This is a genomic window from Cupriavidus sp. H18C1, from assembly GCF_049311595.1.
Lineage (GTDB): Bacteria > Pseudomonadota > Gammaproteobacteria > Burkholderiales > Burkholderiaceae > Cupriavidus > Cupriavidus cauae.
Genome location: NZ_CP186008.1, coordinates 57672 through 115342 on the forward strand (window position 1 = coordinate 57672; position 57671 = coordinate 115342).

41 protein-coding genes and 10 pseudogenes (2 of these 51 cut by a window edge) are annotated in these 57671 nt (G+C 68.5%); 35 read left to right on the top strand and 16 right to left on the bottom strand.

Features of this window, described 5'->3' with window-relative positions:
- Nucleotides 1-152: the end of a DNA repair protein RadA gene (gene radA / locus OJJOAM_RS00270; RefSeq protein WP_422648513.1), read on the top strand. Its footprint begins 1165 nt before the window's first position; 152 of the gene's 1317 nt are visible here — the last part of the coding sequence; its start codon lies off the left edge, out of view; the stop codon is at nt 150-152.
- 107 nt (nt 153-259) lie between these two features.
- Here the strand turns inward: radA and OJJOAM_RS00275 are convergent, their stop codons facing one another.
- Nucleotides 260-571, bottom strand: coding sequence for a hypothetical protein (locus OJJOAM_RS00275; protein WP_422648514.1), 312 nt, complete (start codon nt 569-571; stop codon nt 260-262).
- A gap of 474 nt (nt 572-1045) precedes the next feature.
- Here OJJOAM_RS00275 and OJJOAM_RS00280 point away from each other — a divergent pair, with 474 nt between their 5' ends.
- A complete protein-coding gene (locus OJJOAM_RS00280) occupies nt 1046-1531 on the top strand; it encodes a disulfide bond formation protein B (protein WP_149319051.1) in 486 nt (161 codons plus the stop codon).
- 45 nt (nt 1532-1576) lie between these two features.
- A pseudogene (locus tag OJJOAM_RS00285) lies at nt 1577-3420 on the top strand (ABC transporter ATP-binding protein).
- Between the two features lie 187 nt (nt 3421-3607).
- Here OJJOAM_RS00285 and OJJOAM_RS00290 read toward each other — a convergent pair.
- Nucleotides 3608-5566: an ATP-binding cassette domain-containing protein gene (locus tag OJJOAM_RS00290; RefSeq protein WP_422648515.1), complete on the bottom strand. Its 1959-nt coding sequence runs from the start codon at nt 5564-5566 to the stop codon at nt 3608-3610.
- A 312-nt stretch (nt 5567-5878) separates the two neighbouring features.
- Here OJJOAM_RS00290 and OJJOAM_RS00295 point away from each other — a divergent pair, with 312 nt between their 5' ends.
- The gene (locus tag OJJOAM_RS00295) at nt 5879-6685 is read left to right on the top strand and encodes a hypothetical protein (protein WP_422648516.1); all 807 of its coding nucleotides are present in this window, start codon (nt 5879-5881) and stop codon (nt 6683-6685) included.
- A 110-nt stretch (nt 6686-6795) separates the two neighbouring features.
- Here the strand turns inward: OJJOAM_RS00295 and OJJOAM_RS00300 are convergent, their stop codons facing one another.
- Nucleotides 6796-7305, bottom strand: coding sequence for a DUF2165 family protein (locus OJJOAM_RS00300; protein ID WP_422648517.1), 510 nt, complete (start codon nt 7303-7305; stop codon nt 6796-6798).
- Between the two features lie 300 nt (nt 7306-7605).
- Here OJJOAM_RS00300 and OJJOAM_RS00305 point away from each other — a divergent pair.
- Nucleotides 7606-8698: pseudogene (locus tag OJJOAM_RS00305) on the top strand (M14 family metallopeptidase).
- 89 nt (nt 8699-8787) lie between these two features.
- Here OJJOAM_RS00305 and prmB read toward each other — a convergent pair.
- The 6 genes and pseudogenes from prmB to dapC form a co-directional block, all read right to left on the bottom strand.
- Nucleotides 8788-9709, bottom strand: a pseudogene (gene prmB / locus OJJOAM_RS00310) (50S ribosomal protein L3 N(5)-glutamine methyltransferase).
- Between the two features lie 91 nt (nt 9710-9800).
- A pseudogene (gene dapE / locus OJJOAM_RS00315) lies at nt 9801-10983 on the bottom strand (succinyl-diaminopimelate desuccinylase).
- Nucleotides 10984-11099: 116 nt separating this feature from the next.
- Entirely contained in the window at nt 11100-11453 is a 354-nt protein-coding gene (locus OJJOAM_RS00320) for an ArsC family reductase (protein WP_422648518.1), read from the bottom strand.
- Nucleotides 11454-11544: 91 nt separating this feature from the next.
- A pseudogene (locus OJJOAM_RS00325) lies at nt 11545-11929 on the bottom strand (hypothetical protein).
- 164 nt (nt 11930-12093) lie between these two features.
- A complete protein-coding gene (dapD, locus tag OJJOAM_RS00330; protein ID WP_422648519.1) occupies nt 12094-12921 on the bottom strand; it encodes a 2,3,4,5-tetrahydropyridine-2,6-dicarboxylate N-succinyltransferase in 828 nt (275 codons plus the stop codon).
- Nucleotides 12922-13085: 164 nt separating this feature from the next.
- A pseudogene (dapC, locus tag OJJOAM_RS00335) lies at nt 13086-14298 on the bottom strand (succinyldiaminopimelate transaminase).
- A gap of 231 nt (nt 14299-14529) precedes the next feature.
- On the opposite strand from dapC, the gene OJJOAM_RS00340 reads away from it, so the two are divergent.
- The 6 genes from OJJOAM_RS00340 to def all read left to right on the top strand — a co-directional run bounded on the left by OJJOAM_RS00340 (nt 14530) and on the right by def (nt 24648).
- Nucleotides 14530-15534 carry a DMT family transporter gene (locus OJJOAM_RS00340; protein ID WP_422648520.1) on the top strand — a complete coding sequence of 335 codons (1005 nt, stop codon included), beginning with the start codon at nt 14530-14532 and terminating at the stop codon, nt 15532-15534.
- Between the two features lie 433 nt (nt 15535-15967).
- Entirely contained in the window at nt 15968-19483 is a 3516-nt protein-coding gene (gene smc, locus OJJOAM_RS00345) for a chromosome segregation protein SMC (RefSeq protein ID WP_422648521.1), read from the top strand.
- Nucleotides 19484-19592: 109 nt separating this feature from the next.
- The gene (locus OJJOAM_RS00350) at nt 19593-20999 is read left to right on the top strand and encodes a cell division protein ZipA C-terminal FtsZ-binding domain-containing protein (RefSeq protein ID WP_422649628.1); all 1407 of its coding nucleotides are present in this window, start codon (nt 19593-19595) and stop codon (nt 20997-20999) included.
- 81 nt (nt 21000-21080) lie between these two features.
- A complete protein-coding gene (gene ligA / locus OJJOAM_RS00355; RefSeq protein WP_422648522.1) occupies nt 21081-23273 on the top strand; it encodes an NAD-dependent DNA ligase LigA in 2193 nt (730 codons plus the stop codon).
- Between the two features lie 234 nt (nt 23274-23507).
- Nucleotides 23508-23978 (top strand): hypothetical protein, encoded by a 471-nt coding sequence (locus tag OJJOAM_RS00360; protein ID WP_422648523.1) that lies wholly within the window; start codon nt 23508-23510, stop codon nt 23976-23978.
- A gap of 133 nt (nt 23979-24111) precedes the next feature.
- Nucleotides 24112-24648 carry a peptide deformylase gene (def, locus tag OJJOAM_RS00365; RefSeq protein ID WP_149319035.1) on the top strand — a complete coding sequence of 179 codons (537 nt, stop codon included), beginning with the start codon at nt 24112-24114 and terminating at the stop codon, nt 24646-24648.
- Between the two features lie 137 nt (nt 24649-24785).
- Here def and OJJOAM_RS00370 read toward each other — a convergent pair whose 3' ends face one another.
- The 4 genes and pseudogenes from OJJOAM_RS00370 to map form a co-directional block, all read right to left on the bottom strand.
- Nucleotides 24786-25532 (bottom strand): pseudouridine synthase, encoded by a 747-nt coding sequence (locus OJJOAM_RS00370; protein ID WP_422648524.1) that lies wholly within the window; start codon nt 25530-25532, stop codon nt 24786-24788.
- Entirely contained in the window at nt 25448-26536 is a 1089-nt protein-coding gene (locus OJJOAM_RS00375) for a hypothetical protein (RefSeq protein ID WP_422648525.1), read from the bottom strand. The genes OJJOAM_RS00370 and OJJOAM_RS00375 overlap by 85 nt, the downstream gene beginning before the upstream one ends.
- Before the next feature lie 20 nt (nt 26537-26556).
- Nucleotides 26557-29142, bottom strand: coding sequence for a [protein-PII] uridylyltransferase (locus OJJOAM_RS00380; RefSeq protein WP_422648526.1), 2586 nt, complete (start codon nt 29140-29142; stop codon nt 26557-26559).
- A gap of 147 nt (nt 29143-29289) precedes the next feature.
- Nucleotides 29290-30110 (bottom strand): annotated as a pseudogene (map, locus tag OJJOAM_RS00385) (type I methionyl aminopeptidase).
- Nucleotides 30111-30499: 389 nt separating this feature from the next.
- Here map and rpsB point away from each other — a divergent pair.
- From rpsB to OJJOAM_RS00465, 16 genes and pseudogenes are all read left to right on the top strand, one after another.
- Nucleotides 30500-31243, top strand: coding sequence for a 30S ribosomal protein S2 (rpsB, locus tag OJJOAM_RS00390; RefSeq protein WP_053821659.1), 744 nt, complete (start codon nt 30500-30502; stop codon nt 31241-31243).
- A 292-nt stretch (nt 31244-31535) separates the two neighbouring features.
- The gene (gene tsf / locus OJJOAM_RS00395; protein ID WP_422648527.1) at nt 31536-32414 is read left to right on the top strand and encodes a translation elongation factor Ts; all 879 of its coding nucleotides are present in this window, start codon (nt 31536-31538) and stop codon (nt 32412-32414) included.
- 318 nt (nt 32415-32732) lie between these two features.
- Nucleotides 32733-33444, top strand: a pseudogene (gene pyrH / locus OJJOAM_RS00400) (UMP kinase).
- Between the two features lie 110 nt (nt 33445-33554).
- On the top strand, nt 33555-34115 hold the full coding sequence (gene frr, locus OJJOAM_RS00405) for a ribosome recycling factor (RefSeq protein WP_149319031.1): 561 nt from the start codon (nt 33555-33557) through the stop codon (nt 34113-34115).
- Nucleotides 34116-34184: 69 nt separating this feature from the next.
- Entirely contained in the window at nt 34185-34955 is a 771-nt protein-coding gene (locus OJJOAM_RS00410; RefSeq protein ID WP_149319030.1) for an isoprenyl transferase, read from the top strand.
- A 44-nt stretch (nt 34956-34999) separates the two neighbouring features.
- Nucleotides 35000-35821, top strand: coding sequence for a phosphatidate cytidylyltransferase (locus OJJOAM_RS00415; RefSeq protein WP_422648528.1), 822 nt, complete (start codon nt 35000-35002; stop codon nt 35819-35821).
- Between the two features lie 19 nt (nt 35822-35840).
- Nucleotides 35841-37017, top strand: a pseudogene (ispC, locus tag OJJOAM_RS00420) (1-deoxy-D-xylulose-5-phosphate reductoisomerase); the annotation flags it as partial.
- A gap of 101 nt (nt 37018-37118) precedes the next feature.
- Nucleotides 37119-38534 carry an RIP metalloprotease RseP gene (gene rseP / locus OJJOAM_RS00425; RefSeq protein ID WP_422648529.1) on the top strand — a complete coding sequence of 472 codons (1416 nt, stop codon included), beginning with the start codon at nt 37119-37121 and terminating at the stop codon, nt 38532-38534.
- A 130-nt stretch (nt 38535-38664) separates the two neighbouring features.
- Nucleotides 38665-40965, top strand: coding sequence for an outer membrane protein assembly factor BamA (bamA, locus tag OJJOAM_RS00430; protein WP_043438778.1), 2301 nt, complete (start codon nt 38665-38667; stop codon nt 40963-40965).
- 13 nt (nt 40966-40978) lie between these two features.
- Entirely contained in the window at nt 40979-41506 is a 528-nt protein-coding gene (locus tag OJJOAM_RS00435; protein ID WP_149319026.1) for an OmpH family outer membrane protein, read from the top strand.
- A 34-nt stretch (nt 41507-41540) separates the two neighbouring features.
- Nucleotides 41541-42648, top strand: a pseudogene (gene lpxD / locus OJJOAM_RS00440) (UDP-3-O-(3-hydroxymyristoyl)glucosamine N-acyltransferase).
- A complete protein-coding gene (gene fabZ, locus OJJOAM_RS00445; RefSeq protein WP_149319024.1) occupies nt 42645-43097 on the top strand; it encodes a 3-hydroxyacyl-ACP dehydratase FabZ in 453 nt (150 codons plus the stop codon). Before lpxD ends, fabZ begins: the two are co-directional and overlap by 4 nt.
- 84 nt (nt 43098-43181) lie before the next feature.
- Entirely contained in the window at nt 43182-43985 is an 804-nt protein-coding gene (gene lpxA, locus OJJOAM_RS00450) for an acyl-ACP--UDP-N-acetylglucosamine O-acyltransferase (protein ID WP_422648530.1), read from the top strand.
- Between the two features lie 107 nt (nt 43986-44092).
- The gene (lpxB, locus tag OJJOAM_RS00455) at nt 44093-45226 is read left to right on the top strand and encodes a lipid-A-disaccharide synthase (protein ID WP_422649629.1); all 1134 of its coding nucleotides are present in this window, start codon (nt 44093-44095) and stop codon (nt 45224-45226) included.
- 188 nt (nt 45227-45414) lie between these two features.
- On the top strand, nt 45415-46170 hold the full coding sequence (gene rnhB / locus OJJOAM_RS00460; RefSeq protein WP_422649630.1) for a ribonuclease HII: 756 nt from the start codon (nt 45415-45417) through the stop codon (nt 46168-46170).
- A 49-nt stretch (nt 46171-46219) separates the two neighbouring features.
- Nucleotides 46220-46999, top strand: a complete 780-nt coding sequence (locus tag OJJOAM_RS00465; protein ID WP_422648531.1) for a TrmH family RNA methyltransferase — start codon at nt 46220-46222, stop codon at nt 46997-46999.
- Nucleotides 47000-47080: 81 nt separating this feature from the next.
- On the opposite strand, the gene ppsR is transcribed toward OJJOAM_RS00465, so the two are convergent.
- A complete protein-coding gene (ppsR, locus tag OJJOAM_RS00470) occupies nt 47081-47932 on the bottom strand; it encodes a posphoenolpyruvate synthetase regulatory kinase/phosphorylase PpsR (RefSeq protein WP_422649631.1) in 852 nt (283 codons plus the stop codon).
- A 397-nt stretch (nt 47933-48329) separates the two neighbouring features.
- On the opposite strand from ppsR, the gene ppsA reads away from it, so the two are divergent.
- The 3 genes from ppsA (at nt 48330) to OJJOAM_RS00485 (ending at nt 52440) form a co-directional block, all read left to right on the top strand.
- On the top strand, nt 48330-50714 hold the full coding sequence (ppsA, locus tag OJJOAM_RS00475) for a phosphoenolpyruvate synthase (RefSeq protein WP_422648532.1): 2385 nt from the start codon (nt 48330-48332) through the stop codon (nt 50712-50714).
- A gap of 192 nt (nt 50715-50906) precedes the next feature.
- Nucleotides 50907-51332: an NfeD family protein gene (locus OJJOAM_RS00480; RefSeq protein WP_198751705.1), complete on the top strand. Its 426-nt coding sequence runs from the start codon at nt 50907-50909 to the stop codon at nt 51330-51332.
- A gap of 175 nt (nt 51333-51507) precedes the next feature.
- On the top strand, nt 51508-52440 hold the full coding sequence (locus OJJOAM_RS00485) for an SPFH domain-containing protein (RefSeq protein ID WP_422648533.1): 933 nt from the start codon (nt 51508-51510) through the stop codon (nt 52438-52440).
- Between the two features lie 73 nt (nt 52441-52513).
- On the opposite strand, the gene smpB is transcribed toward OJJOAM_RS00485, so the two are convergent.
- Nucleotides 52514-52966, bottom strand: coding sequence for an SsrA-binding protein SmpB (gene smpB, locus OJJOAM_RS00490; protein WP_006579356.1), 453 nt, complete (start codon nt 52964-52966; stop codon nt 52514-52516).
- 227 nt (nt 52967-53193) lie between these two features.
- On the opposite strand from smpB, the gene OJJOAM_RS00495 reads away from it, so the two are divergent.
- Together OJJOAM_RS00495 and OJJOAM_RS00500 are read left to right on the top strand one after the other, a co-directional pair.
- Nucleotides 53194-53631 carry a type II toxin-antitoxin system RatA family toxin gene (locus tag OJJOAM_RS00495; RefSeq protein WP_006579355.1) on the top strand — a complete coding sequence of 146 codons (438 nt, stop codon included), beginning with the start codon at nt 53194-53196 and terminating at the stop codon, nt 53629-53631.
- A complete protein-coding gene (locus OJJOAM_RS00500) occupies nt 53618-53986 on the top strand; it encodes an RnfH family protein (protein ID WP_422648534.1) in 369 nt (122 codons plus the stop codon). Before OJJOAM_RS00495 ends, OJJOAM_RS00500 begins: the two co-directional genes overlap by 14 nt.
- Nucleotides 53987-54161: 175 nt before the next feature.
- Here OJJOAM_RS00500 and OJJOAM_RS00505 read toward each other — a convergent pair whose 3' ends face one another.
- A complete protein-coding gene (locus tag OJJOAM_RS00505; protein WP_422648535.1) occupies nt 54162-55139 on the bottom strand; it encodes a DMT family transporter in 978 nt (325 codons plus the stop codon).
- Nucleotides 55140-55275: 136 nt separating this feature from the next.
- Between OJJOAM_RS00505 and guaB the strand changes: the two genes are divergently transcribed.
- The 3 genes from guaB to guaA all read left to right on the top strand — a co-directional run.
- The gene (gene guaB / locus OJJOAM_RS00510; RefSeq protein WP_149319014.1) at nt 55276-56739 is read left to right on the top strand and encodes an IMP dehydrogenase; all 1464 of its coding nucleotides are present in this window, start codon (nt 55276-55278) and stop codon (nt 56737-56739) included.
- A 303-nt stretch (nt 56740-57042) separates the two neighbouring features.
- Entirely contained in the window at nt 57043-57657 is a 615-nt protein-coding gene (locus OJJOAM_RS00515; protein ID WP_422648536.1) for a hypothetical protein, read from the top strand.
- Nucleotides 57632-57671, top strand: the 5' end (the start) of a protein-coding gene (gene guaA, locus OJJOAM_RS00520) for a glutamine-hydrolyzing GMP synthase (RefSeq protein WP_422648537.1). Its footprint extends 1580 nt past the window's final position; the window shows 40 of its 1620 coding nt (coding positions 1-40); it begins with the start codon at nt 57632-57634; its stop codon lies off the right edge, out of view. The genes OJJOAM_RS00515 and guaA overlap by 26 nt, the downstream gene beginning before the upstream one ends.

A 57671-nucleotide genomic window follows, 5' to 3' on the forward strand; every position in this document is an offset into this window, starting at 1 on the left:
AGGACCGGCTGCGCGAGGCGGCCAAGCTGGGCTTCACGCAGGCGGTGATTCCCAAGGCCAACGCGCCGAAGCAGCCGATCGAGGGGCTCGAGGTGATCGCCGTCGAGCGGATCGAGCAGGCGATCGAACGCGTGCGCTATCTCGACGGCTGATCGCTGTCCGCCAATCGCCAGGGGCAAAGGGCAAGCGGCTAAGGGCTAAGGACTAGCGGCCAACGGTCCAGGGCCACCAAGGGCCAAGGCGGCGGGCGCCACCGCCCTCAACCGAACACCGAGTCCTCGCACAGCGCCCCGAGCAGCGCCGCGATCAGCACCACCGCCGACACGAACAGCCAGCGCTGCGTGCGGCGGTACTCGGGCACCTGGTCGTCCTCGACCCGCAGCGAACGGAACAGCGCCACCACCTGCAGGCCGGCGGCAAGGCTCAGCGAGACCTCGACCCCCAGCGACACCGGGTTCCACGGGCCGGGGCTCTCGAAGCTCCAGTAGCGCCAGAAGGCCAGCGTAAAGGCCAGCAGCACGGAGATCGCGGTGATGAAGCCCTGGCGGTAGCCGACCGGTACCACCGGCACCGGGGGGATTTCCGGGGTTGGCCGCCGGGCCGCGGCCCACCATGGGCGCCGACGGCGGCGGGGTCGTGCGAAAACGTAGGGCACGAACGTCGTTGCTGCGCACCGCGCGCAGCGCATTGCTCTTCATGGGTACGGTCCTCGATGAAATCAGGGGGTCGAACGCATGGGAACGCATGGGGTTCACGGGGCGTGCCGACGCAATGAAACGGCATTGTTGGCGCGTTCGGCGCCATGGGCAATGCCGAGGTGCCGCGCTGCGGCGATCGGCCGCAACGATGGCCCCAGCGCGTGCAGGGGTCATCGCATCGCTGCGACGCGCGTGGCGCAAAATCGGTAAGATGGCGCCTGTCCGCGATGCCCGGCACGCCGGGGCTTGCGTGCCTCGCCGTCTATTCACGTGGTCTATTCACGCCGTCAATTCACGCCGTCTATTCACGCTGTATTCCTTACCGCTCTGTCGACCGCCACTCCGCCATGCAAGCGAATTCCCGCGCCTACTTCCTGCTGATTGCCATCGTCTCGTTCGGGCTGGTCGGCTACGCCCTCTATCTGCAGCACGCACAGGGCTACCAGCCGTGTCCGCTCTGCGTGATGCAGCGCTTCGCCTTCGTCGCGATCGGCCTGTTCTCGCTGCTGGCGGCGCTGGGGCAGGGCACGCGCACGCTGTGGCAAGGGCTGGCGATGCTGTCCGGCGTCGGCGGCATCGCGGTGGCGGGCTATCACATCTCGCTGCTGCTCGATCCGAAGGCGAGCTGCGGCATCGATCCGCTGGAAAACTGGGTCAACGCGCTGCCGACCGCGCGCGTGCTGCCGCAGGTCTTCTATTCGGACGGCCTGTGCACCGCGCCGCTGCCGCCGGTGTTCGGCATCTCGATTCCCGGCTGGTCGCTGATCTGGCTGGTGGTGCTGACCGGCGTGCTGGCGGTCGGACTGATCCGGCGCGAGCGCAATTACCGTTGAGCGAGCCCGCGCGGCCGCTCGACACCATTCCTGGAGAAACTGGCCGTGTTCCGTTGGTTTGAAAGGCGCATCCACAACTACCCGGATTCGCTTCCCGATACGCCCCCGCAGCACTGGATCGCGTTCATCGTCGATTGCACCGCGGGCGTGCGGCGTTACCTGCTGCTGCTGGTGCTGTGCGCGATGGCGATCGGCATCTTCGAGGCGGTGCTGTTCAGCATGCTGGGCCGCCTGGTCGACTGGCTCGCCGCGGTCAAGCCGCAGGAGCTGTGGTCGACCTATTCGGACCGCCTGCTGCTGCTGGCCGGCATCGTGCTGGCGAGCATCGTCGTGGTCGCGGTCTGGAGCATGCTGAAGTTCCAGACGCTGTTCGGCAATTTCCCGATGCGGCTGCGCTGGAATTTCCACCGGCTGATGCTCAACCAGAGCATGGGCTTCTTCCAGGACGAGTTCGCCGGGCGCGTCACCACCAAGGTCATGCAGACCGCGCTGGCCGTGCGCGACGCGGTGATGACGGTGGCCGATATCCTGGTCTACATCGTGATCTACCTGGTGTCGGCGGCGGTGGTGCTGGCCAATTTCGACGGCTGGCTGCTGGCGCCGTTCCTGCTGTGGGTGGTCGCCTATGTCGGCGCGTCGTGGTACTTCGTGCCGCGGCTGGCGCGCGTGTCCGCGCACCAGGCCGACGCGCGCTCGGTGATGACCGGGCGCGTCACCGACGCGTACACCAATATCGCCACCGTCAAGCTGTTCTCGCACTCGCGGCGCGAGGCCAGCTACGTGCGCAGCGCGATGCAGGGAATTCATGCAGCCGGTCTATGCGCAGGGCCGGCTGATCAGCGCCTTCGAGATCGTCAACCACACGCTCATCATGATGCTGATCGTCGCCACCACCGGGCTCGCGCTGTACCTGTGGTCGGCCGGCCAGATCGGCATCGGCGCGGTGGCGGCGGCGACCGCGATGGCGATGCGCCTGAACGGCATTTCACAATGGGCGATGTGGGAGATTGCCGAGCTGTTCGAGCATATCGGCACGGTGCGCGACGGCGTGTCGACGCTGGCGCGTCCCCGGCATATCGAGGACCGTGCCGATGCCGTACCGTTGCGGGTGCCGCACGGCGAAATCCGCTTCGAGCACGTCGGCTTCTCCTACGGCTCCGGCCGGCCGGTATTCGACGACTTCACGCTGACGATCCGCCCCGGCGAGAAGGTCGGGCTGGTGGGCCGCTCGGGCGCGGGCAAGTCGACGCTGGTCAACCTGCTGCTGCGCTTCTATGACGTCGAATCGGGCCGCATCCTGATCGACGGCCAGGATATCGCCGGCGTGACGCAGGACAGCCTGCGCGCGCAGATCGGCATGGTCACGCAGGACACCTCGCTGCTGCACCGCTCGGTGCGCGACAACATCGTCTACGGCCGGCCCGATGCCAGCGATGCCGAGATGATTGCCGCCGCGCGGCGCGCGGAGGCCGAGGACTTCATCCATACGCTGAGCGACCGGGAGGGGGCGGCGCGGCTACGACGCGCACGTCGGCGAGCGCGGCGTCAAGCTGTCGGGCGGCCAGCGCCAGCGCATCGCGATCGCGCGCGTGATGCTCAAGGACGCGCCGATCCTGCTGCTGGACGAAGCCACCAGCGCGCTCGACAGCGAGGTCGAGATCGCGATCCAGCAGAGCCTGTACCGGCTGATGGAGGGCAAGACCGTGGTGGCGATCGCGCACCGGCTGTCGACGCTGGCGGCGATGGACCGCATCGTCGTGCTCGACCGCGGCCGCATCGTCGAGCAGGGCTCGCACCGCGAGCTGCTGCAGCGCGGCGGCCTGTACAGCCGGCTGTGGGCGCACCAGAGCGGCGGCTTCCTGACGGCCGAGGAGGCGTTGCAGGAGTAGGCGGCGGGGCTGCGGGAAAGCCGCCGCGGGGGAGACGGCCGCCGGAAACGGCGGCGGAAAACCAACGCGGGGCAGCAGCGGGAAAGCGGAGGCGGGAAGCGGAGAGGGGAAGCGGAGAAGGGAAGCGGAGAAGGGGAAGCGGAGAAGCGGGCCGGGAAGGGCAAGCGGCGCGAAGCCGCCCGCCTCGTCAGGCGATCTGCTCGATCTGTTCCTGCAGCTCCAGCCAGCGCTCCTCCAGCGTGGCCAGTTCGCCGTCGACTTCGCCCTGGCGCTTGAGCATCTCCAGCAGCCTGGCCTTGTTGGCCTCGGCATAGCTGGCTTCGTCGGCCATGAAGCCGTCGATCTCGGTCTTGGCCTGTTGCAGCACGGCCATCCGCTTCTCGACCTTTTCCAGTTCCTTGGTCAAGGGTTTGCGCAGCTGCGCCAGCCGCTGCCGTTCGTCGGCCTCGGCGCGGCGCTGGTCGCGGCGGTTCTGCGCCGGCACCGCGGCGTCGGCCCCGTTGCTTCCTTCACCGCCATGGGCTCCGTCCGAGCGATGCGCCGCGGCCGCGGCGTTGCGCTTGGCGGCGGCCTGCTGCAGCAGCCAGTCGCGATAGTCGTCGAGGTCGCCGTCGAAGGGGTTCAGGCCGCCGTCGGCCACCAGCATGAACTGGTCGGTGGTGGCGCGCAGCAGATGCCGGTCGTGCGAGACCAGGATCAGCGTGCCCTCGAACTGCGCCAGCGCCATCGTCAGCGCCTCGCGCGTATCGAGGTCCAGGTGGTTGGTCGGTTCGTCGAGCAGCAGCAGGTTGGGCTTCTGCCAGACGATCAGCGCCAGCGCGAGCCGCGCCTTCTCGCCGCCCGAGAACGGTTCGATCGGCGAGGTCGCCATGTCGCCGCGGAAATTGAAGCTGCCGAGGAAGTCGCGCAGTTCCTGCTCGCGCGTATCGGGCGCCAGCCGCGCCAGATGCTGCAGCGGCGAGTCGTGGTCGCGCAGCGTTTCCAGCTGGTGCTGGGCGAAGTAGCCGATCTGCAGGCCCTTGCCGTGGCGCAGCGTGCCGGCCAGCGCCGCCAGCGTGCCCGCCAGCGTCTTGACCAGCGTCGATTTGCCCTGGCCGTTGGCGCCCAGCAGGCCGATGCGCTGGCCGTTCTGGATCGACAACGTCAGGCCGCGCAGGATCGTCACCGGCGGCGGACCCGCGTAGCCGCAGTCGACGGCATCGAGCACCATCATCGGATTGGGCGCGGCATCGGGCTCGCGGAATTCGAACGAGAAGCCGGCCGCCGCATGCACCGGCGCCAGCCGTTCCATCTTCTCCAGCGCCTTGACGCGGCTCTGCGCCTGGCGGGCCTTGGTCGCCTTGGCCTTGAAGCGGGTGATGAACGATTCGAGATGCGCGATCTGCTTCTGCTGGCGCGCGTAGGCGGCCTGCTGCTGCGCCATCTGCTGCAGCCGCAGCGTCTCGAACAGGCTGTAGTTGCCGCCGTAGCGGCGCAGCTGCTGCTGTTCGATATGGACCGTGACGTTGCAGATCGCGTCGAGGAATTCGCGGTCGTGCGAGATCATCACCAGCGTGCCGGGATAGCGCGCCAGCCAGTCCTCGAGCCAGACGATCGCGTCGAGGTCCAGGTGATTGGTCGGTTCGTCGAGCAGCAGCAGATCGGACGGGCACATCAGCGCCTGCGCCAGGTTCAGGCGCATGCGCCAGCCGCCGGAGAAGGCCGCCACCGGCTGGCCGACCTGGGCCAGCGTGAAACCCAGGCCCAGCAGCAGCGCCTCGGCGCGCGAGGCCGCGGTGTAGCCGTCGGCGTCCGCGTAGGCCGCATGCGCCTCGGCCTCGGCGTGGCCGTCGCCGCTGGCCTGCGCGGTGGCGATGGTCTGCTCGATCGCGCGCAGCCGGGTGTCGCCGTCGATCACGTATTCCAGCGCGCTGCGCGCCACCGCCGGCGTTTCCTGCGCGACATGGGCCACGCGCCATTGCGCCGGCACCGCGACGTCGCCGCCGTCCGGATGCAGTTCGCCGCGCAGCAGCGCGAACAGCGTCGATTTGCCGCTGCCGTTGGCACCGACCAGGCCGACGCGCTCGCCGGGGTTCAGCGTCACGCTGGTGTGGTCGAACAGCACCTTGGTGCCGCGCTGGAGTACTAGCTGGTCGATTCGGATCACGAGAGTCTTCTATGGAAAGTCGAGCCCGGCACGGGGCCGGGCAGGGCGCATTTTAGCCCGGGGCGGCGGGCGGCATGGCGCGAGGCTGTCGGGCGCCTGTCGCGCGGCCCACGCCAACGTCTAGCCAACGTCTAGCCAACGTCTAGCCAGGCTCGCCGGGCTTGCCAGGCTTTCGCCCGGCGATTGCGCCGCGATTGCCGGGCCATCGGCGGCTATCGCGTCCGGCGGGTTTTCGCGCGACAATGCGCGCCCCGCCGTCGTTTCGTCGCGGTTTCGCCGTCCTTCGCCGTTTCGCTGTTCCCCAATCAAGGCATGCCCCTCGAGCCCGCTTCCACCCCTCGCCCCGCCTGGACCGCCGTCCGCAAGGATTTCGTCGAGCCGGGCACGCGCTGCGCCGGCTCGGACGTTGGCAGCGGTGTCGGCGCTGGTGTCGGCGCTGGCGTCGCGTCGGCTGGCAGGAAGGGCCACGGCATTGGCTCGGGCCACGCCTATATCCTGCGCGACGCGGCCGGCCACGAGCATGCCTTCGGGCCGGATTGCGCGCTGCGGGTGCTGGGCGGCCCTGGCGCGCTCGACGGCGTGCCGGACTTCACCGCCCGCGCCGCCGGCGCCGGGCCGTGGCGCGACGACGCACGGCCACGGCGCGGCGCGGGCGCCAGCCGCGAGCCGGAACAGGCCCGCCAGCATGCCGCCGCGGTCCGCTATCTGCTGCTGCGCATGGAGAAGGTCGCCGGCGTGCCGCGCGTGCAGCCCAGCGTCCGTTTCGCGCCGTTGGAGCCCTTGTATGCCGCCTATCGCGAGACCGGCGCGCTGACGCCGCAGCAGGCCAGCCGCGTGCTGGCGATCGAGCGCAGCCCATGGACGCCGGCCACGCTCAAGAGCGCCAATCTGCTCGATGTCTACACCGCCTACGTGCAGCTCGAACGCGCGCTGCGCGACGCCGTGCGGCTCGAGCAGCAACGCTTCCTGCGCGGCGTGATGGACTGGCTGGCGCGCCATCTGACGCTGACGCGCGCGCAGGGCGAAGCGGCTGGACTGGCGCTGCATCCGCGTGCCTGGCAGCTGGAGGCGCCGCCGCGGCGCGCGGCGGGCGCCGGGGATGCCGACTGGGAGGGATGACTTGCCGGCGCCTTGCCGGCGCCGACCTATCTGCGCCGACCTATCTGCGCTGACTTATCGGCGCTGACTTATCGGCGCTGACTTGTCGGCGCCGGCTTGCCGCCGCCGGCCTACCGATCGCCGGCCAGATCGAGATCGTCGTACGGCAAGCTGACGTAGATCAGCACCGTCAGCAGCGTGATGAAGAAGCGGAACGCGTCGGGCACGCCGTTCCATTCCTTCGACATCCACATGCCGAACCACTCGCCGCCGACCGACATGAAGGCGACCTGCCAGGTGAGGAAGCCCAGCGTCAGGCCCGCCACCGCCCAGGTCTTGGCGCGATGGAAGGCACGCGGCGATTGCCGGCGCGCGCGCCACAGCGCGATGCCGCCGGCCCAGCACAGCAGCGCGGTGGCGGTCTCCAGCGCGATGATGCCGATATAACCGGCGTGATGCAGTACCGGCGACCGGATGGCGCGGTACATGATGCCGTTGCCGGGGAAGGTCGTGTCCATCAGGAACACATGCTGGACGAAGGCGAAGTTGGTGCCGTAGTCGGTGATGTTGCCGAACGACACCAGCGAGGCGAACAGGGCCATGGCCAATACCGCGGCGATCTTGGAATAACGCACGATCATGTTGACAGTCTCAGGATGAAGGACCGCGAGTCCGCGGGCGGGATGGGCGTGCCAACCCGTGCCGGTCGCGCGACGTGGCGGTCGAAATGAAGGGATCAGGCGGGACCCGGAACGGGCGCGAGGGAAATCCGGCTGGAGATCGGGACTGGTGTTACCTGAGACGCGTGGCGGGCCTGGGAAGCCGCGCCGGCCGCGCTGGATCGATCCAACCTTGTGCGGACGGGATTGTACCGGCTGGCGCGCGGCGGCGGAATGGCGTTTAATGCGGTCATCGATCCTGGTCGCCCCGGAGAGCCGCCGATGCAGCTGCACGATTGCTTTTCAAGCCGCTACGAGGAAGCCCGCGCCAAATTCAGGCTCGCGGCCGAGAACGTGGGCGACGTGCCCACGCCGTTCGCGCATCCCACGCGGCGCGGGGCCGAGGATGAGGAACTGGCGATGGACGTCGCCTGGATCGGCCCGCGCGATGCGCGCCATCTGATCCTGGTCACCTCCGCGATGCACGGCGCCGAGGGCTTCTGCGGCTCGGGCGCGCAGATCGCGCTGCTGCACGATGCCGCGCTGCTGCAGCAATGTGCCAAGGCCGGCGCGGCGCTGCTGCTGGTGCATGCGGTCAACCCCCTACGGCTTCTCGCACATGCGCCGGGTCAACGAGGACAACGTCGACCTGAACCGCAATTTCATGGATTTCACGCGGCCGCTGCCGCAAAACCCCGCCTATGCCGAGGTCGCGCCGCTGCTGCTGCCGGCGCACTGGCCGCCGTCGGAGCAGGACGAGGCCGCGCTGGCGCGTGCGATCGCCGAGCGCGGCATGAGCTGGTACCAGGCCGCCGTCAGCGCGGGCCAGTACGACGATCCGCACGGCATGTTCTATGGCGGGCGCGTGGCTACCTGGAGCAATTACACGCTGCGCCGCATCCTCGCGCGCTACGGCGCGGGACGGACGGGCATGCGCTGGATCGACATCCATACCGGGCTCGGCCCGTGGGGCTATGGCGAGCCGATCTACATGGGGCCGGACGATGTGGCGCAACTGGAGCGGACCCGCGCGATCTGGGGCCAGCACGTGACCTCGATGTACGACGGCTCGTCGACCTCGGCCAATCTGACGGGCCTGGCCTGGCACGCCGTTCCGGATACGCTGCCCGGCATCGACTTTGCCGGCATCGCGCTGGAGTTCGGCACCTTGCCGCTGCCGGACGTATTGCAGGCGCTGCGCGGCGACCACTGGCTGCATCTGCATCCCGACGCCGACAACACGCAGCGCGCGCTGATCCGCCAGGGCATGTGGCGCGCCTTCTATGGCGACGCCGACGACTGGCGCGAAGGGGTAGTCGAGCAGTGCACGACCGCGGTGCGGGCCGCGGCGGCGGCGCTGGCGGCCGGGCAATAAGCCGCGCGCCGCGGCGATCCCGCGCCCGCGCGCTCCTGCGTCCCCGCGCGCCAGCGCTCGCGCGTCACGCCCCAGCGCCGCGGCCGTCCTTACAGGCCCGCAGCCTGCAGCGCCTCGTACGTCAGCAGGAACACCTGCTCCTCGCCGGCGCTGACCGTCAGCCAGACCAGTTCCAGATCGGGGGAAGGCGGCCTCGACATTCTCGAACTCGTTGCCGATCTCGACCACCAGCACGCCGCCGGGGTTCAGGTGGGCGCGTGCGCCGGCCACGATCCGGCGCACCACGTCCATGCCGTCGTCGCCGCCGGCCAGCGCAATGCGCGGCTCGGCCTGATATTCGGCCGGCAGACGCTGCATGGCGCCTTCGTTCACATAGGGCGGATTGCTGAGGATCACGTCGTAGGTGGCGCCGGCCGGAAGCGGCGCGTACAGGTCGCCGTGATACAGGTGGATGCGGTCCTCGAGGCCGTAGTCGGCGACATTGCGGCGCGCCACGTCCAGCGCATCGGCGGAAATGTCGACCGCATCGATGCTCGCGTGCGGCCAGGCCTGCGCGGCCAGGATCGGCAGGCAGCCCGAGCCGGTGCACAGCTCCAGCACCGGGCCAATCGCGTCGATGTCGCTGACCCACGGGGCCAGTCCGTCCTGCAGCAGCTCGCCGATGAAGCTGCGCGGCACGATCACGCGCTCGTCGACATAGAAGCGCTGCCCATGCATGTACGCCTCGTGCGTGATGTAGGCCGCCGGCACGCGCTCGTCGACGCGGCGGCGGATCACCTCCATCACCGCGGCGATCTCGTCGGGCAGCAGCCGCGCGTCGAGGAACGGGTCCAGCGTATCGAGCGGCAGATGCAGCGTATGCAGGATCAGGTAGACGGCCTCGTCGTAGGCGTTGTCGGTGCCGTGGCCGAACGACAGGCCGGCCTGGGTGAAGCGCGATACCGCCAGGCGCAGCAGATCGCGGACGGTGGACAGGGGGAGAGGCGGTGGCCATGGCGAATGAAAGGTCAGGGGTCGGTCGGGGCGGCGCGATGACAGCGGCGCGGTCAGCGCAACGTGACAAGTGCGGCGCGATCGGGGCGGTGCGGTCGCGGAAGACCGCTCAGGCGATCAGCCGCTCCAGCACGCCGCGATAGATGTTCTTCAGCGGCTCGATGAAGCGCACTTCGACGTGCTCGTCGATCTTGTGGATGCTGGCGTTGGGCGGGCCGAACTCGATCACCTGCGGACAGAGCTTGGCGATGAAGCGGCCGTCCGAGGTGCCGCCGGTGGTCGACAGCTCGGTCTGCACGCCCGTCTCGGCGGCGATCGCCGCGGCCAGCGCCTCGGACAGATCGCCGCGCGGCGTCAGGAACGGTTCGCCGCCGAGCGTCCAGTCGATCTGGTAGTCGAGCCCGTGCCGATCGAGGATCGCGTGCACGCGATCCTTCAGCTGCTCCGGCGTGCTGGCCGTCGAGAAGCGGAAGTTGAAATCGATCGTCACGTGGCCGGGGATCACGTTGGTCGCGCCGGTGCCCGCGTGGATGTTCGACATCTGCCAGGTGGTCGGCGGGAAATACTCGTTGCCGTCGTCCCAGCGCTCGCCGACGAGTTCGGTCAGCGCCGGCGCCGCCAGATGGATCGGGTTGCGCGCCAGGTGCGGATAGGCGATATGGCCCTGCACGCCCTTGACGGTCAGCTTGCCGGACAGCGAGCCGCGCCGGCCGTTCTTGACCATGTCGCCCAGCGTATCGACCGAGGTCGGTTCGCCGACCACGCAGTAGTCGAGCCGCTCGCCGCGCGCCTGCAGCGCCTGCACGACCTTGACGGTGCCGTCGTGGGCCGGGCCTTCCTCGTCGCTGGTGATCAGCAGCGCGATCGAACCGGCATGGTCCGGATGGGCCTGCAGGAATTCCTCGATCGCCACCACGAAGCCCGCGATCGACGTCTTCATGTCGGCGGCGCCGCGGCCGTACAGCTTGCCGTCGCGATGGGTCGGCTCGAACGGCGGCGAGGTCCATTGCTCGAGCGGGCCGGTGGGCACCACGTCGGTGTGTCCGGCGAAGGCCAGCAGCTTGCCGGCGGTGCCCAGACGGCCGCGCTTGACGGCCCACAGATTGGTGACGCGGAACGCGTCGGGGCCGCTGACCAGCGATTCGCAGGCGAAGCCGAGCGCGGACAGCCGCGCCTGCAGCACGGCCTGGCAGCCTTCGTCGGCGGGGGGTCACCGACTGGCGGCGGATCAGGTCTTCGGTCAGCGCCAGCGTGGGGTTGGCGGCGGGCGTGGCGGAGGCGTTGGAGGTCATGGGGCGGCGATGGTTAAGCGGGCATTCGGACTGGCGGCGAGCAAACGGAAATCCAGCGGCAATCGAGCGGCAATCGATCGGCAAGCAAACGAGCGGCAGTCCGGCAATCGGCGGGCTCAGCCCTGGAAACGTTCGGCGTACTGATCGGCGGCGAAGCCGACCGCGACCGCGCCGTCATGCTCGAGCACCGGCCGCTTGATCAGCGAGGGGCTGCGCTGCATCAGCGCGATCGCGCCATCGGCGTCCTCGGCCAGGGCCTTGTCGGCGTCCGGCAGCGCGCGCCAGGTGGTGCCCTTCCGGTTGAGCAGCAGCGACAGTGGCACCTGCTTGAGCCAGCGGCGCAGCATCGTCTCGTCGACACCCTGCTTCTTGAAATCGTGGAAGGCGTAGTCGACGCCGTTTGCGTCGAGCCAGGTGCGGGCTTTCTTGACGGTATCGCAGTTCGGGATGCCGTAGAGCTGGACGGTCATGGCGAATGAAGAATGAATCGTTGGCGAGAAAGACGCGAGGCGCGGTGGCGGCAAAGGACGATGACAGCGCTGGCGCGAGCCGTGGCCAGCTTCAGCGCAGCAGCAGATTGATGGCGATCACCAGCGCGGGCAGGCCCAGCGCGAAGCCGGCCATCGCCACCCCGGTCATCAGCCGCAGCCGGCGGTCCAGCCGGGCCGCTTCCTTGCGCAGCGCGTCGATCGTGATCGCATGCTGTTCGGCCAGCAGCTTGACGTTCTCCGCCTGCTGCATCGCGGCCGTTTCCAGCTCGGCGACGCGCGCCGCGAGCTGGCGCGCCTGCTCCTGCGGATCGGCGGCCGGCGTGCCGTCGCCGCCCTCGGCGGGCTCGTCCTTGCGCTTGCTCTTCTTGAGCTTCTCGATGGTCTTGTTGGCCTGCTCGAGAATGGTGGGCAGCAGGGACAGCACGGTGCTGACGGTAGCGGGGGTCCAGGGCCATGAATCGCTTGCGAAGGGGAGGGCACGGGTCACCTCACGTGGAAGCCGGCGCGTTGCGCCGCTCGGGGGCGAGGAGGGCGGGGCGCGGGTTGGGGCGCGGGTTGGGGCGCGGGTTGGGGCGAGCCGGACAGCGGTGGCGGCACGCGGGCCGCCACCAGGCTGGCGTCAGTCGCCGCGCAGCAGGTCGTTCAGGCTGGTCTTGGCGCGCGTCTGCGCGTCGACCTTCTTGACGATCACGGCGCAGTACAGGCTGTACTTGCCGTCCTTCGACGGCAGGTTGCCCGCCACCACCACCGAGCCCGCCGGCACGCGGCCGTAGTGGATCTCGCCGGTTTCGCGATCGTAGATCTTGGTCGACTGGCCCAGGTAGACGCCCATCGAGATCACCGAGTTCTCCTCGACGATCACGCCCTCGACGACTTCCGAGCGCGCGCCGATGAAGCAGTTGTCCTCGATGATGACCGGGTTGGCCTGCAGCGGCTCGAGCACGCCGCCGATGCCGACGCCGCCCGACAGGTGCACGTTCTTGCCGATCTGCGCGCACGAACCGACGGTCGCCCAGGTATCGACCATGGTGCCTTCATCGACATAGGCGCCGATGTTGACGTACGAGGGCATCAGCACCGCGTTCTTCGCGATGAACGAGCCGCGGCGGGCCACCGCCGGCGGCACCACGCGAAAGCCGCCCTTGGCGAAGTCCTCGGCCGACCAGCCGGCGAACTTGGTCGGCACCTTGTCGTAGAACTGCGCGAAGCCGCCGGCGGCCATCGGCGCGTTGTCTTCCAGGCGGAACGACAGCAGCACCGCCTTCTTGACCCACTGGTTGACGATCCAGTCCTTGCCTTGCTTCTCGGCCACGCGCAGCGTGCCCGCGTCGAGCTGGCCGATCACCGTGGCCACCGCTTCGCGGATGTCGGCCGGGGCGGACTTGGGCGACAGGCTGGCGCGGTCTTCCCAGGCCTGGTCGATCAGAGCTTGCAGTGCTTGCGTCATATGCGTTTCTTCGCGTGTTGTCGTGGTTGAATTCGTGGCCGCCGCGCATGGTGACGCTCGGCGGCCGATATTGGACCAGATATTGGGGCGGAGATTGCGGCCGATGCCAGGTCGAAGGGATGACTTCGGGCATCGAATCGGGATCGAACCGCGCTCCGGCCGGTTCAGCCGCGGCCCGCCAGGCCCCGGCAGAAGGCGACGATGCGCTCGGCACCCTCGCGGCATTCCTCCGGCGTCGCCACCAGCGCCATCCGCACGCGATTGGCGCCCGGATTGATGCCGTCGGCCTCGCGCGCCAGATAGCTGCCCGGCAGCACGGTCAGGTGCTGCTCGGCATAGAGCCGCGCGGCGAACTCGGTGTCGGTCAGGCCGGTGCGCGAGACGTCCGCCCACAGATAGAAGCCCGCGTCGGGCAGCGCGACGTCCAGCACCTCGGCCAGCATCGGCGTGACCTCGGCGAACTTGGCGACATAGGCGGCGCGGTTCTCGCGCACGTGCGCCTCGTCGTTCCAGGCCGCGACGCTGGCGCTCTGCACCGCCGGATTCATTGCGCCGCCGTGATAGGTGCGATACAGCAGGAAGCGGCCCAGCAGCGCCGCGTCGCCGGCGACGAAACCCGAGCGCAGGCCCGGCACGTTCGAGCGCTTGGACAGGCTGGAGAACATCACCAGCCGCTCGAAGCCGCGGCCCAGCCGGTGCGCCGCCTCCAGCGCGCCCAGCGGCGCCTTGCCCTCGTCGAAATAGATTTCCGGAATAGCACTCGTCGGAGGCGATCACGAAGCCGTGGCGGTCCGACAGCGCGAACAGCTGGCGCCAGTCCTCCAGCGACAGCACCGCGCCGGTCGGATTGCCCGGCGAGCAGACGTAGACCAGCTGCACGCGGGGCCAGACGTCGTCGGCAATGCGGTCGAAGGCGGGCGCGAAATTGCGGGACGGATCGCTGTTGGCGAACACCGGCGTCGCACCGGCCAGCAGCGCGGCGCCCTCGTAGATCTGATAGAAGGGGTTCGGGCACAGCACCAGCGCGCCGGGGCGGGTGCCGTCGACCACGGTCTGGGCGAAGGCGAACAGCGCCTCGCGCGAGCCGGTGACCGGCAGCACCTGGCTGGCGGGGTCGACGCGGGGCAGGCGGTAGCGGCGCTCCAACCAGCCGGCGATGCATTGGCGCAGCGCTTCGGAACCGGCCGTTGTGGGATAATTCGCCAGCCCGCCAAGCGACTCGGCCAGCGCATCGCGGATGAAGCGCGGGGTCGGATGCTTGGGCTCGCCGATGCCGAAACTGATCGGCCGCAGCGCGCCGTTCGGCTCGATTCCCGCAAACAGGGCCTTCAGTTTCTCGAACGGGTAGGGCTGCAGCAAATCGAGACGCGGGTTCATGATGGGTCGAAGGCCTGTCGAAACGCAGCATTATAAGGGACGAGGTAAGGGACGAGGCGTCGCGCCGAGGGACCGGCGGGCCGCAGGCGTTCCGGCCCCGATTCGGGCTCATCCGGCACCATCCGATCCTGCTCGGCCGCGATTGCACCCGATTGGCCCCGCTCGGGCTCCCATATCACCCAGAACCATGTCAGGCGCCGTTTCCCGGGTGCCGCCAGTGTTTTCCATTCCATGAGCCATTCCAACGCCAACGTGCGGCCCGGCGCCTCCCATGCCGATGCCCACGCCGATGCCGATACCGATACCTTCAAGGCTTCCCTGTCGATCCTGCTCGGCGCCTCGGTGTGGGGCATCGCCTGGTATCCGTATCGATTGCTGGCCGCCTGGGGCCTGGGCGGCATGAAGGCTGCGGCGGTGGTCAGCGCGGTCGCCGCCGTGCTGGCGCTGCTGGTGCTGCGGCGGCAATTGCGCGGCCTGCGCTGGTCGTGGCTGTTCGTCGCGATCGCGCTGGCGGCCGGCATCACCAATGCCGGCTTCGTCTGGGGCAGCGTCCATGGCCACGTGATGCGGGTGCTGCTGCTGTTCTATCTGACGCCGGTGTGGACCGTGCTGGTCGCGCGGCTGCTGCTGGGCGAGCGGGTCTCGCCGGCGGGGCTGATGCTGGTCGCGCTGGCGATGTTCGGCGCCGGGCTGATGCTGTGGACGCCGGAAGTCGGCGTGCCGCTGCCGGGCGATGCCGCCGAATGGGCGGGCCTCACCGCCGGCATCGCCTTCGCGTTCAACAACGTGCTGTCGCGCCGCGCGGGCCAGCGCTTTCCCGAGATGGACGCGCGGCTGCGCACGCTGATGGTGTTCGGCGGCGGCACGGTGGTCGGCGGCGTCGCGGCGTTGTGGCTGGACACCGGCGCCGTGGCGATCGCGCCCGAGGCGCGCGTGGCGGCCCCGCTGCTGGTGCTGGGCCTGGCGGCCACGCTGGTGGTCGGCAACGCCATCGTCCAGTACGGGCTGCAGCATCTGCCCGCCAACCGGGTCTCGCTGCTGATGCTGTTCGAGATCGTGGTCGCCGCGGTGTCGTCGTGGTGGCTGGCGACCGAGACGCTGAGCTGGAAGGAGGCGGCCGGCGGCCTGTGCATCGTGGCGGCCGGGGCGCTGTCGGGGCTGGTGCACCGGCGCAGCGGGCCGGCGCGGGCGCCGGCGGCCGAGGGCGCGGGGTGTACCGGCCTGCAGGGGCAGTAAGCGGGCGGCACGACCGCGGCGTGGGGGGTGCCGCCGGATCGCCTCAGGACTGGACCGATGCGGCCCGATATGCCGCCGGATGCCGGCCCGGTGCCGCCCGCACGCCGGCCGGACGCCGCTCGGACACTGCCCCGATGCCGCCCGGACGCCGCCCCGGTGCCGCCCGGACACCGCCCGGACACCGCCCGGACGCCGCCCCGATGCCGCCCCGATGCCGCCCGAACCGGCCGGCAACGACCCCGTAACTGCCGGTAAATCCGGCTGGACGGCGTCACACCGATGGTATGATTAGCGCCAATTTTCGGGCACAAGTGCGCGACGAATGCGGTGCGGGCGGCACGTCCGCGCAGGGCGTCGCGCAGGCTGTCCGGCCTTTCTGGGTGCCGCTCCCGGGCGTGCCTCACCACGGATTCGAACCCATTCAAGACCAACCGTGCGACTGTCCTCGATCAAGCTGGCGGGCTTCAAGTCCTTTGTCGATCCCACCAATTTCCAAGTGCCCGGCCAACTGGTCGGCATCGTCGGTCCCAACGGCTGCGGCAAGTCCAACATCATCGATGCGGTGCGCTGGGTGCTCGGCGAGTCCCGCGCCTCCGAGCTGCGCGGCGAATCGATGCAGGACGTCATCTTCAACGGTTCCACCGCGCGCAAGCCGGCCGGGCGCGCCAGCGTCGAGCTGGTGTTCGACAACGCCGAAGGCCGCGCCGCAGGCCAGTGGAGCCAGTACGCCGAAATCGCCGTCAAGCGGGTGCTGACCCGCGACGGCACCTCGTCCTACTACATCAACAACCAGCCGGTGCGCCGGCGCGACATCCAGGACATCTTCCTGGGCACGGGCCTGGGCCCGCGCGCCTACGCGATCATCGGCCAGGGCATGATCTCGCGGATCATCGAGGCCAAGCCCGACGACATGCGGATCTTCCTCGAGGAAGCGGCCGGCGTGTCGAAGTACAAGGAACGCCGCCGCGAGACCGAGAACCGCCTGTCGGACACGCGCGAGAACCTGACCCGGGTCGAGGACATCCTGCGCGAGCTGTCGGCCAACCTCGACAAGCTCGAGGGCCAGGCCGAAGTGGCGCAGCGCTTCAAGGCGCTGCAGGCCGAGGGCGAGGAGAAGCAGCATCTGCTGTGGCTGCTGCGCAAGCGCGAGGCGCTGGCGGAGCAGGAACGCCATCAGCGCGCGATCGAGCAGGCCCAGATCGACCTGGAAGCGCAGACGGCGCAGCTGCGCCATGTCGAGGCCGAGCTGGAGACGCTGCGCGCCGCGCACTACGCCGCTTCCGACGGCATGCACGCTGCGCAGGGCGCCCTCTACGAGGCCAATACCGAGGTCAGCAAGCTCGAGGCCGAGATCCGCTATGTGGTCGAATCGCGCAACCGCGTGCAGGCGCAGATCGCCGCGCTGACCGCGCAGCGCGAGCAATGGCAGGCCAAGGCCCAGCAGGCGAGCGACGAGCTCGAGCAGGCCGAGGAGGAACTGGCGCTGGCCGAGGGCCGCACCATCGAGGCGCAGCAGGCGGTCGAGCAGCAGAGCGAGGCCCTGCCGACGCTGGAGGCGCAATGGCGCGACGCGCAGGCGCTGCTGAACGAGCAGCGCACCGGCATCATGCAGGCCGAGCAGGCGCTCAAGCTCGAGGCCGCGCATCAGCGCAACGCCGACCAGATGCTGCAGCAGCTGGAGCAGCGCCGCGAACGCCTTTCGGGCGAGGAAAAGGGCCTGGACCGGCCCGACGACGTGCGGCTGGAGGAATTGCGCGCCGAGCTCGCCGAGCACGAGGCGATGCTGGAGGACGCCCAGGCCGCGCTGGCCGAGGCCGAGGACAATCTGCCGCGGCTCGATGCCGAACGCCGCGCCGCGCAGGAGCGCGTGCAACGCGAAGCCGCCGCGATCGCGGCGCTCGAGGCGCGCCTGGCCGCGCTGCGCCAGCTGCAGGAGAACGTGCAGAGCGAAGGCAAGGTCCAGCCGTGGCTGGCCAAGCACGGCCTGGCCGAACTGCCGCGCCTGTGGAAGAAGATCCATATCGAACCGGGCTGGGAAAACGCGCTCGAGTCGGTGCTGCGCGAAAAGCTGGCCGCGCTGGAGGTCTCCAACCTCGACTGGATCAAGGGACTGCTGACCGACGCGCCGCCCGCCAAGCTGGCCTTCTACGCGCCGCCGCCAGCGGCGCGCCCGGGCGAGGCGCCGGCCGGACTGCGTCCGCTGATGTCGCTGCTGCAGATCACCGAGCCCGGCATCCGCGCGGTGATGCAGGACTGGCTGGCCGACGTCTACACCGCCGACGACATGGAGCAGGCGCTGGCCGCACGCGCGAGCCTGCCCGAAGGCGCTACCTTCGTCGTCGCCGAGGGCCACCTGGTCGGCCGCAGCTCGGTGCACCTGTATGCCGCCGACTCCGAGCAGGCCGGCATGCTGGCGCGCGAGCAGGAAATCGAGAATCTGCAGAAGCAGGCGCGCGCGCAGACGCTGCTGGCCGACGAGGCCAAGGCGCAGGCGGTGCGCGCCGAGGCGGCCTATACCGAGGGCAGCCGCAAGCTGGTGGAAGCGCGCGCCGACAGCGAGCGCGTCACGCGACGCGTGCACGGGCTGCAGATGGACGTGCTCAAGCTGTCGCAGGCGATGGAGCGCTACGCCGCGCGCAGCAGCCAGATCCGCGAAGAGCTCGAGGAAATCGCCGCGCAGATCGACGAGCAGCGCGCGCTGAAGGCCGAATCCGAGGCCAACTTCGAGCGGCACGATACCGAGCTGGCCGAGATGCAGGCCGCGCACGAAGACCACCAGATGGCCTACGAAGCGCTGGATGCCAAGCTGTCCGACGCGCGCCAGCAGCTGCGCGATCTGGAACGCGCCGCGCAGGAGGCCGTGTTCGCCGAGCGCAATCTGGCGACCCGCATCGACGAGCTGCGCCGCAATATCCAGGTCGCGGGCGACCAGAGCGAGCGCATCGCCGAATCGCTGGAGAACGCGCGCGCCGAGCTGGAAACGATCAACGAGCAGACCGCGCACACCGGCCTGCAGGAAGCGCTCGAGCTGCGCGCCGAACGCGAGCAGAAGCTGGCGACGGCCCGCATCGAGCTGGACGCGCTGTCGGCGCAGCTGCGCCAGTTCGACGAGCAGCGCCTGGCCGCCGAACGCAGCCTGCAGCCGCTGCGCGATCGCATCACCGAACTGCAGCTCAAGGAGCAGGCCGCGCGTCTGGCGCAGGAGCAGTTCGCCGAGCAGCTGGCCGCGGCCGAGGTCGACGAGGCCGCGCTGGTCGGCAAGCTCAACGGCGACATGAAGCCCTCGTATCTGCAGGGCGAAGTCACGCGCATCAACAACGCGATCAACGCGCTCGGCCCGGTCAACATGGCCGCGCTCGAGGAACTGGCGGCGGCGCGCGAGCGCAAGACCTTCCTCGACGCGCAGTCGGCCGACCTGAACGACGCGATCCAGACGCTGGAAGACGCGATTCACAAGATCGACCAGGAAACGCGCGCGCTGCTGCAGGGCACCTTCGACCAGGTCAACCATCATTTCGGCGAGCTGTTCCCGCAGCTGTTCGGCGGCGGCCAGGCCAAGCTGATCATGACCGGCGAGGAAATCCTCGATGCCGGCGTGCAGGTGATGGCGCAGCCCCCGGGCAAGAAGAATTCGACCATCCATCTGCTGTCGGGCGGCGAAAAGGCACTGACCGCGATCGCGCTGGTGTTCGCGATGTTCCAGCTGAACCCGGCACCGTTCTGTCTGCTGGACGAGGTCGACGCGCCGCTGGACGACGCCAATACCGAGCGCTACGCCAATATGGTCGCGCGCATGTCCGACAAGACGCAGTTCGTCTTCATCTCACACAACAAGATCGCAATGGAAATGGCGCACCAGCTGATCGGCGTCACGATGCAGGAGCAGGGGGTGTCGCGGATCGTCGCCGTCGACATGGATGCGGCCGTTTCGATGGCGGAGGCGGCATGACCGGATCGCTTCGATCGACGCATGGGCCGAAGAACCGGCAGACGTATCGGCTGAAGGATTGGCTGAAGGATCGGCCGACGTCGGCCCTGAACCGCGGAGGGCGCGCGTGATGGACCTGCAAACCGCGCTGGTCGTCGCCGGCATCGTGCTGCTGCTGCTGGTAGTGGCCTACAACCAATGGCAGATCCGCAAGTCGCGCCGGCCGCGCGCGCTGCAACCCGAGGACGACCTGCCGCCGATGCGCGAGCCGGTGGTGGGCGAGGAAATCAAGCCCGAGGTCAGCGCCAAGCTGCACGAGCCGCCGCGTCCCGAAACGATCCAGCGCAAGGAGCCGACGCTGGTGGTGCCGCCGCTCGATGACGACGCGCAGGCGGCGCAGGCCGCGCAGGCTGCCTCGCCGCTGGTGTCCGGCAGCGCCGATGCCGACGAGCTGCTGGCCGAGGAGGTCGCCGATGGCGTCGCGCGCAGCGCGCCGTCCGCCCGGACCCCGGCCCCGCGCAGCGCCCAGGGCACCGATGCCCAGGGCACCGATGCCGGCGAAACGTCCGCGCAAGCGCCCGCATCTTCGTCCGCCGCGCCGTCCGCATCCCAGTCCGCCTCCCAGTCGGCACCGCAAGCAGCGCCGCAAGCAGCGCCGCGGCCCGAGCTCGCCGCCGAGCCCATCGTGGCCGACGGCCAGCCCCGGCCCGCGGTGATCGATCCGCTGATCGACTGCATCGTGCCGCTGCATCTGGAACGCAAGGCCTCCGGTGACCGCATCCTGCCGCTCACCGGGCGCCTGCGCCGCGCCGGCACCAAGCAGGTCCATATCGAGGGCCTGTACGAGCCGGCCAACGCCTGGGAGCCGGTGACCGCCGGCCATCAGTACGAGGACCTGCAGGTCGCGGTGCAGTTGGCCAATCGCGGCGGTCCGCTGAATGCGCTGGAGTTCTCCGAGTTCGTCAACGCGGTCGAGGCCCTGGCCGAATCGCTCGACGCGTCGGCCGAGCTGCCCGACATGAGCGAGACCGTTGCCAATGCGCGCGAGCTCGACGGCTTCGCCGCCGCCTGCGACGTGCAGCTGGGCGTCAACGTGGTGTCCGACGGCGCGCCCTGGTCGGCCGCCTATGTGCAGAACGTCGCCACCCAGGACGGCCTGGTGCTGTCGCGCGACGGCACCCGCTTCACCCGCTACCAGGCCGGCCCCGACGGCATCCAGCGCGCGCTGTTCACGCTGCAGTTCGGCGATACCAACTTCCTGCGCGACGATCTGACGGTCAAGGCGGGCAGCCAGATCACGCTGCTGCTGGACGTGCCGCAGGCATCCCAGGCGGTCAAGCCGCTGAAGACCATGTGCGAGTACGGCGACAGCCTGGCGCAGCGGATGGGCGCGCGACTGGTCGACGACAATCATCGGCCGCTGACCGAGACGTCGTTCGTCGCCATCTTCCAGCAGCTGCAGGCGCTCTACGACAAGCTCGAGGCGCGCGGCATGCCGGCCGGATCGCCGGTGGCGTTGCGCCTGTTCAGCAGCTGACGCGCGGACAGGCACCGGTTTTTCGCCGTCCGCCTTTCGCCGCCACCTTCGCCGCCCGCTTTTTCGTACCGCTCACGCCTCATGCCAGCAAAGAAACACGGCGCTCCCACTTCGGCTGATGCGCCGCGGCCTGCCGCGGCCGATGCAGCCGACACCGCCAATGCGGCCGACGCCGCCAATGCCGCCCGGCCGGACAATTCCGCCGACAAGCCCGACGCCCCGGCCGCGCGCGCGGACTGGCTGCGCGAGCAGCTTGAGCACCACAACTACCAGTATTACGTGCTCGACGCGCCGACCATTCCGGACGCCGAGTACGACGCGCTGTTTCGCGAGCTGCAGGAGCTCGAGGCCGCGCATCCCGAACTGCTGACGCCCGAATCGCCGACCCAGCGCGTCGGCGGCCAGCCCCTGACGGCGTTCGCGACGGTGCGCCACCGGCTGCCGATGCTGTCGCTGAACAACGCCTTCGACGACGACGACGTGATCGGCTTCGATCGCCGCTGCGCGCAGGGCCTGGGCCGCACCGTGGCCGCCGAGGGCGCCGCCGACCTGTTCTCGGCCGCCGATGCGGTCGAATACGCCTGCGAGTTGAAGTTCGACGGCCTGGCGATGTCGCTGCGTTACGAGAACGGCCGGCTGGTGCAGGCCGCCACGCGCGGCGATGGCGAGACCGGCGAGGACGTGACCGCCAATGTGCGCACGATCAAGGCGATTCCGCTGAAGCTGAAGGCCGGCGCGCCCGCGGTGATCGAGGTACGCGGCGAGGTCTTCATGTACCGGCGCGATTTCGACCGCCTCAATGCGCGCCAGGCCGAGGCCGGCGAGAAGACCTTCGTCAATCCGCGCAATGCCGCCGCCGGCAGCCTGCGCCAGCTCGATCCGCGCATCACCGCGCGCCGTCCGCTGTCGTTCTTCGCCTATGGGCTCGGCGAGCTGGATGGCGAGCCACGTCCGGCCACGCACGATGCGCTGCTGGAACGCTTCGCCGCGCTGGGCCTGCCGGTCTGCGCCGAGCGCGCCGTGGTCAAGGGCGCGCAGGGGCTGCTCGACTTCTATCGCGGCGTCGGCAAGAAGCGCGACAGCCTGCCCTACGACATCGACGGCGTGGTCTACAAGGTCAACGCGGTCGAGGAGCAGGAACGCCTGGGCTTCGTCTCGCGGGCGCCGCGCTTCGCACTGGCGCACAAGTTTCCGGCGCAGGAAATGACCACCGTGGTCGAGGACATCGAGGTCCAGGTCGGCCGCACCGGCGCGATCACCCCGGTGGCGCGGCTCGCGCCGGTGTTCGTCGGCGGCGTCACGGTGACCAATGCCACGCTGCACAACGAGGACGAGATCCGCCGCAAGGACGTGCATATCGGCGACACCGTGATCGTGCGCCGCGCCGGCGACGTGATCCCCGAGGTCGTCGCGGTGGTGCCCGAGCGCCGGCCCGCCAATGCGCGGCCCTTCACGATGCCGACCGCATGCCCGGTGTGCGGCTCGCATATCGAGCGGCTGGAGGACGAGGCCATCGCGCGCTGCACCGGCGGGCTGATCTGCGCCGCGCAGCGCAAGCAGGCGCTGCTGCATTTCGCGCAGCGCCGCGCGATGGATATCGAAGGGCTGGGCGAGAAGGTGGTCGACCAGCTGGTCGAGCAGGGCATCGTGCGCACGCCGGCCGACCTGTACAAGCTCGGCGTGGCCAAGCTGGCGGCGCTGGACCGCATGGCCGACAAGTCGGCCAGCAATCTGGTGGCCGCGATCGACGCGTCGCGCGCCACCACGCTGAACCGCTTCATCTTCGCGCTGGGCATCCGCCATGTCGGCGAGGCGACCGCCAAGGACCTGGCCCGGCATTTCGGCAAGCTCGACGGGCTGATGGCGGCCGACGAGGCGGCGCTGCTGGAGGTCAACGACGTCGGCCCGGTGGTCGCGCAGTCGATCGCGCATTTCTTTGCCGAGGCGCACAACGTCGAGGTCATCGAGCAGCTGCGCGCCGCCGGCGTGCACTGGCCCGAGAGCGAGCCCGCCGCGCGCGCGCCCGCGCCGCTGGCGGGCAAGACCTTCGTGCTGACCGGCACCTTGCCGACGCTGTCGCGCGAGGAGGCCAAGGAGAGGCTGGAGGCCGCGGGTGCCAAGGTCGCGGGCTCGGTGTCGAAGAAGACCGACTACGTGGTGGCCGGCGAGGAGGCGGGCAGCAAGCTCGCCAAGGCGCAGGAGTTGGGCGTGCCGGTGCTGGACGAGGCCGGCATGATGGCGCTGCTCGAGGCGCACGGGGCGGCGGGAGGCTGATGGGGCAGGGACGGCGGTCCCTGCCGCTGTCCGGGGACGATCCCAGCGGCGATCCCCAGCGGCGATGTTCGGCGACGATGGCCAGTGACGTGGTCGAATGACGTTGTCCAGTGAGACGGCCGATCGCGGGTCGCCAAAGCAAAGGGGCAGGGCCGAATCCGAAAGAAGCGGCCTGCGCCGCGCGATTAACCTCGCCGGGTTCTTCCACGTCTTCCACCACGACAAGGGGTTCCCATGGGTTCGATCGCCGCCGCACACCACGCGCCATGCCGGGATTGGGTCGCCGTCCGCGTCAAGCTCGAGGGCCTGCGCGAAGGCTTCCAGCGCCAGCCGGCGCAGCGGCATCAGCAAGCCTTCGTGTTTCGCGGCCAGCATTTCCAGCTCGAGTATGTCGCCGACACCAACGCCGGCATCCTGCACAGCATCCGGGCCCACCTGCGCAGCGTCGAGCGGCCCGCCGGACGTCTCGTATGCCGGGTCTCGTCCGCGCCGTCGCAGGCCCGCTGGGCGGACCGCATCCGCCAGGCCCTCGCGAACCTGTTTGCGCCGCTGCTCGACATGTGGGACGGCGACAAGCAGTGGACATTCGGCTGTCCGATGCTGGAATCGCGCGCACAGACGATGCTGCGCTATCTGGCGCCCCATGTGCCGCTCGAGCGCCTGCGCTCGATCAATGTCGACGTCGACAGGATCTTCGCCGCGTGAGCGCGGATTCTGCCCTGGCGCGGGCGCCGGCCGTGGCCGGAAGCGCTGGCTATAATCGACGGAATTTCGGCGGGAACCCGCCGCATGCGGCAGCCGCGGCATGACGCCCGGCTACCCGAGCAGAGGACAAGCAATGATTCGCGACATTCTGAAAATGGGCGACCCCCGGCTGCTGCAGGTCGCGCGCCCGGTCCAGCGCTTCAACACCCCCGAACTTCGCACGCTGATCGAGGACATGTTCGACACGATGGACCATGCCAACGGCGCCGGACTGGCCGCGCCGCAGATCGGCGTGGACCTGCAGGTGGTGATCTTCGGCTTCGAGCGCAACCCGCGCTATCCCGATGCGCCGCAGGTGCCGAAGACGGTGCTGATCAATCCGGAACTGACGCCGCTGTCCGACGAGATGGAAGATGGCTGGGAGGGGTGCCTGTCGGTGCCGGGCCTGCGCGGCATGGTGCCGCGCCATACCAGCCTGCGCTATACCGGCTTCGACCTGATGGGCCAGCGCATCGAGCGCGTCGCCGAGGGCTTCCATGCGCGCGTGGTGCAGCACGAGTGCGACCATCTGCGCGGCATCCTGTACCCGATGCGGGTGAAAGACTTCAGCAAGTTCGGTTTTACCGAGGTGCTGTTTCCCGAGTTGAACGGGGTGCAGTCGGACGACTGAGGCCCCGGGCCGTAGCTCCGGCCCTCGGCCCTTGGTCCTTGGCCCGTCGGCCCCTCGACCCCTGGCGATAGGCAACAGGCGACAGCAAATTGGGATGGGGCCGGGACCGCGCGGTGCGCCGGTCCCGGCAGCGGGCCTCAGAACTTCTCGAACGGCCCCAGGAAGCGCCACTGGCCGACCGGCAGGTCGCCCAGCACGATGCGGCCCATGCGGACGCGTTTGAGTCCCACCACCTTCAGGCCGACCTGCTCGCACATCCGGCGGATCTGCCGTTTCTTCCCTTCGCGCAGCACGAAGCGCAGCTGTTCCTCGTTCTGCCAGCTGACCTTGGCCGGCTTCAGCGGCTCGCCGTCGAGCGACAGGCCGTGGCGCAGCTTGTCCAGCCGCTCGGGGGGAAACACGGCCGAGACATTGCGCTCGACCGGGCCATCGGGCGCATCCTCCCAGACCACCCGCACCAGGTATTCCTTCTCGACGTTCGAGTCCTCTCCGATCAGGTGGCGGGCAATGCGGCCGTCCTGCGTCAGCACCAGCAGGCCGGTCGAATCGATATCGAGGCGTCCGGCCGGGGCCAGACCCTTGTGCTGCCAGGGCGCAAAGCGCTTGCGGGTCGGATCGTTCTCCCACTGGTTCTCGGCCGTGAACAGCGCGGCCGCCGGCTGATAGCCTTCCTCGGCCTGGCCGGAGACATAGCCGACCGGCTTGTGCAGCAGCACCGTGACGCGCTCGCCTTGCTCGGAGCGGGCGGCCTGATGGATCTCGATCGTCGCGTCCGGGCGGATGCGCGTGCCAAGCTCGGTCACGGGCTTGCCGTCGACCAGCACCCAGCCGCGCGGAATCCATTCGTCGGCCTCGCGGCGCGAGCACAGGCCGAGCTCGGACATCCGCTTGGACAGGCGCACCAGGCCGTCGGACTCGTGCGCCGCGCCGGCGGCATGCGCGTTCGACGGCGGGCGGGCCGGGCTGCGGGTTGCGGCGGAGCGGGGCGCGTCGTATGGCGCGGCGTATGGCGCGCCATGTGGCACGTTGCTGTGTGCACGGGCGCCGCCCGGCTTAGGCGCTCGGCCGGTGCCGGCGCCGAAGCCGGAGCGGGCCGGGCGCATGTCGCCGCCCCTCCTGCGGACGGCGGGGACGGTCGCGCGATTCGGCCGATGCCGGCCGCGAAGGACGGTCGCCGCGCTCGGTCGGGCGGGGGGCGCTGACCGCGCTCGGTGCGCTCACTGCGATCGCCCGCGAATTCCCGGCGCGGGCCGGCGCCGGGGCGCGCGCCGCGATCGGTGCGTTCGCCGCGCTCGAAGCGCGGCGGCCGCTCGGTGCGGTCGCCACGCTCGAAACGCTGCGGCCGCTCGGTACGCTCGCCACGCTCGAAACGCTGTGGACGTTCGGTACGGTCGCCACGCTCGAAACGCTGCGGGCGCTCGGTACGCTCGCCACGCTCAAAGCGCTGCGGGCGCTCGCTGCGTTCGCCACGCTCGAAGCGCTGCGGGCGTTCGGCACGCTCGCCGCGTTCGAACCGCGGCGGGCGCTCGGTGCGTTCCCCACGCTCGCTGCGCTCGCCCCAGCGCGCCGGCCGCTCGCGCGCCTCGTCGCCGAAACGGCGCGGTCCGCGCTCCTCGGAGCCGAAACGGCGCGGTCCGCGCTCGTCGCTGCTTGGACGGCGCAGGCCGCGTCCTTCCGGCGCGGGGCGGGCACCGCCTGCCTTGCGCGGCTTGCCGCTGCCCTCGGCGCGTTGCTGCGCGGCGCGCACGCCTTCGGCCACCGTCTGGACGCGGCGCCGGTTCAGGTCCGATACGCGGACCGGCCGGGTGGCGCCGCTCTTGCGCGCCGGACTGGCGGCCGCGGATTTCAGTCCCAAGGTCTTGCGCTTGGGGGAGGGTTGATCGCTCATGGTTTCAATGATGTCGCGGCTCAGATCTCGAGCGCCGCGAGCAAGTCCTGTTCAAGCTGGATTTCGAGCCGGTTGTCGGCGGCGAGTCGGCTGCCGTCGACGAGGAACATGTCCTCGACCCGTTCGCCCAGCGTGTTGATGCGTGCGGTATGCACGGAGATATGGTGGCGGCCCAGCACGCGGGCGATCGCGTACAGCAGGCCGGTGCGGTCGTTGGCCGACAGTTCGAGCAGGAAGTACTGGCCGCGCTCGTCGGGCCGCAGATCGACGCGCGGCTTGATCGGGAAGCTGCGCGACTGGCGCGACAGCCGGCCCTGCGACGGCTCGGGCAGCGGCGCCTGATGCATCAGCCGCTCGCACAGCTCGTGCTCGACCAGCGCGATGATGTCGCGGTACGTCTCGCGCCCGCCGCCGACGACGCCGGGATCGAACACCTGGAAGGTGTCCAGCGCGTAGCCATGCCGCGTGGTGTGGATCTTCGCCTCCTGGATCGAGAAGCCCTTGCGCTCGAAGTAGCCGCAGATGCGTGCGAACAGGTCGGGCTGGTCCTTGGCGTAGACCGCCACCTGCAGCCCCTCGCCGGCGGGCGACACGCGCGCCTTGACCACCGGCTGCTCGCTGTCGACGCGGTCGGCCAGATGGCGCGTCAGCCAGGCGATGTCGCGCGCGTCGTGGCGCAGGAAGAAGGCCACGTCGAGCCGTTCCCACAGCGCCTCGGCGCGGGACGGATCGAAGGCCTGCAGCCGCAGCGCGGCGATGGTTTCCTCGCGCCGCTGCGCCCACAGCGAATGCGGGTCGACACGCGCGCCGCCGAGCACGCGCAGCGTGATGCGGTACAGGTCCTCCAGCAGCTTGCCCTTCCACGCGTTCCAGACCTTGGGGCTGGTGCCGCGGATATCGGCCACCGTCAGCAGATACAGCGCGGTCAGGTAGCGCTCGTTGCCGACCACGCGGGCGAAGGCATGGACCACCTCGGGATCGGTCATGTCCTGCTTCTGCGCGACATGGCTCATGGTCAGGTGGTGCTCGACCAGCCAGGCGATCAGGTTGGCGTCCTCGCGCGCGATGCCGTGCTGGCGGCAGAAGCGGCGCGCATCGGCGGTGCCCAGCTTCGAGTGGTCGCCGCCGCGGCCCTTGGCGATATCGTGGAACAGCGCCGCCAGCCACAGCACCCACGGCTTGTCGAAGTTGGCCATCAGCTGGCTGCAGAACGGGAACTCGTGCGTGTGCTCGACGATGGCGAACCGCCGCATGTTGCGCACGACCATCAGGATGTGCTGGTCCACGGTATAGACGTGGAACAGGTCGTGCTGCATCTGGCCGACGATGCGCCGGAAGTTGATCAGGTAGCGGCCGAGCACGCTGGTCTGGTTCATCAGCCGCAGCGCGTGCGTGATGCCCTGCGGCTCCTGGATGATCGCCAGGAACTGCTGGCGGTTGACCGGATCGTTGCGCCAGCGCGCGTCCATCACGGTGCGCGCGTTGTACAGCCCCCGCAGCGTGCGCGGCGACAGGCCCTTGACGCCCGGCGTGCGCTCGTACAGCAGGAACGTTTCGAGGATCGCGTGCGGGTTGCGTTCGTACAGGTCGTCGCTGGTGATCTCCAGCATGCCCTGGCGCTCGACGAAACGCTCGTTCAGCACGCGCGTGACCTTCGACTCGCTGGGGAACAGCATCGCCTCGATATTGAGCAGCAGCACGCTGTTGAGCTGGGTCACCGCCTTGGCGGCCCAGTAGTAGCGCCGCATCAGCTGCTCGCTGGCGCGCTTGTTGGCGTTCTGGCGATAGCCGAAGGCCTCGGCCAGCGCGGTCTGCAGATCGAACACGAGCACGTCCTGGCGGCGTCCGGCCAGCAGGTGCAGCCGCGCGCGGATGGTCTTGAGCAGGCGCTCGTTGCGCGTCAGCTCCTGCGCCTCGCGCTCGGTCAGCAGGCCCTTGTCGCGCAGCTCCTTCCAGCTGTCGCCGTAGCCCGCCGCCTGCGTCATCCACAGGATCACCTGCAGGTCGCGCAGGCCGCCCGGGCTTTCCTTGCAGTTCGGCTCGAGCGCGTAGGGCGTGTCCTGGTACTTGGCGTGGCGCTGGCGCAGTTCGAGCAGCTTGGCCTGGAAGAAGGCGCGCGGGTCCAGCTCGGCGCGATAGCGCGCCTGCAGCTCGGCGAACAGCGTGCGGTTGCCCGTCACCAGCCGGGCCTCCAGCAGCGCGGTGCGGATCGTCACGTCCGCGCGCGCCTCGCGCAGGCAGTCCTCGACCGTGCGGACCGACGAGCCGATCTCCAGCCCCAGGTCCCAGCACAGGCCGATGAACTTCTCCATGCGGCCGACGGTGTCCGCGTCCGGCTCGGCCGGCAACAGCAGCAGCACGTCGACGTCCGAATGCGGGAACAGCTCGCCGCGGCCGTAGCCGCCCACGGCGACCAGCGCCATCCCGGCCGGCAGCCCGAGGCCGCGCCAGCACTCGACCAGCGCCTGGTCGACCGCCCGGCGCAGCCGCGTCAGCAACGTGCCGACCTGGCCGCCGCCGGTGAAGGCATCGAACAGCGCCTGCTTGCCGGCCTTGAGCCGGTCGCGCACGCGCGTGGCGAGCAGCAGTTCCGGGGACGAATCCATGGCTGGGACGGGTTGGGTCGACATGGGCGAAGGAGGGCGGCGAGGGGCGGCGAAGGGGGGACGAACGGGCGGGGGCTGCGGCGTATGTCGGCGAGCGGGATTCGGCGCGGCCCAAACGACAGGGGCGCCTTCCGGCGCCCCCTGCAATCAGGCCGCGAGCGTGTCGGTGATGAAGGCGGGCGGCGCCTGCGTGCCGGCCGAGACGGTCAGCACCTCGTAGCCGGTGTCGGTTACCAGCACCGTGTGTTCCCATTGCGCCGACAGGCTGCGGTCGCGCGTCTTGACGGTCCACTGGTCCGGCATCGTGCGGATGTCGCGCTTGCCCGCGTTGATCATCGGCTCGATCGTGAAGATCATGCCGGCCTGCAGTTCCATGCCGGTGCCGGGGCGGCCGTAGTGCAGGATCTGCGGGTCCTCGTGGAAGTTCTTGCCGATGCCGTGGCCGCAGTATTCGCGCACCACGCTGTAGCCGGCCGCCTCCGCGTGCTGCTGGATCACATGGCCGATATCGCCGAGCCTGGCGCCCGGGCGCACCTGGGCGATCCCCTTCCACATGCATTCGAAGGTCACCTGGGCCAGGCGCTTGGCCAGGATCGAGCCCTCGCCGACGATGAACATGCGGCTGGTGTCGCCGTAATAGCCTTCCTTGGTAATTACGGTGATGTCCAGGTTGACCGCGTCGCCGTTCTTCAGCACGCGATCGCCGGGGATGCCATGGCAGATCACGTCGTTGACCGAGGTGCAGATCGCGCCGGGGGAAGGGCGGATAGCCGGGGGGGCGCATAGTTCAGCGGCGCGGGCACCGTGCCTTGTACGTCACGCATATAGGCGTGGCACAGGCGGTCCAGCTCGCCGGTGGTGACGCCGGGCTTCACGAACGGCGTGATGTAGTCGAGGACTTCGCTGGCGAGCCGGCAGGCGACGCGCATCTGGGCGATGTCTTCGGCGGTCTTCAAATGGATGCTCATGCTGCGACGCGGAAAAGTGTCACGGGCGCCAAGTGGGGTCGGCGCCCGTTTCTGGATTGTCAAAACGGGATTATCGCACCATCGGGGGGCCCGCCGCACCCCGCGGCGGCGAGAAGCCGGCGCCGCACCGTGACGGTGCCTCCTGGATCGGCGACGTCGGGCGGGCTTGAGCGATGGCCGGGATGTTGCTACAATCGCGGGCTCGCTTGGCTTCGCCTCGCTTCGCGGATTCCTGACGTCAGGATTTCGGCAATGCGCGATGGCGGTCCGGGCGGGTGCGGGATTGGCGCAGCATGCCAATCCCGCGAAATCGCGAGTCCGCCCATCCGGGGTGTTCCTGTTCAGGAATGTCGGGGCGGACTTCAGACCGAACCCTTTTGGAGAATTCAATGTCCGTCACCATGCGTGAAATGCTGGAAGCCGGTTGCCACTTCGGCCACCAGACCCGCTTCTGGAACCCCAAGATGGCCCCGTTCATCTTCGGCCATCGCAACAAGATCCACATCATCAACCTGGAAAAGACGCTGCCGATGTTCCAGGACGCGCTGAAGTATGTGCGTCAGCTGGCAGCGAATCGCGGCACCATCCTGTTCGTCGGCACCAAGCGCCAATCGCGCGAGATCCTGGCCGAGGAAGCTGGCCGTGCCGGCATGCCCTACGTCGACGCCCGCTGGCTCGGCGGCATGCTGACCAACTTCAAGACGGTCAAGACCTCGATCAAGCGCCTGAAGGACATGGAAGCCGCCAAGGAAGCTGGCGCGCTGGACACCATGAGCAAGAAGGAAGCGCTGATGTTCGAGCGCGAGATGGAAAAGCTCGAGAAGTCGATCGGCGGCATCAAGGACATGGGCGGCATTCCTGACGCGATCTTCGTGGTCGACGTCGGCTACCACAAGATTGCCGTGACCGAAGCCAACAAGCTGGGCATTCCGGTGATCGGCGTGGTCGATACCAACCACTCGCCGGACGGCATCGACTATGTGATCCCGGGTAACGACGACTCGAGCAAGGCCGTTGCGCTGTACGTGCGCGGCGTCGCCGACGCGATCCTGGAAGGCCGCGCCAACGCGGTGCAGGACGTGGTCGAGGCGGTCCGCGGCAGCGACGACTTCGTCGAAGTCGAGGAAGCCTGAGGTCGGGCCTGAAGGCCCGGACGGCCCTGACGGACCCGTGGCGCGCGGCGGCATCGTCGGCCGCGCGACCACCAGAAAAGGGGGCGACATGGTACGCCCCTTTTTTGAATGCGCGCGGTCCGCGCGCAAGCCCGGCAACGGGCAGCAAGCAGCAAGCAGACAGGAATGATTGTCATCCGGCGTGGCTACGATCACGGCGGGTGAGTCTTTGAACACCACGCGGCCGGCCGCGGCGCGGGACTTCCAGGTCCGGCGGAACGGCGCGGGGCGTGAACCAATCAAGGAGTGACAAATGGCGGCAATTACCGCAAGCATGGTGGCTGAACTGCGCGCGAAGACCGACGCGCCGATGATGGAGTGCAAGAAGGCCCTGACCGAGGCGGACGGCGACCTGGCCAAGGCCGAGGAGCTGCTGCGCGTCAAGCTGGGCAACAAGGCCAGCAAGGCCGCTTCGCGCGTGACCGCCGAAGGCGTGGTCGCCGCCTTCATCGACGGCACCACCGGTGCGCTGGTCGAACTGAACTGCGAGACCGATTTCGTCTCGAAGAACGACGACTTCCTGGGCTTCTCGGCCAAGGTCGCCGAGCTGGTCGCCAAGCAGAACCCGGCCGACGTGGCCGCGCTGTCGGCGCTGCCGCTGGACGGCCAGACCGTCGACCAGGTCCGTTCGGCGCTGATCGGCAAGATCGGCGAGAACATGACGATCCGCCGTTTCGCCCGCTATGCCGGCGGCGGCAAGCTGGTGTCGTACCTGCACGGCACCCGCATCGGCGTGATGGTCGAGTTCGACGGCGATGAAGTCGCCGCCAAGGACGTCGCCATGCACATCGCCGCGATGAAGCCGGTGGCGCTGTCGTCGGCGGACGTGCCGGCCGATCTGATCGCCAAGGAGCGCAGCATCGCCGAGCAGAAGGCTGCCGAGTCGGGCAAGCCGGCCGAGATCACCGCCAAGATGGTGGAAGGCTCGGTGCAGAAGTACCTGAAGGAAGTCTCGCTGCTGAACCAGCCGTTCGTGAAGAACGACAAGCAGACCGTCGAGCAGATGCTCAAGGCCGCCAACACGACGGTCAAGGGCTTCACGCTGTACGTGGTCGGCGAGGGCATCGAGAAGCGTCAGGACGACTTCGCCGCCGAAGTGGCCGCGCAGGTCGCCGCCGCGCAGAAGGGCTGATATCCCGGGCGGGAGGCAGGCGCCGGTCTGGCGCCATGACGGCCCGCCGTATAATCCCGAGGGGCACCGCGAGGTGCCCCTCGGCACAAGAAGAGAGAACAATGGCGCGTGCCGCCCGAACGGCCGGCGCATGCGTCCAGCGCGTCGGTCCCCAGGCCGGCCGCGGAGCCCGTTTTCGCCGTCGCCCGTTTTGACTGGCATCGCCCCTTCGGGCCTGCCGACGCGCCCGGGCCACGGGGAAAGCCGGCTTGGTCCCGGCGGCATCCGCCCTCCGGGGCAAGGCCCAGATCGAAGACTCGAACCAGCCCGAGGGTGAATATGCCAGCCTACAAGCGCGTCCTTCTGAAACTGTCCGGTGAGGCCCTGATGGGCGACGATGCCTTCGGCATCAACCGGTCCACGATCGAAGGCATGGTCAATGATATTGCCGAGATCGTGAAGCTCGGCGTGCAGGTGGCAGTGGTGATCGGCGGCGGCAACATCTTCCGCGGCGTCGCCGGCGGCGCCGCCGGCATGGACCGCGCGACCGCCGACTACATGGGCATGCTGGCCACGATGATGAACGCGCTGGCGCTGCAGGACGCGATGCGGCACGCCAATATCGAGGGCCGGGTCCAATCGGCGCTGCGCATGGACCAGGTGGTCGAGCCCTATATCCGCCCCCCGCGCGATCCGCCAGCTGGAAGAGGGCAAGGTGGTGATCTTCGCCGCCGGCACCGGCAACCCGTTCTTCACCACCGATACCGCGGCCGCGCTGCGCGGCTCCGAGATCGGCGCCGAGGTGGTGCTCAAGGCCACCAAGGTCGACGGCGTCTATACCGCCGATCCGAAGAAGGATCCCAGCGCTACCCGCTACACCACGATCAGCTTCGACGAGGCCATCTCCCGCAATCTGCAGGTGATGGACGCCACCGCCTTCGCGCTGTGCCGCGACCAGAAGCTGCCGATCAAGGTGTTCTCGATCGTCAAGCCGGGCGCGCTCAAGCGCGTGATCCTGGGCGAGGACGAGGGTACGCTGGTCCACGTTTGAGGCGCCGTGCGGGGCCGCCGCGAGGTGGCGCACGCAACGGCACAGAGTAGAATGATTCGTTTTCGGCCCCGTCCGCCGGGGTCATGGCAGCCAGTTTTCCGGAGGTTATGATGAGCGTCGCCGACATCAAGAAGAGCGCCGAGCAGAAGATGCAGAAGACCATCGAAGCGTTCAAGGCCGATCTGGCCAAGATCCGCACGGGTCGTGCCCACACCGGTCTGCTCGACCATGTCCAGGTCGAATACTATGGCTCGCCGGTGCCCATCAGCCAGGTCGCCAATATCGGCCTGGCCGATGCCCGCACCATCAGCGTGCAGCCGTGGGAAAAGAAGATGGTCGGCGCGGTCGAGAAGGCCATCCGCGACGCCGACCTGGGCCTGAATCCGGCCACCATGGGCGAGGTCATCCGCGTGCCGATGCCGCCGCTGACCGAGGAGCGCCGCAAGGAGCTGACCAAGGTCGTCAAGGGCGAGGGCGAGAGCGCCAAGGTGGCGGTGCGCAATCTGCGCCGCGACGCGAACGAACAGTTCAAGAAGCTGGTCAAGGACAAGAGCATCTCGGAAGACGACGAGCGTCGTGGCCAGGACGAGGTGCAGAAGCTGACCGACCGCTATGTCGCCGAGATCGACAAGCTGGTCGCCGAGAAGGACAAGGAGATCATGACGGTCTGAGCCGCGGCGCCGCTCGCCAGTCCCGCCGTGGGCTGGCGCGGCGACGCCGTCGGGGACCCGTCCACCACCATGCACATCAGTTCCACACTCGCCATCCCCGAAACCGGTTACGTACCGGCCCACGTCGCCATCATCATGGATGGCAACGGGCGCTGGGCCACGCAGCGGCATCTGCCGCGGGTCGCCGGCCATAGCCGCGGCCTCGATGCGGTACGTACCGTGGTGGAGGCGTGCGCGGTGCGAGGGGTCAAGTACCTGACGCTGTTCGCCTTCAGTTCCGAGAACTGGCGGCGGCCGGCCGACGAGGTCACCTTCCTGATGCGGCTGTTCATGATGTCGCTGCGGCGCGAGGTGGTGAAGATGCACGCCAACAATATCCGCCTGAAGGTGGTTGGCGACCTGAGCCGCTTCAGCCCGCGCATCCAGCAGCTGATCGCCGACGCCGAGCGCCGCACTGCGGGCAATACCGGCCTGACGGTGACCATCGCCGCCAATTACGGCGGCCGCTGGGACCTGCTGCAGGCGGTGCGCAAGATGCTGCTGCAGCAGCCGATGCTCGACCCCTCGACGATCGAGGAATCGACGCTGGCGCCGCACCTGGCGATGGCCTACGCGCCCGAGCCGGACCTGTTCATCCGCACCGGCGGGGAACAGCGCATCAGCAATTTCCTGCTGTGGCAGTTGGCCTATTCCGAGCTCTATTTCACCGATGTGTTCTGGCCCGACTTCGACGCGGCCGAACTGGACAAGGCGTTCGCCTCGTACCGGCAGCGCGAACGGCGTTTCGGCCGCACCAGCGCGCAGGTCGTGGCGCCGTCCGGGCTGTCCGGCACCGCTTGAGCGGGCCGGCCGCTCGCCATCGAACCAACCGGGACTCGCAGCGCATGCTTCTTACCCGTGTCATCACCGCCCTGTGCCTGTTGCTGCTGATCCTGCCGATCCTGTTCCTGGCGCCGCCCGCGGCGCTGGCCGGCCTGATGGCGGTGATCGTGGCGCTGGCCGCCTGGGAATTCGGCCGCCTGCTGGGCCTGCGCGGCGCGGGCCCGTGGATCTACGCGATCGCCTGCGTGGTCGCGATGATCGCGTGGCATGACGTGCCGGCGCGCGGCGCCATGCTGTGGTTGATGCAGGCCTCGGTGGTCGCCTGGGGCGTCGCCATCGTGCTGCTGGCGCGCGGCGTGCGCAAGGCCACGCCGGCCTTCGCGATCGTCGCCGGCCTGGTCGGCCTGGTGATCCTGCCCGCCTTCGGCCATGCCGCGATGCTGCTGCGCGGCCTCGGCGTCGGCGTGCTGCTGTCGGCCGCGGCGCTGGTCTGGGCCGCCGATATCGGCGCCTATTTCGTCGGCAAGGCGATCGGCCGCCGCAAGCTGGCACCGTCGATCAGCCCCGGCAAGTCATGGGAGGGCGCGATCGGCGGCTGGCTGTTCGCGCTCGCCGTGGCGCTGTCGCTGGCGGCCACCCATGCCTTCGCGCCGACCTGGTTCGACCGTGTGGCCGACCGCAACGGCCTGCTGATGGTGGCGCTGCTGACCACGCTGATGGTGATCGCCAGCGTGGTGGGCGACCTGTTCGAATCACTGCTCAAGCGGCAGGTCGGCAAGAAGGACAGCAGCCGGCTGCTGCCGGGCCATGGCGGCGTGCTCGACCGCATCGACGCGCTGCTGCCGGTGCTGCCGCTGGCCGCGCTGCTGATCCTGTATCTCTGATTTTCCCCAGGCCTCTTTCATGCGTCGCATTACCGTCCTTGGCGCCACCGGTTCGATCGGCGACAGCACGCTGGACGTGATCCGGCGCCATCCCGAGCGCTACGCCGTGCATGCGCTGACCGCGCATCGCCAGATCGACAAGCTGGCCGAGCGCTGCGCCGAGTTCCGCCCGGCGCGGGCGGTGGTCGGCAGCGAGAGCGCCGCGATCGAGCTGCGCGAGCGGCTGCGCGTGGCCGGCGTGGGCACCGAGGTGCTGCACGGCGACGCCGCGCTCGCCGAGGTCGCCGCCGACCGCGAGGCCGATACCGTGATGGCCGCGATCGTCGGCGCCGCCGGGCTGCGGCCGACGCTGGCCGCGGCGCGAGCCGGCAAGCGCGTGCTGCTGGCCAACAAGGAGGCGCTGGTGATGTCCGGCGCCATCTTCATGGACGCGGTGCGCGAGCACGGCGCGACGCTGCTGCCGATCGACAGCGAGCACAACGCGATCTTCCAGTGCCTGCCGTTCGACGATCCGCGCTATCGGGCCGGCGTCGCCCGCGTGGTGCTGACCGCCTCCGGCGGGCCGTTCCGCACGCGCGATCCGGCCTCGCTGCACGACATTTCCCCCGGACGAGGCCTGCGCCCATCCGAACTGGGTGATGGGGCGCAAGATCTCGGTCGATTCGGCGACGATGATGAACAAGGGCCTCGAAGTCATCGAGGCCCACTGGCTGTTCGGCGCGCCGGCCGAGCGAATCGAGGTGCTGATCCACCCGCAGAGCATCGTCCATTCGATGGTCGCGTACGCCGACGGCTCGGTGCTGGCGCAGCTGGGCAACCCCGACATGCGCACGCCGATCGCCTATGGCCTGGCCTATCCCGAGCGCATCGACGCCGGGGTGTCGCCGCTGGATCTCGTCGCGGCGGGCACGCTGGCCTTCGAGACGCCGGACCTGCAGCGCTTCCCGTGCCTGGCGCTGGCCTTCGACGCGCTGCGCGCGGGCGGCGTGGCGCCGGCGGTGCTGAACGCCGCCAACGAGATCGCGGTCGACAGCTTCCTGCAGGGCGCGATCCGCTTCACCGACATCGCCGGCGTCGTCGCGCGCGTGCTCGAGCAGGGCCCGCGCCATGCGGCCGATTCGCTCGACGCGGTGCTGCGGGCCGATGCGCAGGCCCGCGCGCTGGCCCGTGCGCTGGTGCAGGCAGGCGGGCTGGCCAGCGTCGGCGCGAGGGCGGGCGCCAACGCCGGCGCCGACACCGGCACCAACGCCGCCACCAACGCCGGCGCGGCCACGCCCAGCTGAACCGGATCGCCGCCATGCAGACCATCCTCGCCTTCATCGTTGCGCTCGGCATCCTGATCTACGTGCACGAGATGGGCCACTACCTGGCCGCGCGCGCCTGCGGCGTCAAGGTGCTGCGCTTCTCGATCGGGTTCGGCCGTCCGCTGCTGCGCTGGGTCTCGCGCCATCGCGACCGCACCGAATGGACGCTGGCGGCGATTCCGCTGGGCGGCTACGTCAAGATGCTCGACGAGCGCGAACGCGATCCCGAGCGCGATCCGGCCTTCGATCCGGCCGACCTGCCGCGGGCCTTCAACCGGCAGCCGGTCGGCAAGCGCATCGCCATCGTCGCGGCCGGACCGGTCGCCAACTTCGTGCTGGCGATCGTGCTGTATTTCACACTGTTTGCCGGCGGCATGCAGGAGCCCGCGCCGGTGCTGGCCGCTCCCGTGGCCGGTACGGCCGCGGCCCAGGCCGGCGTGCGCGACGGCGACCGCGTGCTTGCGCTGACCGCCAACGACGAGACCGAGGCGGTGCGCTCGTGGAACGATCTGCGCATGGCCGTGATGGCGCAGGGATTCGACGGTGCCGGCGCGGTGCTGCGCGTGCGCGGGGCCGATGGCGCCGAGCGCGACCTGACCATCGCGCGGCTGCCCAATACCGGCGGCGATCCACAGCGCGATCCGCTGTCCACGCTGGGCCTTGCACTCAAGGGCGGGCCGGTGACGATCCGCGAGGTATTGCCCGATTCGGCCGCCGAACGCGCGGGCCTGCGCGCCGGCGACCGGGTGCTGGCGTGGCAGGGCGAACCGATCCGCCAGGCCGATCAGCTGATCCGCGCGGTGCGCGCGAATCCGGGCGCGCAGGCAACGCTGTCGATCGAACGCGAAGGCCGGACGCTGCAGGTGCCGGTCAAGGTCGACGCCGTGCCGGCCGAGGGCGACGAGATGCGCGAGGGAGCGGGCGAGGGCGGCGGCAAGGCCGCCACGGCCGGCAAGCTGGGCGCCGCGCTGGCGCAGGCGGTGCAGATGGAGACCGTGCGCGATGCCCCGCTGCAGGCGCTGGTCCGTGCCGGACAGCAGGTGTGGGACACCAGTGTGCTGTCGCTGAAGCTGCTCGGCCGCATGCTGATCGGCCAGGCTTCGCTGCAGAACCTCAGCGGTCCGCTGACCGTCGCCGACTACGCGGGCAAGGCCGCGAACCTCGGCTGGCAACCGTTCATCGGCTTCCTTGCGCTGGTCAGCGTCAGCCTCGGTGTATTGAATTTGTTACCCATTCCGGTATTGGACGGGGGGCATTTGCTGTATTATTGCGTTGAATTTTTGACTGGCAGGCCCGTTCCAGACCACTGGCAGGCTGTGCTGCAGAAGGTCGGCATTGCCTGCATCTTGCTCCTGACTTCGCTCGCCTTGTTCAACGACGTCAGCCGCCTGTTTCTCGCGCGCAGCTAGAATCCGGTGCGCAACGACGTAGCGGCGTGCTGTGGCACCGGCCACGGCGTACCGTTGCGGACCTCGTCGCGAGGCCGCCCGGCGAAGCATCAGAGCCCAATCCTGCATGGAATCAAAGAGGGGATCAAGATTGATCAGACATAAGCGCATCTCGCTTAGCATGCTGGCGAGTGCCATCATCGCGGCCTGGGCACCGGCGGGCTGGGCCGCGGATCCGTTTGTGGTCAGGGATATTCGGGTTGAAGGTCTGCAGCGGGTCGAACCCGGCACGGTCTTCGGCTATCTGCCAGTCAAGGTAGGCGAGACCTTCACCGACGACAAGGGCGCCGACGCGATCCGCGCGCTCTACAACACCGGCTTCTTCAAGGACGTGCAGATCCGCGCCGAGGACGGCGTGCTGGTCGTCCACGTCGAGGAACGCCCGGCCATCTCGCAGCTCGAGTTCGTCGGCATCAAGGAATTCGACAAGGACACGCTGCGCCGTTCGCTGCGGGCCGTCGGCGTGGCCGAGGCGCGCTACTACGACCGCGCGCTGATCGACAAGGCCGAGCAGGAACTGAAGCGCCAGTACGTCGCCCGCGGCTACTACGCGGCCGAGGTGCAGACCACGATCACGCCGGTGGACCGCAACCGCGTCTCCGTCGTGTTCAACGTCGACGAAGGCCCGATCGCCAAGATCCGGCAGATCAATATCGTCGGCAACAAGGCCTTCAAGGAAGGCACGCTGCGCGACGAGATGCAGCTGTCGACGCCGAACTGGCTGTCCTGGTACACCAAGAACGACCTGTACTCGAAGCAGAAGCTGACGGCCGACCTCGAGGCGCTGCGCTCGTTCTACCTGAACCGCGGCTATCTCGAGTTCGCGATCGAATCGACCCAGGTGTCGATCACGCCGGACAAGAAGGACATCTACCTGACGCTGAACATCAAGGAAGGCGACCAGTACAAGGTGTCCGACATCCGCCTGGCGGGCGAGCTGCTGGGCAAGCAGGAAGAAATGGAGAAGCTGCTGACCCTGAAGAAGGGCGACATCTTCTCGTCGGAAAAGCTGACGCAGAGCACCAAGGCCATCACCGACCTGATGGGCACCTACGGCTATGCGTTCACCACCATCAATCCGCAGCCGCAGATCGACCGCGAGAAGCGCGAGGTCGCGCTGACGCTGATGGTCGACCCGGGCCGCCGCGTCTACGTGCGCCGCGTCAACGTGGTCGGCAACAGCAAGACCCGCGACGAGGTGGTGCGCCGCGAGATGCGCCAGATGGAAAGCTCGTGGTTCGACAGCGAGAAGCTGACGCAATCGCAGGCCCGCATCAACCGCACCGGCTACTTCACCGACACCAACATCACCACCGAGGACGTGCCGGGCGCGCCCGACCAGGTCGATGTGAACGTCAACGTCACCGAGAAGCCGACCGGCCAGATCAGCCTGGGCATGGGCTTCTCGTCGACCGACAAGCTCGTGCTGCAGGCCGGCCTGCGCCAGGACAACGTATTCGGTTCGGGTACCAGCCTGGGCCTGGACGTGAACACCGCGAAGTCGTTCCGCACGATTGCCCTGACGCAGTACGACCCGTATTTCACCGTCGACGGCATCAGCCGCTCCACCGACATCTACTACCGGACCTCGCGCCCGCTGTACTACATCGGCGACCAGGACTACCGGATCGTGTCGACCGGCGGCGGCTTCAAGTTCGGCGTGCCGTTCTCCGAGAACGACACGGTGTTCTTCGGCATCGGCTACGAGCGGACCGAGCTGACGGTGTCGAACAACACGCCGATCCAGTACCAGCGCTGGGTGCGCGAAAACGGCGACGTCACCAACAACTTCCCGTTCACGATCGGCTGGGCGCGCGATCGCCGCGACAGCGCGCTGATCCCGACCAAGGGTCCGTACACGCAGGCCAACCTCGAAGTCGGCCTGCCCGGCATCGGCGATACGCAGTACTACCGCGCCACGCTGCAGCAGCAGTACTACTATCCGCTGTCGAAGGCCTTCACGCTGGCGTTCAACGGCGAGATCGCCTACGGTCACGGCTATGCCGGCAAGGACTTCCCGGTCTTCAAGTACTTCTACGCCGGCGGTATCGGCTCGGTGCGCGGCTACCAGACCAGCACGCTGGGTCCGAAGGACCAGAACGGCAACCCGATCGGTGGCGCGTCGAAGGTGATCGGCAACGTCGAATTCATCTTCCCGCTGCCGGGCTCCGGCGTGGACCGCACGCTGCGGCTCTTTACGTTCTTTGATTTCGGTAACGTGTACCAGGAAGGCGAGGCGCCGCGCTTCAGCGACCTGCGGTATTCGACCGGTCTCGGCCTGTCGTGGCTGTCGCCGATCGGTCCGCTGAAGGTCAGCGTGGGCTTCCCGCTCAAGCGCGAAGAGGGCGACCGCACCCAGCGCTTCCAGTTCCAGATCGGTACCGCGTTCTGACAGAGGTCGATTCATGAAAAATACAACCCGCATCATCCAGTCCTTCGCCGTCGCCGCCGCAGCGGCGGCCGCACTGGCGGTGGCAGCGCCCGCCGGCGCGCAGGAAACCCGCATTGCCGCCGTCAATTCCGAGCGCATCCTGCGCGATTCGCAGCCTGCCAAGCAGGCCCAGGTCAAGCTGGAACAGGAGTTCTCCAAGCGCGACCGCGAGCTGCAGGACATGGCCCAGAAGATCAAGGGCATGGCCGACCGGCTCGACAAGGACACCGCCGTGCTGGCGGACGCCGACCGCCAGCGCCGCCAGCGCGAACTGGCCGATCTGGACCGCGAATTCCAGCGCAAGCAGCGCGAGTTCCGCGAGGACCTGAACCAGCGCCGCAACGAGGAACTGGCGCAGGTGCTCGAGCGCGCCAACCGCGTGATCCGGCAACTGGCGGAGCAGCGCAAGTACGATCTGATCGTGCAGGAAGCCGTCTACGTCAATCCGCGCATCGACATCACCGACGATGTGATGAAGGCCCTGAACGCCGGCGGCAAGTAAGCCGTCCGCGTTCGTCGTTCCAGGAAGTACCGCGATGAAGACACCCACACTGGGTCAGCTCGCCACGGACACCGGCGCGCAAGTTGTGGGTGATCCCACGCTGGCCGTGCGCGGCCTCGCGCCGCTCGATCAGGCCGGGGAAGGGCAGCTGTCCTTCCTGTCCAATCCGCTGTATCTGCCGCAGGCGCTGACTTCGTCGGCGGCCGCGGTGATCGTCTCGCCGGCCGATCTTGAGCGCATCCGCGAGCAGGGCCACGCCGACGGCCGCAACTGGCTGGTCGCGCGCAACCCCTACGTCTGCTTCGCGCGCATCGCGCAGCAGTTCGACCGCGCCGCCAACCACGACCCGCGCACCGGCATCGATCCGCGCGCCAGCGTCGCGGACGACGCGGTGGTACCCGCCTCCTGCTATATCGGCCCCAATGTCGTGATCGAAGCCGGCGCCCGGCTCGGCGAGCGCGTGCGCGTGCTGGCCAACACCTATATCGGCGCGGGCGCGCAGGTCGGCGACGACACGCTGCTGTACGCCAACGTATCGATCTATCACGGCTGCGTGGTCGGGCAACGCTGCATCGTCCACAGCGGCGCTGTGATCGGTGCCGACGGTTTCGGTTTCGCGCCGGACATCCGCCCGGACGGCGTCGAATACGTCAAGATCCCGCAGACCGGCCGCGCGGTGCTCGGCAACGATGTCGAGATCGGCGCCAACACCGCGATCGACCGCGGTGCGATGGGCGATACCGTGATCGAGGAAGGCTGCAAGATCGACAACCAGGTCCAGATCGCGCATAACGTGCGCGTCGGCGCCCACACGGTGATCGCCGGCTGCGCCGCGGTCGCCGGCAGCACCCGGATCGGCCGCTTCTGCATGATCGGCGGCTCGGCGAATTTCGCCGGCCATCTGCAGATCGCCGATCGCACCACGGTATCGGGCGGGACCTCGATCACCAAATCGATCGCCAAGCCGGGCCAGCACTTCACCAGCGTGTTCCCCTTCCTGCCGCATGGCGACTGGGAGCGCAACGCCGCCATCGTGCGGGGGGCTGTCCAAGCTGCGCGAGCGCGTGATGCAGCTGGAGAAGCGCCTGCGCGGGCAGGGCCCGGACGCCACGACAAAGAATACGGAAGAGAAATCATCATGACCGCCACCGACATCGACATCCGCCAGATCCTGAAGCTGTTGCCGCATCGCTACCCGATCCTGCTGGTGGACCGCGTGCTCGAGTTCGAGCCGCAGAAGCGCATCAAGACGCTGAAGAACGTCACCATCAACGAGCCGTACTTCCAGGGCCATTTCCCCGGCGCGCCGGTGATGCCGGGCGTGATGATCCTCGAAGCGCTGGCGCAGTCGGCCGGCCTGCTGACCTTCGGCGCCGACATGGAGCGCAAGGAAGGCTCGCTGTACTACTTCGTCGGCATCGACGGCGCCCGCTTCAAGCAGGTGGTCTATCCTGGCGACCAGCTGCACATGCATGTCTCGGTCGAGCGCTACATCCGCGGCATCTGGAAATTCAAGGCCTACGCGACTGTCGAAGACAAGGTCGCCTGCGAGGCCGAACTGATGTGCACCGTCAAGCAGGCCGACGCCTGAAGACACGGCGCCAGGCGCCGTCTTGACGCGGCGTCCGCCACGGCGGACGCGCCGCCCACCACAAGATCGATAGGACTTTCACGCATGACGCAAATCCATCCCACCGCCCTGGTCGACCCGAAGGCCGAACTGGCGGCCGACGTCAGCGTCGGACCGTTTTCCATCGTCGGTCCCCATGTGCGGATCGGCAGCGGTACCGTGATCGGTGCGCATACCACGATCGAAGGCCACACCACCGTCGGCGCGGACAACCGCATCGGGCCGTACGCCTCGGTCGGCGGCGCGCCGCAGGACATGAAGTACCGCGACGAGCCGACCCGGCTGGTGATCGGCGACCGCAACCGCATCCGCGAATTCACCACGATCCATACCGGCACGGTGCAGGACGAGGGCCTGACCAGCATCGGCAACGACAACTGGATCATGGCGTACGTGCATATCGCACACGATTGCCGTGTCGGCAACCACACCGTGTTCTCGAGCAATGCGCAGATCGCTGGCCACGTGCAGGTCGGCGACTGGGCCATTCTCGGCGGCATGAGCGGGGTGCACCAGTTCGTGCGCATCGGCGACCACGCGATGCTCGGCGGCGCCTCGGCGCTGGTGCAGGACGTGCCGCCGTTCGTGATCGCGGCCAGCGACAAGAACGGCAACAAGGCCACGCCGCACGGCATCAACGTCGAAGGGCTGCGCCGCCGCGGTTTCGACGCCGGCCAGATTGCCGCGCTGCGCCAGGCCTACAAGCTGCTGTACAAGTCGGACCTGGGCTTCGACCAGGCCCAGGCCGAGATCGGCCAGATGCTGGCCCAGGCCGATGCGAGCACCGCCGTGCCGCTGCGCGCCTTCCTCGAGTTCATCGCCGCGACCAAGCGCGGCATCGTGCGCTGAAGCCCGGCGTCGCCATGGCCGACGCGAACATGCAGCCGATTCCGGTACTCGAACCCCAGGCCGCGGCGGCGCCGTCGGCGTTGTCCGATTTGCGCGGCGAGATCGCGATGGTGGCCGGCGAGGCCTCCGGCGATCTGCTCGCCTCGCTGCTGTTGTCCGGGCTGCGCGCCCGGCTCGGCGAGGCGGTGTCCTACTCGGGCATCGGCGGCTCTCGCATGATGTCGCAGGGCTTCGTCTCGCATTGGCCGATGGAGACCCTGTCGGTCAACGGCTATGTCGAGGTGCTGGGCTCACTGCGCGAGATTCTCGCCACCCGGCGCGCGATCCGCGACCGCCTGCTGGCCGACCCGCCGCTGTGCTTCATCGGCGTCGATGCGCCCGACTTCAACTTCGGGCTGGAGGTGCCGCTGCGCCGCGCCGGCATTCCGGTGGTGCACTTCGTCAGCCCGTCGATCTGGGCCTGGCGGGGCGGACGCATCCGCACCATCGCCAAAGCCGTCGACCATATCCTCTGCCTGTTCCCATTCGAGCCCGAGATCTACGCCAAGGCCGGCATCGCCGCGACCTATGTCGGCCACCCGCTGGCCGACGTGATCCCGATGGTGCCCGACGTCGAAGGCGCGCGCGCCAAGCTGGGCCTGCTGGCCGGGCGCCGCGTGGTGGCGGTGCTGCCGGGAAGCCGGCAGTCCGAGGTCCGGCACCTGGGCGCGACGTTCTTCGCCGCGATGGCGCAGATGCGCCAGATGGACAATGCGCTGGCCTTCGTGGTGCCGGCCGCCAATGCCTCGCTGCGGGCCGTGATCGAATCGCATGCCAGCGAATATCCGGAACTCGATGTCACCATCGTCGACGGCCAGTCGCATCTGGCGATGGAGGCGGCCGACGTGGTGCTGCTCGCCAGCGGCACCGCGACGCTGGAAGCGGCGCTGTACAAGAAGCCGATGGTGATCTCGTACAAGGTGCCCTGGCTGACCGCGCAGATCATGAAGCGGCAGGGCTATTTGCCCTATGTCGGCCTGCCAAATATCCTGTCGGGACGCTTCGTCGTTCCCGAGTTGCTGCAGGACGACGCCACGCCCGAAGCGCTGGCGCGCGAAACGCTGCTGCAGCTGAACGACCAGGACAACACCGCCTTCCTGTACGAGCACTTTACGCAGATGCACCAGACCCTGCGCCGCAACACCGCCGATATCGCCGCCGACGTGGTGGTCGATCTGCTGCGCAGCCGGAGGGCCGGCTGATGGCGCGGCTGCCTGCGCGCCAGCCCGGTACCGGCACCGGCACCGCCGCCGCCAAGTCGGGGAAGGGCGGCAAGGCCGGTGCGCCGGCCAAGGCCGCCACGGCGGGCAAGGCGACTAGGTCGGGAAAGGCCGCCAGGGCGGCCGCCGCCGACGCGCAGCTGGGCCTGTCGCTATCGCCCGCCGCGGCGATGGCGCAGCGGCTGTGCGGCGTCGACGAGGCCGGACGCGGGCCGCTGGCCGGTCCGGTGTTCGCCGCCGCGGTCGTGCTCGATCCCGCGCGGCCGATCGAGGGCCTCGCCGACTCCAAGATCCTGACCGCGGCCCGGCGCGAGGCGCTGTTCGACGAGATCCGCTCGCGCGCGATGGCTTGGCATATCGCCTTCGCCACGGTCGAGGAGATCGACACGCTGAACATCCTGCACGCGACGATGCTGGCAATGCAGCGCGCGGTGCACGGCCTGGCCGCCTGCGGCATCGCGCCGGACCTGGTGCAGGTCGACGGCAACCGCTGCCCGCACGTGCCGTATCCGGTCGAGGCGGTCATCAAGGGCGATGCCACCGTGCAGGCGATCTCCGCCGCGTCGATCCTCGCCAAGGTCGCCCGCGATCGCGAACTGGTCGCGCTGCACGCGCAATATCCCGAATACGGCTTCGACAGCCACGTCGGCTACGGCACGCCGCAGCATCTGCTGGCACTGGCGCGCTTCGGCGCCACGCCGCATCACCGCCGCTCGTTCGCGCCGGTGCGCGAGGCGCTGGTGCGCGGGCCGCTGGGCGCCGACGCCATGCTGCCGATCGGCGAGCTGGAGGGGGCGGCCGCGGGCCTGCGGCCTTCGCCGGACGAACTGGCCGAGACCATCGACGCTTTCGACGCGCTCGACGCGATGGAAGCGATTGAGGACGCCATCGGCGCCGGCGTGAGCCCCGGGCCGGCACTGTCCTGAGCCGCGGCGGCATCACGCTGCGGCATAACGTAGAACCACGTGGATTAACGTGAAGCACGTCAGCTCGCGCGACAACGCGCTGTTCAAGCATCTGAAGGCCCTGACCGGCTCGACCCATCAGCGGCGCAAGGCCGGCCAGTCGGTGCTCGACGGCGTGCACCTGGCGGACGCCTATCTGGCCGCGCTCGGCCAGCCGGTCAGCTGCGTGGTGTCCGAGCGCCATGTCGATCATCCCGAGGTCGCCGCGTTGCTGGCCCGCATCGACGAGCAGCGCGTCGTGGTGCTGGCCGACGCGCTGTTCGCGCAGATCACCGGCGTGGTCAATGGCATCGACCTGATGCTGGTGATCGATACCCCAACGGGGCACCTGCCGGCTCACATCGACACCGACTGCATCGTGCTGGATGGCGTGCAGGACGCCGGCAACGTCGGCTCGATCCTGCGCAGCGCCGCGGCGGCCGGCATCCAGCACGCGTTTCTCGGTACCGGCTGCGCGTTCGCGTGGTCGACCAAGACGCTGCGCGCGGCGATGGGCGCCAACTTCCACCTGAATATCGTCGAGCACTGCACGGTCGAGATGCTGGCGCCGCGGCTGGCGGTGCCGCTGCTGGCGACCTCGTCGCACGCGGATGCGGCGCTGTTCGATACGGACCTGCGCGGGCCGGTCGGCTGGGTGGTCGGCAACGAAGGGGCGGGGGTCAGCGCCGAATGGATGGCGCGGGTCGAGCGCACGGTCGGCATTCCGCAGCCCGGCGGGCTCGAATCGCTGAACGTCGCCGCGGCTACCGCGGTGTGCCTGTTCGAGGCGGTGCGGCAGCGGCGGGGGTAGGGAACGCTCGAAGCGGGCGAGGGGGACGATAGCGCGCGCGGGCAATCGGCGCGGGCGCGGACAAACCGGGTAATCGCCGGCTCAATAATTGTCCCGATCCACCTTGATCTCCTGCAGGATCGTGGTGGCGATTTCCTCGATCGACTTGTGCGTCGACGACAGCCATTTGATCCCCTCGCGGCGCATCATGATCTCGGCTTCGTTGACCTCATAGCGGCAATTTTCCAGCGAGGCATATTTGCTGCCGGGCCGGCGCTCATTGCGGATCTCGGACAGCCGCTGCGGATCGATCGACAGGCCGAAGATCTTCGGCTTGAAATCGTACAGCGCCGAAGGCAGCTTGCCGCGTTCGAAATCGTCGGGAATCAGCGGGTAATTGGCCGCCTTCAGGCCATATTGCATGGCCAGATACAGGCTGGTCGGGGTCTTGCCGCTGCGCGACACGCCCACCAGGATCACGTCGGCCTCGGCCAGATTCTTGTGCGACTGGCCGTCGTCGTGCGCCAGCGAGAAATTGATGGCCTCGATCCGGTTCTTGTACGCCTCGGTATCGGCATTCTGGTGAAAGCGCCCGATCGCATGGGTCGACTTCAGCCCCAATTCCTTTTCGAGCGGCTCGATAAAGGTCTGGAACATGTCCAGAATCATGCCCTTGGCGCGGCGCAGCGCCTTGTTCGACTCGGCATTGACCAGCGTGGTGAAGACGATCGGCGGGACACCTTCGGCCTGGAAGGCCTCGTTGATCTTGCCGACCGCCATATGCGCCTTTTCCGGCGTATCGATAAAGGGCATTCGCACCTTGCGAAAGCGCATCTCGAACTGGGCCAGGATCGAATGGCTGAAGGTTTCGGCGGTGATCCCGGTGCCGTCCGAGACGATAAATACGGTGCGGACGGCGGGCTTGTCGGCGCGCGGCGAGGCGGGGGAATCCATGTCTGAACAATTATTTGGGGCCTGCCGCACGCGAAAGTGCGGTGCGGCACGGTAGAATAGCGGCGATCTTTTCGCTAAGCAATTGCACGGCGCGCCACGCGCGGGACGATCCGAAGCGGGATTGTCGACAAAATGGCTCGACAGCGTTCCCTCGATTCCATCGATCCGATCCGCCGCGATGGGCGCAATGGCCACGATGGCCACGATGGCCGACCGATGTCTTGATCGATATCTCGATCGATATCTCGATCGATGTCTCGATCGATATTCCGATCGGAATCCGGACTCGGTCTTCCCCCGTGCCCCGGATTGTTTAGCAAAGCGATCCGCCCGGTAGCAGAACTCCAACCACATTCCGGCGTGAGCGACAGGTTTCCTACTTTGTTTTGAGGCTTTTATGACCAACCTGGCAAATGACGGCGCCTACGTGCTGCCGTTCGAGCAGTTGCGCATGGCGGATGTGGAAGTGGTGGGGGGCAAGAATTCGTCGCTTGGCGAAATGATCTCCCAACTGGCGGGCGCCGGCGTGCGCGTGCCCGGCGGCTTCGCCACCACCGCGCTGGCCTTCCGCGACTTCCTGGCCCACAACAACCTGACCCAACGCATCTCCGATCGCCTGAAGGCGCTCGACGTCGACGACGTCAAGGCGCTGGCCGAGGCCGGTGCCGAGATCCGCAACTGGGTCGCCACCGCGCCGTTCCAGCCGCGCCTGGAACAGGAAATCCGCGAGCACTACGCGCGCGTCGCCGAGCGCGAGGGTGCCGAGGCTTCGTTCGCGGTGCGCTCGTCGGCGACTGCCGAAGACCTGCCCGACGCCTCGTTCGCCGGCCAGCAGGAGTCCTACCTGAACGTCAGCGGCATCGACGACGTGCTCGACAAGATCAAGCACGTGTTCGCCTCGCTGTACAACGACCGCGCGATCTCGTACCGCGTGCACAAGGGCTTCGCCCACGACGTGGTGGCGCTGTCGGCCGGCGTGCAGCGCATGGTCCGTTCGGACCTGGCCGCTTCGGGCGTGATGTTCACCATCGATACCGAATCGGGCTTCCCCGACGTGGTCTTCATCACCTCCAGCTATGGCCTGGGCGAAACGGTGGTGCAGGGCGCGGTCAATCCGGACGAGTTCTACGTGTTCAAGCCGACCCTGCAGGCCGGCAAGTACCCGATCATCCGCCGCTCCATCGGCTCGAAGCTGATCAAGATGGAATTCACCGCGCCGGGCGAAGCCGGCCGCGTCAAGACCGTCGACGTGCCGAGCGAACTGCGCAACCGCTACTCGATCACCGACGAGGACGTCAGCGAGCTGGCGCGCTACGCGATGACCATCGAGAAGCATTACGGCCGCCCGATGGACATCGAGTGGGGCAAGGACGGCAAGGACGGCAAGATCTACATCCTGCAGGCGCGTCCCGAGACCGTGAAGAGCCAGTCGGCCGGCAAGGCCGAGCAGCGCTTCAAGCTCAAGGGCACCTCGGCGGTGCTGGCCACCGGCCGCGCCATCGGCCAGAAGATCGGCACGGGTCCGGTCCGCGTGATCAACGACCCCAGCGAGATGGAGCGCGTGCAGCCCGGCGACGTGCTGGTTGCCGACATGACCGACCCGAACTGGGAGCCGGTGATGAAGCGCGCCTCGGCCATCGTGACGAACCGCGGCGGCCGCACCTGCCACGCCGCGATCATCGCGCGCGAGCTCGGTGTGCCGGCCGTGGTCGGCTGCGGCGACGCCACCGATGTGCTGAAGGACGGCACGCTGGTCACCGTCTCCTGCGCCGAGGGCGACGAGGGCCGCATCTACGACGGCCTGCTCGAGACCGAGGTCACCGAGGTGCAGCGCGGCGAGATGCCGGAACTGGACGTCAAGATCATGATGAACGTCGGCAATCCGCAGCTGGCGTTCGACTTCGCGCAGATCCCGAACAGCGGCGTCGGCCTGGCCCGCCTCGAATTCATCATCAACAACAACATCGGCGTCCACCCGAAGGCCATCCTCGACTATCCGCAGGTCGATTCCGACCTGAAGAAGGCGGTCGAGAGCGTGGCCCGCGGCCATGCGAGCCCGCGCGCCTTCTACATCGACAAGCTGGCCGAAGGCATCGCCACCATCGGCGCCGCCTTCTATCCGAAGCCGGTGATCGTGCGCCTGTCGGACTTCAAGTCCAACGAGTACAAGAAGCTGATCGGCGGTTCGCGCTACGAGCCGGACGAGGAAAACCCGATGCTGGGCTTCCGCGGCGCCTCGCGCTATATCGCCGAGGACTTCGCCGAGGCGTTCGAGATGGAATGCAAGGCCATGAAGCGCGTGCGCGACGAAATGGGCCTGACCAACGTCGAGATCATGGTGCCGTTCGTGCGCACGCTCGGCCAGGCCGAGAAGGTCGTCGACCTGCTGGCCAAGCACGGCCTGAAGCGCGGCGAGAACGGCCTGCGCGTGATCATGATGTGCGAGGTGCCGTCCAACGCGATCCTGGCCGAGGAGTTCCTGCAGTACTTCGACGGCTTCTCGATCGGCTCGAACGACCTGACGCAGCTGACGCTGGGCCTGGACCGCGATTCGGGCATGGAGCTGCTGGCCAAGGACTTCGACGAACGCGACCCCGCAGTGCGCTTCATGCTGTCGCGCGCGATCTCGACCGCGCTGCGGCTGGACAAGTATGTCGGCATCTGCGGCCAGGGGCCCTCGGACCATCCGGACTTCGCCGCCTGGCTGGCCAAGGAAGGCATCAAGTCGATCTCGCTGAATCCCGATTCGGTGATCGACACGTGGAAGCAGCTGGCGTCGTAATTTCGATCGACAACGCCAGTCAACACCACCGTCAGCCGCACCCTACCTCGGTCGGGTGCGGCCATGCCCCCGCAGGCGCCACGGCGCCGCGGGGGTTTTTCGCTTTGGCAGGGCGCGCCCGCGGTCCACGCACGGGGCCGCGCCCGGCATCAGAACAAGAACAGCAACAACGATATCGAGGGGTGAATCGCCATGGCGGACTACCACATCTGGTTCGGCCTTGCGGTCCTGCTGGTCATTGCGGAACTGGCCAGCCTGACGCTGTATCTGCTGATGGTCGCGCTGGCGGCCGTCGCCGCGGGCATCGCGGCGCTGTCCGGGCTCGGCATCGCGGCGCAGTTCGGCGTCGCGGCGGTGATTGCGCTGATCGGCTTCGCGGCGTTGCGGCGCTCGCGCTATGGCCGCGCGCGGCGCGGGGCGGCCGCCACCGATCCGAACGTCAATCTCGATATCGGGCAGGAGCTCGATGTGCCTGCGTGGGGCGCCGATCGGCGGGCCCGCGTGCCGTATCGCGGCGCGCAGTGGCAGGTCGAGCTGGGCGCGCCAGGCGAGGCCCTGCCGGGCCGCTATCGCATCGTCGAGGTCCGCGGTAATACGCTGGTCGTGGTGCCGCGCTAGGCTGCCGCGGGGCAGCACAGCACAGCACAGCACAGCGCAGCGCCGCGCAGTGCAGTGCCGCGCTGTGCGAGGCGATGCCGCGCGGGGCGCGACGCGTTGCCGCCCCCGGGCTGCCACTCCTGGCTTTCCCTTCGTTTTACCTTCGTTTTCCCTTCAAGCAACCGATGGAGTCCCCATGCTAGATGTCGCCGGCAGCGTGCTGCCTCTCCTGGTCCTGATCGCCGTGATCGTGCTGCTCGCGCAGAGCTTCAAGATCGTGCCTCAGCAGCACGCCTGGGTGCTCGAGCGCCTGGGCAAATATCGCGCGACGCTGACGCCCGGGCTCAACGTGGTGCTGCCGTTCATCGACCGCGTCGCCTACAAGCACATCCTGAAGGAAATTCCGCTCGACGTGCCCAGCCAGGTCTGCATCACCAAGGACAACACGCAGCTGCAGGTCGACGGCGTGCTGTACTTCCAGGTCACCGATCCGATGAAGGCGTCCTACGGCTCGAGCAACTTCGTCGTCGCGATCACGCAGCTGGCGCAGACCACGCTGCGCTCGGTGATCGGCAAGATGGAACTCGACAAGACCTTCGAGGAGCGCGAGTTCATCAACCACAGCATCGTCAATGCGCTGGACGAGGCGGCCTCGAACTGGGGCGTCAAGGTGCTGCGATACGAGATCAAGGACCTGACGCCGCCGAAGGAGATCCTGCATGCGATGCAGGCGCAGATCACGGCCGAGCGCGAAAAGCGGGCGCTGATCGCGGCCTCGGAGGGCCGCCGCCAGGAGCAGATCAACCTGGCCTCGGGGGCGCGCGAGGCGGCGATCCAGCAGTCGGAGGGCGAACGCCAGGCGGCGATCAACCAGGCGCAGGGCGAGGCCGCGGCGATCCTGGCGGTGGCCGAGGCCAATGCGCAGGCGATCGAGAAGATCGGCCGCGCGATTCGCGCGGAGGGCGGCGTCGAGGCGGTGAACCTGAAGGTCGCCGAGGAATATGTCGGCGCCTTCGCCAATCTGGCCAAGACCGGCAATACGCTGATCGTGCCGGGCAACCTGGGCGAAATGAGCTCGATGGTCGCGTCGGCGCTGCAGATCGTCAAAAGCCAGAAGAACGCGGGCTAGGCAATCCCGGCTCGAGCCGGGCTGAAGCCCCGGCGAGCCGGGCAGGGCGGCGGGGAGGACTGGGCGGCGGGACTTATTCCTTGCCGCCGCTCTTGATGATCCGCGCCTTCTCGCGCTGCCAGTCGCGGTCCTTCTCGGTCTCGCGCTTGTCGAACAGCTTCTTGCCCTTGGCCAGGCCGATCTCGCATTTGACGCGGCCGCGCGTGTAATGCAGGTTCAGCGGCACCAGCGTATAGCCGCGCTGCTCCACCTTGCCGATCAGCTTGCGGATCTCGTCGGCCTTGAGCAGCAGTTTGCGCGTGCGCACCGGATCGGGCTTGACGTGCGTCGAGGCGCTCTGCAGCGGGCTGATATGCGCGCCGATCAGGAACAGCTCGGCGTCGCGCACCACCACATAGCCTTCCTTGATCTGCACGCGCCCGGCGCGGATCGCCTTGACCTCCCAGCCTTCGAGCACGATGCCGGCTTCGTATCGCTCCTCGATGAAATAGTCGAAGAAGGCCTTCTTGTTGTCTGCGATGGTCATGCGTGGTGGTGGATGGTAGGGTGCGGCGGCGCCATTCTGCGGGCCCCGCCGGTTCGGCGGACGCCGGTGGCGGCCGCTGGTACGATGACTGGCGCCGCGGCCGATGGCGGTGTCCCGGCCGGAGTGTGCGCCAGGGCAGGCGCGCGTCGGCTAAAATCCGGATTCTAGCAAACAGACCGGCCCCGGTTGTCGCCCGTGGACAGCCCTCGGCCCAGAATCGTCAACTCATGGCAGACGTCCATAAAACCGTGCTGCTCGGTTATTCGGCCGAGCGAATGTACGACCTGGTCACGCGCGTCGAGGACTATCCCAAGTTCCTGCCCTGGTGCGGCGGCGTGGAAGTGTTCGAGCAGACCGAGACGTTGCTCGACGCCAAGCTGCATATCCATTTCAACGGCATCAAGCAGTATTTCCATACCCGCAATACGCAGCATCGGCCGACCCGCATCGACATGAATTTCGCCGATGGTCCGTTCAAGACCTTCAACGGCTACTGGAATTTCATTCCGCTGCGCGAGGATGCCTGCAAGATCGAATTCCATCTGCATTACGAGTTCTCCAGCATCATCCTCGAGAAAATCATCGGGCCGGTGTTCAGCATGATCGCGAATACCTTTGTCGACGCCTTCGTCAAGCGCGCGGAAGTGGTCTATGGCAATTCCTGAGGCGGGCGGGGCGACCGTGCGCGTGGCGGTCTGCCATGCGAAGCCGGACGCGGTGTTCATGAAGGAGATCGAACTGCCCGCCGGCAGCACGATCGCTGCTGCGATCGAGGCCAGCGGCGTGCTGGCGGCCCATCCGGAGCTCGATCCGGCGACGCTGCGCGTCGGCATCTTCGGCAAGCTCAAGACGCTGGAGACGGCGGTGCGCGAGGGCGATCGCATCGAGCTCTACCGGCCGCTGGTGGCCGATCCCAAGACGGCCCGCCGGCGCCGCGTGCAGAAGGCGCGGGAGGCCGGCACGCGCGAAGGCCAGAAGTGGATGCGCGGCGGCGGCGACAGCGAGGCGGTGGGGCGCTGAACCGTCGGCAGGCGAGGGCGAAAAGCCGCCCCAAGCCAGCCCAATCCGGTCTGTTCCAATCCGGTCGGTCCCAGTCCGGTCGGTCCCAGTCCGGTCGGTCCTGACCCGGCCCTAAGCGGTCCGTTTGCCGTCCTGGCCCGATTCGGCGGTTTCGCCGGCTTCGGCGATGGCAGGCTCACCGGCCGCCGTCGCCGCGGGCTTGTCCCCCCGCATGCAGCCGCACCGACCACGCCACGCCAATCATCAGCAGCACGATCGCCGCCAGCTCCAGCGGCCGCGGCCAGCGCTGCTCGTACAGGAAGCCGTAGGCCAGCGCGAACAACGTCTCGAACACGATCATCTGGCCCGACAGCGTCAGCGGCAGCCGCCGGCTGGCGATATTCCACAGGTTGTTGCCGATCAGCGAGGCGCCCAGCGCCACCGCCGCATTGACCCACCAGAACCATTGCCAGTCGCGCCCGCTGCCCGGGGCGGTCAGCACGTCGCGGAACAGCAGCCAGCCCACCAGCGCCAGCAGCGCCGACACGATGCCGGTCGACAGCCCGTACAGCGCCGACCATTCGTTGCCGCTGTATTGCGGATTGCGCTGCAGGTAGCGGGCATTGTCGACGGCGTAGAGCGTCCAGCAGACCAGCGCGCCGGCCGCGCAGACGACGCCAGCCAGCTTCTGCCAGACCGGCCGTGCGGCCTCGGCGGCCGCCGCGCCGTGGGCGCCGTGGCCGCCGCCGGCGAACAGGTCCAGGTTGATGCAGGCGATGCCGACCGCGACCACCAGCAGCGGCAGCAGCAGCCGCGACAGCGGCACCGCGCCGTGGTCGCGCCGGCCCATCACGGTGACGGAGATCGGCAGGATGCCGATGATCAGCGAGGTCGGACCGACCCCGGCCAGTTGCACGCCGAAGGCCAGCAGCACGTAGTAGAGCAGGTTGCCGGTGAAGGCCTGGCGCAGCAGGGCGATGCAGTCGGCGCGGGTCAGCTTGCGGGCAATCCGGCGCATCAGCGGCGCCGCCGCGACAGCGGCCACCAGCCCGTAGGCCAGGTAGCGGCCGATCGCCAGTTCCCACGGCGAAAATACCGGCAGCAGCTTGGGCGCGATAAAGACCATGCCCCAGAACGCGCCGGCCAGCAGGCCGCACAGTACGCCGATTCCCATCCGTTTTGCCGCGCTGGACGCGCCTCCGCTCAGAAAAGCCTCAAAGCATAGCATTGGCCCGGCAGTTTCCGCGCACGCGGACGTCATGCAAAGGGCGGTTCCTGTATAATTCGATTTTGCGCCTAGAGGAATCGCTATGCGTCTTGTCCAGAAAGCACTCACGTTCGATGATGTGCTGCTCGTGCCGGCCTATTCGGCCGTCCTCCCCCGGGATGTCTCCCTCCGCACCCGCCTGACCCGCTCGATCGAATTGAACATTCCGCTGGTATCCGCCGCCATGGATACCGTGACGGAAGCGCGCCTTGCGATCGCCATGGCGCAGGCGGGCGGCATCGGCATCGTTCACAAGAACCTGAAGCCGGCCGACCAGGCGCGGGAAGTGGCGCGGGTCAAGCGCTTCGAATCGGGCGTGCTGCGTGATCCGATCACCATTTCGCCGGACATGAAAATCCGCGACGTGATCGCGCTGTCGCAGCAGCACGGCATTTCGGGCTTCCCGGTGCTGGAAGGCAAGACCGTGGTCGGCATCATCACCAATCGCGACCTGCGCTTCGAGGAAGAACTCGACGCCCCGGTGCGCGCCAAGATGACTCCCCGCGAGAAGCTGGTCACGGTGGCCGAGGGCGCCAGCCTGGACGAGGCCAAGCGCCTGATGAACCGCCACCGCCTGGAGCGCGTGCTGGTCGTCGACGACGCCTTCCAGCTGCGCGGCCTGATCACCGTCAAGGACATCCAGAAGGCGGTCGAGCACCCGCTGGCGAGCAAGGACGACCATGGCCAGCTGCGCGTCGGCGCGGCGGTCGGCGTCGGCCCGGACAACGACGAGCGTGTCGAACTGCTGGTCAAGGCCGGCGTCGACGTGATCGTGGTCGATACCGCCCACGGCCATAGCCAAGGCGTGCTGAACCGCGTCCGCTGGGTCAAGGACAACTTCCCGCACGTGCAGGTGATCGGCGGCAATATCGCCACCGGCGAGGCTGCCCGCGCGCTGGTCGAGCATGGCGCCGACGGCGTCAAGGTCGGCATCGGCCCGGGTTCGATCTGCACCACGCGTATCGTCGCCGGCGTCGGCGTGCCGCAGATCACCGCGGTGTCGAACGTGGCCGAGGCGCTGGCCGGTACCGGCGTGCCGCTGGTGGCCGATGGCGGCGTCCGCTACTCGGGCGATATCGCCAAGGCGCTGGCAGCCGGTGCGCACACCGTGATGATGGGTGGCATGTTCTCGGGTACCGAGGAAGCGCCGGGCGAAGTGTTCCTGTACCAGGGCCGCTCGTTCAAGAGCTACCGCGGCATGGGCTCGGTCGGCGCGATGAAGGACGGCGCGGCGGATCGCTACTTCCAGGAAGACAACACCGCCAACGTCGACAAGCTGGTTCCCGAAGGGATCGAAGGCCGCGTGCCCTACAAGGGCTCGGTGATGGCCATCATTCACCAGCTGACCGGCGGCGTGCGCGCCTCGATGGGTTATTGCGGCAGCAGCTCGATCGCCGAATGGCACGAGAACGCGCAGTTCGTGCAGATCACCGCCGCCGGCATGCGCGAGTCGCATGTCCACGACGTGCAGATCACCAAGGAAGCACCGAACTACCATATCGACTGACGTCAGCGACTGACCGGCGAACGCCGCGCCATTCGCGATGCCAGTGATGCGCGGCTGCACGGCCTGAAGGCGGTGCAGCCGCGCGTCATATCCGGGCCGCGGATTGCACGCATATAGCACGCGCATTGCATGCGTATCGCACGATCCGGCCGGCGATGCTGACCGGCCGGCTGGTTTTTTTGCCGGTTTGATTGTTGGTCCGGTTGTTTTACCGGTCCGTTTTGTCTGTCGGTTCGTTTGTCAGCCGGAATCAGCCGAAATCAGTCGACGTCAGTCGGCCTGTCAATCCGCCAAGGAGAATCGATGAAGGTCCTGCTCCGCGCCGTGTTGTTCTTCGATGCCCTGTTCGACCTCGCGCTCGGCGCCGTGCTGCTGCTCGCGCCGTTCGCCACCTTCTATGCCGCGCTGCAACTGCCGCAGCCGCAGCCGGCGCTGTACGGACAGCTGCTCGGCATGGCGCTGCTCGGCTTCGCCTGGCTGCTGGCCCAGGCGGCGTTCCGCGGCCAGCTGACGGTGCCGGTCGCACGCATGGCCGGGCCGGTCAATCTGGCCAGCGCGGTGCTGATCGCGGCCTGGCTGATCTTCTTCGATCTGCCGGTGCAGGGCGCCGGCCGGATCTGGCTCGGACTGCTGGCCGCGATGCTGGCCTTCTTCGCGCTGGTGCAGATTCCGCTGGCCAAGCGCATCCGCAATCGCGAGCGCGAGGAACTGCTGCGCCGCGAGGCCGAACTGGCGGCGGCCAACCGACCCGCGGCCGCTGCGCCGACCATTCACCCAACCCCATCCTCCGAAGTCCGGCGCGAGCCGGTCATCACGCCGCCGCCCGGCTACGGTCCGGGCACCGAAGTGGTGACCGATGTCGAACCGGTCGACACGTCAATCGCTCCCCATCATGCACGACAAAATCCTCATCCTTGATTTCGGCTCGCAAG

Excerpts from the sequence above, each read along its gene's own strand:
- OJJOAM_RS00280 (WP_149319051.1), top strand. The coding sequence starts at position 1,046 with ATGCAAGCGAATTCCCGCGCCTACTTCCTGCTGATTGCCATCGTCTCG.
- OJJOAM_RS00295 (WP_422648516.1), top strand. The coding sequence starts at position 5,879 with ATGCCCCTCGAGCCCGCTTCCACCCCTCGCCCCGCCTGGACCGCCGTC.
- OJJOAM_RS00300 (WP_422648517.1), bottom strand. The coding sequence starts at position 7,305 with ATGATCGTGCGTTATTCCAAGATCGCCGCGGTATTGGCCATGGCCCTG.
- OJJOAM_RS00320 (WP_422648518.1), bottom strand. The coding sequence starts at position 11,453 with ATGACCGTCCAGCTCTACGGCATCCCGAACTGCGATACCGTCAAGAAA.
- dapD (WP_422648519.1), bottom strand. The coding sequence starts at position 12,921 with ATGACGCAAGCACTGCAAGCTCTGATCGACCAGGCCTGGGAAGACCGC.
- OJJOAM_RS00340 (WP_422648520.1), top strand. The coding sequence starts at position 14,530 with ATGAGCCATTCCAACGCCAACGTGCGGCCCGGCGCCTCCCATGCCGAT.
- OJJOAM_RS00350 (WP_422649628.1), top strand. The coding sequence starts at position 19,593 with ATGGACCTGCAAACCGCGCTGGTCGTCGCCGGCATCGTGCTGCTGCTG.
- ligA (WP_422648522.1), top strand. The coding sequence starts at position 21,081 with ATGCCAGCAAAGAAACACGGCGCTCCCACTTCGGCTGATGCGCCGCGG.
- OJJOAM_RS00360 (WP_422648523.1), top strand. The coding sequence starts at position 23,508 with ATGGGTTCGATCGCCGCCGCACACCACGCGCCATGCCGGGATTGGGTC.
- def (WP_149319035.1), top strand. The coding sequence starts at position 24,112 with ATGATTCGCGACATTCTGAAAATGGGCGACCCCCGGCTGCTGCAGGTC.
- OJJOAM_RS00370 (WP_422648524.1), bottom strand. The coding sequence starts at position 25,532 with ATGTCCGAGCTCGGCCTGTGCTCGCGCCGCGAGGCCGACGAATGGATT.
- OJJOAM_RS00375 (WP_422648525.1), bottom strand. The coding sequence starts at position 26,536 with ATGAGCGATCAACCCTCCCCCAAGCGCAAGACCTTGGGACTGAAATCC.
- OJJOAM_RS00380 (WP_422648526.1), bottom strand. The coding sequence starts at position 29,142 with ATGGATTCGTCCCCGGAACTGCTGCTCGCCACGCGCGTGCGCGACCGG.
- rpsB (WP_053821659.1), top strand. The coding sequence starts at position 30,500 with ATGTCCGTCACCATGCGTGAAATGCTGGAAGCCGGTTGCCACTTCGGC.
- tsf (WP_422648527.1), top strand. The coding sequence starts at position 31,536 with ATGGCGGCAATTACCGCAAGCATGGTGGCTGAACTGCGCGCGAAGACC.
- frr (WP_149319031.1), top strand. The coding sequence starts at position 33,555 with ATGAGCGTCGCCGACATCAAGAAGAGCGCCGAGCAGAAGATGCAGAAG.
- OJJOAM_RS00410 (WP_149319030.1), top strand. The coding sequence starts at position 34,185 with ATGCACATCAGTTCCACACTCGCCATCCCCGAAACCGGTTACGTACCG.
- OJJOAM_RS00415 (WP_422648528.1), top strand. The coding sequence starts at position 35,000 with ATGCTTCTTACCCGTGTCATCACCGCCCTGTGCCTGTTGCTGCTGATC.
- rseP (WP_422648529.1), top strand. The coding sequence starts at position 37,119 with ATGCAGACCATCCTCGCCTTCATCGTTGCGCTCGGCATCCTGATCTAC.
- OJJOAM_RS00435 (WP_149319026.1), top strand. The coding sequence starts at position 40,979 with ATGAAAAATACAACCCGCATCATCCAGTCCTTCGCCGTCGCCGCCGCA.
- fabZ (WP_149319024.1), top strand. The coding sequence starts at position 42,645 with ATGACCGCCACCGACATCGACATCCGCCAGATCCTGAAGCTGTTGCCG.
- lpxA (WP_422648530.1), top strand. The coding sequence starts at position 43,182 with ATGACGCAAATCCATCCCACCGCCCTGGTCGACCCGAAGGCCGAACTG.
- lpxB (WP_422649629.1), top strand. The coding sequence starts at position 44,093 with ATGGTGGCCGGCGAGGCCTCCGGCGATCTGCTCGCCTCGCTGCTGTTG.
- rnhB (WP_422649630.1), top strand. The coding sequence starts at position 45,415 with ATGGCGCAGCGGCTGTGCGGCGTCGACGAGGCCGGACGCGGGCCGCTG.
- ppsR (WP_422649631.1), bottom strand. The coding sequence starts at position 47,932 with ATGGATTCCCCCGCCTCGCCGCGCGCCGACAAGCCCGCCGTCCGCACC.
- ppsA (WP_422648532.1), top strand. The coding sequence starts at position 48,330 with ATGACCAACCTGGCAAATGACGGCGCCTACGTGCTGCCGTTCGAGCAG.
- OJJOAM_RS00480 (WP_198751705.1), top strand. The coding sequence starts at position 50,907 with ATGGCGGACTACCACATCTGGTTCGGCCTTGCGGTCCTGCTGGTCATT.
- OJJOAM_RS00485 (WP_422648533.1), top strand. The coding sequence starts at position 51,508 with ATGCTAGATGTCGCCGGCAGCGTGCTGCCTCTCCTGGTCCTGATCGCC.
- smpB (WP_006579356.1), bottom strand. The coding sequence starts at position 52,966 with ATGACCATCGCAGACAACAAGAAGGCCTTCTTCGACTATTTCATCGAG.
- OJJOAM_RS00495 (WP_006579355.1), top strand. The coding sequence starts at position 53,194 with ATGGCAGACGTCCATAAAACCGTGCTGCTCGGTTATTCGGCCGAGCGA.
- OJJOAM_RS00500 (WP_422648534.1), top strand. The coding sequence starts at position 53,618 with ATGGCAATTCCTGAGGCGGGCGGGGCGACCGTGCGCGTGGCGGTCTGC.
- OJJOAM_RS00505 (WP_422648535.1), bottom strand. The coding sequence starts at position 55,139 with ATGGGAATCGGCGTACTGTGCGGCCTGCTGGCCGGCGCGTTCTGGGGC.
- guaB (WP_149319014.1), top strand. The coding sequence starts at position 55,276 with ATGCGTCTTGTCCAGAAAGCACTCACGTTCGATGATGTGCTGCTCGTG.
- OJJOAM_RS00515 (WP_422648536.1), top strand. The coding sequence starts at position 57,043 with ATGAAGGTCCTGCTCCGCGCCGTGTTGTTCTTCGATGCCCTGTTCGAC.